44 protein-coding genes and 1 riboswitch (1 of these 45 running past the window's edge) are annotated in these 57,671 nt (G+C 71.4%); of the genes, 12 read left to right on the top strand and 32 right to left on the bottom strand.

Going from position 1 to position 57,671, the window contains the following annotated elements; genetic code table 11:
• Positions 1 to 539, top strand: the 3' portion of a protein-coding gene (sepH, locus tag ACWD0J_RS20585; protein ID WP_451497248.1) for a septation protein SepH. Its footprint begins 502 nt before the window's first position; 539 of the gene's 1,041 nt are visible here — the last part of the coding sequence; its start codon lies off the left edge, out of view; the stop codon is at positions 537 to 539.
• A gap of 70 nt (positions 540 to 609) precedes the next feature.
• Here the strand turns inward: sepH and ACWD0J_RS20580 are convergent, their stop codons facing one another.
• Positions 610 to 1,461, bottom strand: a complete 852-nt coding sequence (locus ACWD0J_RS20580; RefSeq protein WP_451497247.1) for a sulfurtransferase — start codon at positions 1,459 to 1,461, stop codon at positions 610 to 612.
• Positions 1,462 to 1,795: 334 nt separating this feature from the next.
• Here ACWD0J_RS20580 and ACWD0J_RS20575 point away from each other — a divergent pair, with 334 nt between their 5' ends.
• Positions 1,796 to 2,602 (top strand): VOC family protein, encoded by an 807-nt coding sequence (locus ACWD0J_RS20575; protein ID WP_451497246.1) that lies wholly within the window; start codon positions 1,796 to 1,798, stop codon positions 2,600 to 2,602.
• 39 nt (positions 2,603 to 2,641) lie between these two features.
• Here ACWD0J_RS20575 and ACWD0J_RS20570 read toward each other — a convergent pair whose 3' ends face one another.
• From ACWD0J_RS20570 to ACWD0J_RS20555, 4 genes are read right to left on the bottom strand one after another with little or no spacing between them, the layout of a single operon-like run.
• Positions 2,642 to 3,274, bottom strand: a complete 633-nt coding sequence (locus tag ACWD0J_RS20570) for a thymidine kinase (protein ID WP_451497245.1) — start codon at positions 3,272 to 3,274, stop codon at positions 2,642 to 2,644.
• A gap of 50 nt (positions 3,275 to 3,324) precedes the next feature.
• Entirely contained in the window at positions 3,325 to 4,527 is a 1,203-nt protein-coding gene (locus ACWD0J_RS20565; protein ID WP_451497244.1) for an alkaline phosphatase family protein, read from the bottom strand.
• Entirely contained in the window at positions 4,527 to 5,123 is a 597-nt protein-coding gene (locus ACWD0J_RS20560) for a DUF5998 family protein (RefSeq protein ID WP_451497243.1), read from the bottom strand. Before ACWD0J_RS20560 ends, ACWD0J_RS20565 begins: the two co-directional genes overlap by 1 nt.
• Before the next feature lie 53 nt (positions 5,124 to 5,176).
• Positions 5,177 to 8,056: a bifunctional acetate--CoA ligase family protein/GNAT family N-acetyltransferase gene (locus tag ACWD0J_RS20555; protein WP_451497242.1), complete on the bottom strand. Its 2,880-nt coding sequence runs from the start codon at positions 8,054 to 8,056 to the stop codon at positions 5,177 to 5,179.
• Positions 8,057 to 8,232: 176 nt separating this feature from the next.
• On the opposite strand from ACWD0J_RS20555, the gene ACWD0J_RS20550 reads away from it, so the two are divergent.
• Positions 8,233 to 8,514 carry an HPr family phosphocarrier protein gene (locus ACWD0J_RS20550; protein WP_007385204.1) on the top strand — a complete coding sequence of 94 codons (282 nt, stop codon included), beginning with the start codon at positions 8,233 to 8,235 and terminating at the stop codon, positions 8,512 to 8,514.
• Between the two features lie 127 nt (positions 8,515 to 8,641).
• On the opposite strand, the gene ACWD0J_RS20545 is transcribed toward ACWD0J_RS20550, so the two are convergent.
• From ACWD0J_RS20545 to ACWD0J_RS20530, 4 genes are all read right to left on the bottom strand, one after another.
• Positions 8,642 to 9,337 (bottom strand): GntR family transcriptional regulator, encoded by a 696-nt coding sequence (locus ACWD0J_RS20545; RefSeq protein WP_451497241.1) that lies wholly within the window; start codon positions 9,335 to 9,337, stop codon positions 8,642 to 8,644.
• Between the two features lie 258 nt (positions 9,338 to 9,595).
• Entirely contained in the window at positions 9,596 to 10,360 is a 765-nt protein-coding gene (locus ACWD0J_RS20540) for a M23 family metallopeptidase (RefSeq protein WP_451497240.1), read from the bottom strand.
• A 12-nt stretch (positions 10,361 to 10,372) separates the two neighbouring features.
• Positions 10,373 to 10,540: riboswitch (cyclic di-AMP (ydaO/yuaA leader) on the bottom strand.
• Between the two features lie 202 nt (positions 10,541 to 10,742).
• Positions 10,743 to 12,131: a M16 family metallopeptidase gene (locus ACWD0J_RS20535; RefSeq protein ID WP_451497239.1), complete on the bottom strand. Its 1,389-nt coding sequence runs from the start codon at positions 12,129 to 12,131 to the stop codon at positions 10,743 to 10,745.
• A complete protein-coding gene (locus ACWD0J_RS20530) occupies positions 12,128 to 13,486 on the bottom strand; it encodes a M16 family metallopeptidase (RefSeq protein ID WP_451497238.1) in 1,359 nt (452 codons plus the stop codon). Before ACWD0J_RS20530 ends, ACWD0J_RS20535 begins: the two co-directional genes overlap by 4 nt.
• Positions 13,487 to 13,996: 510 nt before the next feature.
• Here ACWD0J_RS20530 and ACWD0J_RS20525 point away from each other — a divergent pair.
• Positions 13,997 to 16,453 (top strand): DNA gyrase/topoisomerase IV subunit A, encoded by a 2,457-nt coding sequence (locus ACWD0J_RS20525; RefSeq protein ID WP_451497237.1) that lies wholly within the window; start codon positions 13,997 to 13,999, stop codon positions 16,451 to 16,453.
• Here the strand turns inward: ACWD0J_RS20525 and ACWD0J_RS20520 are convergent.
• On the bottom strand, positions 16,450 to 17,613 hold the full coding sequence (locus tag ACWD0J_RS20520) for a CobW family GTP-binding protein (protein ID WP_451497236.1): 1,164 nt from the start codon (positions 17,611 to 17,613) through the stop codon (positions 16,450 to 16,452). The genes ACWD0J_RS20525 and ACWD0J_RS20520 overlap by 4 nt on opposite strands.
• Positions 17,614 to 18,006: 393 nt before the next feature.
• On the opposite strand from ACWD0J_RS20520, the gene ACWD0J_RS20515 reads away from it, so the two are divergent.
• Positions 18,007 to 18,486: a DUF6082 family protein gene (locus ACWD0J_RS20515; RefSeq protein ID WP_451497235.1), complete on the top strand. Its 480-nt coding sequence runs from the start codon at positions 18,007 to 18,009 to the stop codon at positions 18,484 to 18,486.
• A 62-nt stretch (positions 18,487 to 18,548) separates the two neighbouring features.
• On the opposite strand, the gene ACWD0J_RS20510 is transcribed toward ACWD0J_RS20515, so the two are convergent.
• Together ACWD0J_RS20510 and ACWD0J_RS20505 are read right to left on the bottom strand one after the other, a co-directional pair.
• Positions 18,549 to 19,493: a sucrase ferredoxin gene (locus tag ACWD0J_RS20510; protein ID WP_451497234.1), complete on the bottom strand. Its 945-nt coding sequence runs from the start codon at positions 19,491 to 19,493 to the stop codon at positions 18,549 to 18,551.
• Positions 19,494 to 19,547: 54 nt separating this feature from the next.
• Positions 19,548 to 20,804, bottom strand: a complete 1,257-nt coding sequence (locus ACWD0J_RS20505) for a citrate synthase (RefSeq protein ID WP_451497233.1) — start codon at positions 20,802 to 20,804, stop codon at positions 19,548 to 19,550.
• A 112-nt stretch (positions 20,805 to 20,916) separates the two neighbouring features.
• On the opposite strand from ACWD0J_RS20505, the gene ACWD0J_RS20500 reads away from it, so the two are divergent.
• Entirely contained in the window at positions 20,917 to 22,083 is a 1,167-nt protein-coding gene (locus ACWD0J_RS20500; protein WP_451497232.1) for a citrate synthase/methylcitrate synthase, read from the top strand.
• A gap of 167 nt (positions 22,084 to 22,250) precedes the next feature.
• On the opposite strand, the gene ACWD0J_RS20495 is transcribed toward ACWD0J_RS20500, so the two are convergent.
• Entirely contained in the window at positions 22,251 to 22,487 is a 237-nt protein-coding gene (locus tag ACWD0J_RS20495; RefSeq protein WP_356762644.1) for a hypothetical protein, read from the bottom strand.
• Positions 22,488 to 22,772: 285 nt separating this feature from the next.
• On the opposite strand from ACWD0J_RS20495, the gene ACWD0J_RS20490 reads away from it, so the two are divergent.
• Together ACWD0J_RS20490 and ACWD0J_RS20485 are read left to right on the top strand one after the other, a co-directional pair.
• Complete coding sequence (locus ACWD0J_RS20490; protein ID WP_451497231.1) at positions 22,773 to 24,449, top strand: sensor histidine kinase; 1,677 nt, start codon at positions 22,773 to 22,775, stop codon at positions 24,447 to 24,449.
• Complete coding sequence (locus tag ACWD0J_RS20485; RefSeq protein ID WP_451497272.1) at positions 24,446 to 25,126, top strand: response regulator; 681 nt, start codon at positions 24,446 to 24,448, stop codon at positions 25,124 to 25,126. The genes ACWD0J_RS20490 and ACWD0J_RS20485 overlap by 4 nt, the downstream gene beginning before the upstream one ends.
• 161 nt (positions 25,127 to 25,287) lie before the next feature.
• Here the strand turns inward: ACWD0J_RS20485 and ACWD0J_RS20480 are convergent, their stop codons facing one another.
• From ACWD0J_RS20480 to ACWD0J_RS20465, 4 genes are all read right to left on the bottom strand, one after another.
• Positions 25,288 to 26,880: a solute symporter family protein gene (locus ACWD0J_RS20480; RefSeq protein ID WP_451497230.1), complete on the bottom strand. Its 1,593-nt coding sequence runs from the start codon at positions 26,878 to 26,880 to the stop codon at positions 25,288 to 25,290.
• Positions 26,877 to 27,437, bottom strand: coding sequence for a DUF485 domain-containing protein (locus ACWD0J_RS20475; protein ID WP_451497229.1), 561 nt, complete (start codon positions 27,435 to 27,437; stop codon positions 26,877 to 26,879). Before ACWD0J_RS20475 ends, ACWD0J_RS20480 begins: the two co-directional genes overlap by 4 nt.
• Before the next feature lie 68 nt (positions 27,438 to 27,505).
• The gene (locus ACWD0J_RS20470; protein WP_451497228.1) at positions 27,506 to 27,700 is read right to left on the bottom strand and encodes a LuxR C-terminal-related transcriptional regulator; all 195 of its coding nucleotides are present in this window, start codon (positions 27,698 to 27,700) and stop codon (positions 27,506 to 27,508) included.
• 834 nt (positions 27,701 to 28,534) lie between these two features.
• A complete protein-coding gene (locus tag ACWD0J_RS20465; RefSeq protein WP_451497227.1) occupies positions 28,535 to 30,658 on the bottom strand; it encodes a DNA gyrase/topoisomerase IV subunit B in 2,124 nt (707 codons plus the stop codon).
• Between the two features lie 441 nt (positions 30,659 to 31,099).
• On the opposite strand from ACWD0J_RS20465, the gene ACWD0J_RS20460 reads away from it, so the two are divergent.
• Entirely contained in the window at positions 31,100 to 31,333 is a 234-nt protein-coding gene (locus ACWD0J_RS20460) for a DUF7455 domain-containing protein (protein WP_286065160.1), read from the top strand.
• Between the two features lie 103 nt (positions 31,334 to 31,436).
• On the opposite strand, the gene ACWD0J_RS20455 is transcribed toward ACWD0J_RS20460, so the two are convergent.
• From ACWD0J_RS20455 to ACWD0J_RS20420, 8 genes are all read right to left on the bottom strand, one after another.
• Positions 31,437 to 32,303, bottom strand: a complete 867-nt coding sequence (locus tag ACWD0J_RS20455; RefSeq protein WP_451497226.1) for a serine protease — start codon at positions 32,301 to 32,303, stop codon at positions 31,437 to 31,439.
• Positions 32,304 to 32,449: 146 nt separating this feature from the next.
• Positions 32,450 to 33,985, bottom strand: a complete 1,536-nt coding sequence (locus ACWD0J_RS20450; RefSeq protein WP_451497225.1) for an RNA polymerase sigma factor — start codon at positions 33,983 to 33,985, stop codon at positions 32,450 to 32,452.
• A 428-nt stretch (positions 33,986 to 34,413) separates the two neighbouring features.
• Entirely contained in the window at positions 34,414 to 35,301 is an 888-nt protein-coding gene (locus tag ACWD0J_RS20445; protein WP_451497224.1) for a FadR/GntR family transcriptional regulator, read from the bottom strand.
• A gap of 162 nt (positions 35,302 to 35,463) precedes the next feature.
• A complete protein-coding gene (locus tag ACWD0J_RS20440; RefSeq protein ID WP_451497223.1) occupies positions 35,464 to 37,332 on the bottom strand; it encodes an ATP-binding cassette domain-containing protein in 1,869 nt (622 codons plus the stop codon).
• 160 nt (positions 37,333 to 37,492) lie between these two features.
• Entirely contained in the window at positions 37,493 to 38,251 is a 759-nt protein-coding gene (locus tag ACWD0J_RS20435; RefSeq protein ID WP_451497222.1) for an NUDIX hydrolase, read from the bottom strand.
• 130 nt (positions 38,252 to 38,381) lie between these two features.
• Positions 38,382 to 40,346, bottom strand: a complete 1,965-nt coding sequence (locus tag ACWD0J_RS20430; RefSeq protein ID WP_451497271.1) for a glycogen debranching N-terminal domain-containing protein — start codon at positions 40,344 to 40,346, stop codon at positions 38,382 to 38,384.
• A gap of 761 nt (positions 40,347 to 41,107) precedes the next feature.
• Positions 41,108 to 42,841, bottom strand: coding sequence for a DUF4192 domain-containing protein (locus ACWD0J_RS20425; protein ID WP_451497221.1), 1,734 nt, complete (start codon positions 42,839 to 42,841; stop codon positions 41,108 to 41,110).
• A 724-nt stretch (positions 42,842 to 43,565) separates the two neighbouring features.
• A complete protein-coding gene (locus tag ACWD0J_RS20420) occupies positions 43,566 to 45,725 on the bottom strand; it encodes a RecQ family ATP-dependent DNA helicase (protein WP_451497220.1) in 2,160 nt (719 codons plus the stop codon).
• Positions 45,726 to 46,097: 372 nt separating this feature from the next.
• Between ACWD0J_RS20420 and ACWD0J_RS20415 the strand changes: the two genes are divergently transcribed.
• Positions 46,098 to 46,727: a hypothetical protein gene (locus ACWD0J_RS20415; protein WP_451497219.1), complete on the top strand. Its 630-nt coding sequence runs from the start codon at positions 46,098 to 46,100 to the stop codon at positions 46,725 to 46,727.
• Between the two features lie 454 nt (positions 46,728 to 47,181).
• Here ACWD0J_RS20415 and ACWD0J_RS20410 read toward each other — a convergent pair whose 3' ends face one another.
• The 3 genes from ACWD0J_RS20410 to ACWD0J_RS20400 form a co-directional block, all read right to left on the bottom strand.
• Complete coding sequence (locus tag ACWD0J_RS20410) at positions 47,182 to 47,823, bottom strand: hypothetical protein (protein ID WP_451497218.1); 642 nt, start codon at positions 47,821 to 47,823, stop codon at positions 47,182 to 47,184.
• Between the two features lie 68 nt (positions 47,824 to 47,891).
• Entirely contained in the window at positions 47,892 to 48,593 is a 702-nt protein-coding gene (locus tag ACWD0J_RS20405; RefSeq protein WP_451497270.1) for a ribonuclease HII, read from the bottom strand.
• An 81-nt stretch (positions 48,594 to 48,674) separates the two neighbouring features.
• Positions 48,675 to 49,295 carry a TetR/AcrR family transcriptional regulator gene (locus ACWD0J_RS20400; protein ID WP_451497217.1) on the bottom strand — a complete coding sequence of 207 codons (621 nt, stop codon included), beginning with the start codon at positions 49,293 to 49,295 and terminating at the stop codon, positions 48,675 to 48,677.
• Between the two features lie 184 nt (positions 49,296 to 49,479).
• Here ACWD0J_RS20400 and ACWD0J_RS20395 point away from each other — a divergent pair, with 184 nt between their 5' ends.
• Positions 49,480 to 51,027, top strand: a complete 1,548-nt coding sequence (locus ACWD0J_RS20395) for an MFS transporter (RefSeq protein ID WP_451497216.1) — start codon at positions 49,480 to 49,482, stop codon at positions 51,025 to 51,027.
• A gap of 451 nt (positions 51,028 to 51,478) precedes the next feature.
• Here the strand turns inward: ACWD0J_RS20395 and ACWD0J_RS20390 are convergent, their stop codons facing one another.
• From ACWD0J_RS20390 to ACWD0J_RS20380, 3 genes are all read right to left on the bottom strand, one after another.
• Positions 51,479 to 52,384 carry an ADP-ribosylglycohydrolase family protein gene (locus ACWD0J_RS20390; protein WP_451497215.1) on the bottom strand — a complete coding sequence of 302 codons (906 nt, stop codon included), beginning with the start codon at positions 52,382 to 52,384 and terminating at the stop codon, positions 51,479 to 51,481.
• Positions 52,385 to 52,396: 12 nt separating this feature from the next.
• On the bottom strand, positions 52,397 to 53,056 hold the full coding sequence (locus ACWD0J_RS20385; RefSeq protein WP_451497214.1) for a histidine phosphatase family protein: 660 nt from the start codon (positions 53,054 to 53,056) through the stop codon (positions 52,397 to 52,399).
• Positions 53,057 to 53,176: 120 nt separating this feature from the next.
• The gene (locus ACWD0J_RS20380) at positions 53,177 to 53,782 is read right to left on the bottom strand and encodes a YdbC family protein (protein ID WP_451497213.1); all 606 of its coding nucleotides are present in this window, start codon (positions 53,780 to 53,782) and stop codon (positions 53,177 to 53,179) included.
• A gap of 77 nt (positions 53,783 to 53,859) precedes the next feature.
• Here ACWD0J_RS20380 and ACWD0J_RS20375 point away from each other — a divergent pair, with 77 nt between their 5' ends.
• A complete protein-coding gene (locus tag ACWD0J_RS20375) occupies positions 53,860 to 54,465 on the top strand; it encodes a TerD family protein (RefSeq protein WP_451497212.1) in 606 nt (201 codons plus the stop codon).
• Positions 54,466 to 54,610: 145 nt separating this feature from the next.
• On the opposite strand, the gene ACWD0J_RS20370 is transcribed toward ACWD0J_RS20375, so the two are convergent.
• Positions 54,611 to 57,505, bottom strand: coding sequence for a vitamin B12-dependent ribonucleotide reductase (locus ACWD0J_RS20370; protein ID WP_451497211.1), 2,895 nt, complete (start codon positions 57,503 to 57,505; stop codon positions 54,611 to 54,613).
• Positions 57,506 to 57,671: the final 166 nt, after the last annotated feature.

Raw genomic sequence — 57,671 nt, 5'->3', positions numbered from 1 at the left:
ACGACCCGCCCCGGCGGCTCGTCCAGGCCGTCGACGAGGAGGCGCGCTCGCTGATCGGCGAGTCCGACGACCTCGCCGCCACGCCGGAGCCCAGCTTTCCCTTCGTACCGCGCATCGCCCGCCTGCCGCGCGACCGTCCGCTGGACCGTGCCCTCGACCGGGAGCGGCCGAGTCTGCCGCCGGCGTCGCTCGACGAGCCCGCCGAGGAGACCGCGAGCGAGCGGGACTCGCTGACCAGCCTGCTGGAGGCGGTGCCGAGCTTCCGGGGCGATCTGGTGGTCCCGGAGCGCCCGGCGGAGCCCGACACGGAGGAACCCGCTCCGGAACCCGACGAGGAGGAGCCCCCGGCGCCCGCCGCCTCGGCCGGTTCCGCCTACGCGGACGTCCTGATGCCGCGTTCCGTCGGCAGCCACCGCGACCGGCTCATCGGCTCCACCGACCGTCAGGCCGAGGCGGACGGCGTCCGCCCAGGCCGCCGGGCGGCAGTCCCGAGCTGGGACGAGATCGTGTTCGGGACGCGGCGCAAGAAGCAGGAATAGCCGGCCGTACGGCCTTCTGCACGAGGCTCGTGAGGGCCCGCGCTCGTGCGCGCGGGCCCTTCGGCCGTGCCTACCGGGGGTCGGGTCCCACGGCGACCGGCCGCGACGGGTCCGACGACCACTCCGACCAGGAACCGACGTACAGCGCGGCCGGGATGCCCGCGACCGCCAGGGCCAGCACCTCGTGTGCGGCGGAGACGCCGGAGCCGCAGTAGACGCCGACCTCGGAGCCGTCGGACACGCCCAGTGTCCTGAAGCGGGCGGCCAGTTCCGCCGCGGGCAGGAAGCGGCCGTCGGCCCCGACGTTGTCGGCGGTGGGCGCGGACACGGCGCCCGGGATGTGTCCGGCGACCGGGTCGACCGGCTCGACCTCGCCCCGGTAGCGCTCCCCCGCGCGCGCGTCGAGCAGGACCCCGGTGCGGGCCAGCAATGCGGCGCCGTCCGCGTCGAGGAGCCCCGCCGCGTCCGGCGCCGGCTGGAAGTCCCCCTCGGCCGGCTCGGGTGTGTCCACCGACAGGTCGCCCTGCCAGGCCGGCAACCCGCCGTCGAGGACTCGCACGTCCGGGTGACCCGTCCAGCGCAGCATCCACCAGGCACGGGCGGCCGCCCAGCCCTGTCCGCCGTCGTACACGACCACCGGTGTCCGGGCGCGGACGCCCGCGCGGCGCATGGCGGCGCCGAACTGGGCGAGGTCGGGCAAGGGGTGCCGGCCACCGGCTCCGGGCGGGGCGGCGAGCTCCCGGTCCAGGTCGACGAAGACCGCGCCGGGAACGTGTCCGGCCGCGTACTCGGCCCGGCCGTCGAACGAGGGCTCCCCGGCCGCCTTGGCCACGCTGAGCTGCCAGCGGACGTCGAGCAGGACGGGCGGGTCGTCCCCCGCCAGGTCGCTCGCGAGTTCCGTTGCGGAGATGATGGCGTTCATGGCCACCATCCTCGCGCACGGGGTGGCCGCATCGTCCATGTCCGGCTACTGTGCTCCGCCGGACGGGTCCGGTCACGACGCGTACGGGACCGGGCACATGCTGTACAGCCGATCGACACCCGTCGGCCGTCGGACGGAGACGGACGGGAAGGCGCACGACGGGCACTCTCCGGGCAGGGGAGCAGCCGCACAGCGGCGTGCCCGGAGCCCGCGGCACCTCAGGTGGTGCGAGCATCGGCACGGGGTCCGTGAGCACGGAGTCCGTACAACGGGGTCCGTCAGAGCGGAAGCTGGAGCGACACGGCCGCCGCGAGAGGCCGAGAAGAGAGTGACGATGACCGAGGCAAGGGGGTCTGCCGCCGGCCCGCACGGCCCGGCGCAGGCCCGGCAGGTGCCCGGAACACCCTGCTGGGTGAGTCTGATGGTGCACGGGATGGCCGCGACCCAGGACTTCTACGGCGCGCTGTTCGGCTGGGAGTTCCGCCCGGGTCCGCGGCAACTCGGCCCCTACGTCCGGGCCCTGCTCGACGGGCACGACGTGGCCGGCATCGGCCAGCTGCCGCCCGACCGCCACCTGCCCATCGCCTGGACGCCCTACTTCGCCTCGGACGACGTGGGCCTGACGGCCGACACGGTACGGCTGTGCGGCGGCACGGTCGGGGTGGGACCGCTGGACGCGGAGGACGCCGGGCGGCTGGTGATCGGCTCGGACCCGTCCGGCGCGGTCTTCGGCGTCTGGCAGGCGGCGGCGCACCTCGGCACGTCCCTCGCCGGCGTGCCCGGCACACCGGCCTGGCACGAACTGCTGACCTTCGAGACCACGAGCGTCGTCAAGTTCTACGAGACGGTCTTCGGTCACGAGGAGGAGCCGGCAGTCCCGGCCGACTGCGACTACGTGACCCTGCGCCTCGGCGACCGCCCGGTCGCCGGTGTCCGCGGTGTGGGCCACGCCCTGCCCCGTGACCGCGGGCCGCACTGGATGACGTACTTCGAAGTGGCCGACACCGACGAGGCGGCCGCCCTCCTCGTCGGCCTCGGCGGTCAGGTCCTGAGACCTCCCCACACCACCCCCCACGGCCGCGCGGCCACGGTGGCGGACCCGGAGGGGGCCAGGTTCTCCCTGATCCAGAGCCCACGCTGAGCGTGCGGCCGCCGACAGGGCCGTCGCCGACGCCGTTCGCTACGGCAGGCCGGGGGCGAGCGACGCCGAGGCCGAGGTGCTGTTCATGCGGTGGCGGTGGTGGCGGCGGCACAGCACCTCGTAACCGACCTCCGCGGCCGGGCGGTTCACATCGCCGACGACGACCTGCTCGCCCTCGACCACCATCTCGCCGCCGACGGTACGGGCGTTGTGCGTGGCACGCGCCCCGCACCAGCACATCGCCTCCACCTGGAGTGCCTCTATCCGGTCCGCCAGCTCGATCAGACGCTGCGAGCCGGGGAACAGTTTGGTGCGGAAGTCGGTGGTGATGCCGAAGGCGTAGACGTCCAGGCCCAGGTCGTCCACCACGCGGGCCAGTTGGTCGATCTGCTCGGATGCGAGGAACTGGGCCTCGTCCACGATCAGGTAGTCGACCTTGCTGCCCCGCTCGACCTCGGCCACCACATAGGCGTACAGGTCCATGCCGGGCACCGCTTCTACCGCTTCGGTCACCAGACCGAGCCGCGAGGAGAGCTTGCCCTCGCCCGCGCGGTCGTCGCGGGTGAAGATGATGCCCTGGAGGCCGCGCGCCGAGCGGTTGTGCTCGATCTGGAGAGCCAGCGTGGACTTCCCGCAGTCCATCGTTCCGGAGAAGAACACCAGCTCGGGCATGGCGAGTCGAGCACCTTTCGGTTGGGTGGGAGGAGAGCGGCCCGGAGGCGTCAGGAGCGTACTTCGAGCAGCGGAACCAGCTGCTCGGCGGGGGTCATCGAACCGTGGTTGCCCACCATCGCCGACTCCTTGGGCTCCCGCTCCGAGGCGATGATGAGGACGTCGTCACGCGCGGCGGCGATCACGTCGCCGAGACGGCCGGACACCCGCCGTTCGACCCGGTCGGGCGGCCCGAACCAGCCCGCCGCGATCGCCTCGTCCCGGGAGGCCACCCAGAACTGCTCGCCGAGGACCTCGCGCCAGCAGGTCAGGACGTCGTTCTGGGCGCCCGGCACCGCGTAGACGTGGCGGGCGCGGCCCTCACCGCCCAGCAGGGCGACTCCGGCGCGCAGTTCCCAGTCCTCGTCGAAGTCGATGCGGTGCTGCTCGTCGAAGGGCACGTCGATCATGCCGTGGTCGGCGGTGACGTAGAGCGCGGTGCGCGGCGGCAGTTGCTCGGCCAGGCGCTGGACCAGCCGGTCGACGTACATCAGCCGTCCGCGCCAGGTGTCGGAGTCGACGCCGAAGCGGTGGCCGGCGCCGTCGACCTCGGAGTAGTACGTGTAGACCAGGGAGCGGTCGCCCGCGGCGAGCTGCTCGGCCGTGAGGTCCATGCGCTCCTCGCCGGTCTGCCGCCCGTGGAACGTGCCGCCGCTGAGCGCGACCTTGGTCAGCGGGGTGTTCTCGAAGGTGGGGGACGAGACCTGGGCCGCGTGCACACCGGCCCGGTCGGCGAGCTGGAAGATCGTCGGATACGGCTGCCAGGCCGCCGGCGATGTCCACGGCTGCCAGCGGAGCTGGTTCATCAGCCCGCCGGTGGCCGGATCGCGCACGGTGTAGCCGGGCAGGCCGTGGGCGCCCGGCGGGAGCCCCGTGCCGACGGAGGCGAGGGAGGTCGCGGTGGTCGCCGGGAAGCCGGTGGTCAGCGGGCGGCCGGTGCCGCCGCGCGAGCTGCCGAGGAGCGAGGTCATGAAGGGCGCCTCGTCCGGGTGCGCCCTCAGTTGCTCCCAGCCGAGCCCGTCGATCAGGAACACGCAGTTCCGGTCGGCGGGGGTGAGCTCGGCAATGGTGGCGGTCACTCCCGGTACGGCCATGCCCGCGGCCAGGGTGGGCAGCAGGTCGGCGAGGGAGCCGGTGCCGTACTCGGGGACGGGCGCGGAGTCGAGGGCGAGCGGTTCCGGGTGGTGGTCCCAGGCGGAGGCGGGCTGCGCCATCAGCGGGTGACGTCCGCGGTCGCCTCGGAGATGGCCTGCGCGAAGACGAGCGCCTGCCGCACCGTCTCCGGGCCGTCCCCGGCCTCGCTCACGCGCAGGCTCAGGTCGTCCGCCGTCGAGCTGCCGGTGTAGCCGTGGTCGGCCTCGCAGTTGGGGTCGCCGCAGGCGGCGGGCTCCAGGTCGATGCGGGAGACGGCCCCCCAGCCGATGGTCAGCACGACCTCGCGGGGCAGGGTGCCCGGCTGGTACTGCTCGGGGTTGGCGACCACGCGGCTGACCACGATCGAGGAGATCCGGCTGAGCTTCACGGACTCGGTGGAGGTGGTGGCGTACGGCGTCGGGGAGGTGGTGTCCGCGTTCTGCTCGTCGGTGTGGCTGACGACGAAGCGGTTCTCGGTGAGGACGAGCACGGTCACATGCCGCCGCACCTCGTTCTGGTCGAACGTCGTCTCCTGGTGGACCAGGTACGACCGAATGGGCTCGCCGCCCACAGCGGCCTCCACCGCCTCGGCCACGAGGGCCGGGTAGTAGCCGCTGCGCTCGATCGCCGTTCGCAGCCCCTGGGTCGTCGTACTGGTCTTGGCCATGACGTCCATCCTACGGGGACCCACTGACTGCGAGGCACCGCTCCGGGCCGGTGGAACGTCGGTCAGTACGCGGGCAGTGTCCGCGGCCCGAGGTCGTCGCGGGCGGGCGGCGGTGCGAGCCGCACAGAGGCGCCGAGGACGCTCAGGCCGCGCGGGGCGACGACGACCGGCTCCAGGGTGACCGCCACGACTTCGGGATGGTCGTCGACCAGGCGCGACACCCGCAGCAGCAGTTCCTCCAGGGCAGGCGTGTCGACGGGGGTGGAGCCGCGCCAGCCGAACAGGAGCGGTGCCGTCCGGATCGACCGGACCAGTGAGGTGGCCTCCCGGTCGGTGACCGGGACGAGCCGGTGTGCCATGTCCCCGAGCAGCTGGGAGGCGGCCCCGGCGAGTCCGAACGACAGGACGGCTCCGGCCGCCGGGTCGATGACGGCCCTGACCACGGTGTCGACTCCGCGCGGCGCCATCGACTGCACCACCGGCCGCAGCTCCTCCGGCTTCCCGAACAACTCGGTCAACTCGGCGTACGCGCGCCGCAGTTGCTCCTCGTCCGTGAGGTCCAGCCGTACGCCGCCCAGGTCGGCGCGGTGTCTGAGGTGCGGGGCGGTGGCCTTCAGCGCGACCGGGTAGCCGAGGGTGCGGGCGGCCCGGACGGCGTCGTCGGAGGCGGGCGCGGGCAGTGCGCGATGGACGTGGACGCCGTACTTCCCGAGCAGGTCGCACGTCTCGTCGGTGCCGAGGGTGAGCCCCTGTCCGCGCGCGAGCAGCCCGCCGATCAGCCCGGCGGCGCCCTTCTCGTCGATGTCCTCGTACTCGGGCACCCTGCCGGGTTCGGCCGCGTCCCGGCGCCACTGGGCGTACCGGACCACTTCGGACAGCGCCCGGACGGCCCGTTCGGCGGCCGGGTAGGCGGGGATGAGGCGGGAGCAGTTCTGGGGGGCGGGCGGGTCCGGGGCCGTCTTCGTGGCCAGCCGGTCCAGCGGGCGGAACGGGTGGGTGCTGCCCGGCGCCGTGGATCCGGCCTGCGGCGCGGTGCTGGCCGCGGCCGACAGGGCCTCCGCGAGGCCGCCCAGCTCGACGTGGACCACCAGCACCGGCTTGCCGGGGACCCGCTCGGCCGCGGATCTCAGGGCTTCGGCCAGCGCCGCGTCCCCCGCTGTCCCCTCACCCACGGCGGGGATCGCGGTCACCACCACCGCGTCGCACGCGTCGTCCGCCAGCGCCCGCGCCAGGGCGGCGTGGAAGTCCCCCGGCGACGCGCCCGTCGTCAGGTCCAGCGGCGGCAGCGGCCGGAGCCCCTCGGACAGACACGCGTCGTACGTCAGCAGGCCCAGCGACTCGGAGTTCCCGAGGATCGCCACCCGGGGCCCGGCCGGCAGCGGCTGCCGCGCGAGCAGCAGGCCGGTGTCCACCAGTTCCGTGATCGTGTCCACCCGGATCACCCCGGCCTGCCGCAGCAGCGCGGACACCGTGGCGTACGGCAGCCGGGTCGCCCGCACGGCGTGCCCCTGCGGCGCGGAACCCGCTCCCTGCACCACGACGAGCGGTTTCGCCGCCGCCGTGCGCCGGGCGAGCCGGGTGAACTTGCGCGGGTTGCCGATGGACTCCAGGTACATCAGCACCACGTCGGTGTCGGGGTCGTCGTACCAGTACTGGAGGACGTCGTTGCCGGACACGTCCGCCCGGTTGCCGGACGACACGAACGTCGACACACCGGTCACCCCGGTGACCCCGCCACCGCGCCGGTGCAGCCGGGACAGCAGCGCGATGCCGATGGCACCGGACTGGGCGAACAGCCCGATCCGCCCGGGCCGGGGCATCTCCGGGGCGAGGGAGGCGTTCAGCCGTATCGCGGGCGAGGTGTTGATGACCCCGAACGCGTTCGGCCCGATGATCCGCATGCCGTACGCGCGCGCGTGCCGGACCAGGTCCCGCTGCCGCTCGCGCCCTTCCGGCCCGCTCTCGGCGTATCCGGCGGAGAGCACGACGAGCCCCTGCACACCGTGCCGGCCGCACTCCTCGACGACGTCGGGGACGTACGGAGCGGGCACGGCGACGACCGCCAGGTCGACCGGACCCTCGATGTCCCGCACCGAGCGGTAGGCGGGCACGCCGTCGATGTCCGTCCGCCCCTCGGGCAGGACCTTGTTCACGGCGTACAGCCGGCCGGTGAACCCGGCGTCCCGGATGTTGCCGAGGACGCCTCGGCCCACTCCGCCGGGCGTGCGGCCGGCCCCGACGACGGCGACGGACCCGGGCATCAGCAGGCGCTGCACGGAGCGGCCCTCGGCGCGCTGTTCGCGCGCGTACTGCACGGCGAGTGAGCGGTCCGTCGGCTCCAGGTCGAACTCCAGGCGGACGACGCCGTCCTCGAAGGAGCGCTTCTGGGTGTATCCGGCGTCCGTGAACACCTTGATCATTTTGTTGTTGGCGGGCAGCACCTCGGCGGCGAATCGCCGGATGCCGCGCTCGCGCGCGACGGCCCCGATGTGTTCCAGCAGGGCGGAGGCGACACCGCGCCCCTGGTGGGCGTCCTGGACCAGGAAGGCGACCTCCGCCTCGTCGGGGATGTCAGGGGCGGCGGCGAAGCGCCCTGTGGCAAGGGTGGCGGGCGACGGGTGGGCGGAGGCGGGCATGCCCTCGGCGTCGATGCGGTCGTAGCGTACGGTGGCGATGAACTCGCCGCCGATGGTGGCCGCGAGTCCCACCCGGTCCACAAAGTCGTGGTGCGTGAAGCGGTGGACGTCCTTGGCGGACAGGCGAGGGTAGGGCGCGAAGAAGCGGTAGTACTTCGACTCGTCCGACACCTGCTCGTAGAAGCTGACGAGGCGATCGGCGTCATCGACGGTGATGGGCCGGATGCGCGCGGTACCGCCGTCGCGCAGCACCACGTCGGCTTCCCAGTGGGCGGGGTACTCGTGCCGATCCGACGAGGTCTGCATGGGCCCCAGCGTACGGCTCGCGTACGACAACGGCGCGAGGCAGTCTGTGCGGGACGGGAGTCGGGCCGAGGCCGCGGTCCGACGACACACCGGAGCGGGACGAAGGACCGCTCCGGGCATGCTTCACGTATGGGAAACTGGTCTAGACAACCTGATACACCGAAGGGCAGCATCACATGGCTGAGCGCCGCGTCAACGTCGGCTGGGCCGAGGGTCTCCACGCCCGTCCCGCCTCCATCTTCGTCCGGGCCGCCACGGCCGCGGGTATCCCGGTGACGATCGCCAAGGCCGACGGCAACCCCGTCAACGCGGCCTCCATGCTGGCCGTCCTCGGTCTGGGCGCCCAGGGCGGCGAGGAGATCGTCCTCGCCTCCGACGCGGAGGGGGCGGACGCCGCCCTCGACCGTCTCGCGAAGCTCGTCGCCGAGGGTCTCGAAGAGCTCCCCGAGACCGTCTGAGCGCCGGCACCGTAACGGAACACAGAAGGGCTCGTCCGAATTATCGGGCGGGCCCTTCGCATTTCCTGTTCCCGGGCAGCGGAAATAATCCCCCGGGAATTACGCCTCTTTGTATACGGCGCTCGTGTTAATGCCGCAGGCCCGTCATGTTTACGGGATGTTGCGAGTTCCTCACACGGTCCGGGCGATCCGCCTGGGACGGAAAGCGCAGCCGGTGCGCGGCCGTGGCGCGCTCGGTGTGCAGCGCCGTGACCGTCCGCGCGCGCTCGCTGTCGCCGCGCGCCACCGCGTCCACGATCGCGCCGTGCTCCGCCCAGGACTCCACCGGGTCGGCGGGCGCCGCCACCGCGTACATCCAGGCGATCTTGTGGCGCAGCTGGGTCAGCATCGAGGTCATCGCGGGGCTTCCGGAGGCCTGGGCGAGCGTCTCGTGGAACCAGCCGCCCAGGGAGCGCAGATCCTCGCTGTTGCCCCGCCTGGCCCGCTCCTGGCCCAGCCGGACCAGTCCGCGCAACACCTTGAGGTGGGCCTCCGTGCGCCGCTGGGCGGCCCGGGAGGCGCCGAGCGGCTCCAGCAGCATGCGCATCTCCAGGAGGTCGGCGCCCTCCTGCTCGGTGGGTTCCGCGACGCACGCGCCCGCGTGCCGCCGGGTCACCACGAAGCCCTCCGCCTCCAGCGTGCGCAGGGCCTCGCGGACGGGGACGCGCGAGACGCCGTAGCGCCGCGCGAGCAGTTCCTCGGTGAGCCGGCCCCCGCGCTCGTAGACACCCGCGACGATGTCGTCCCGGATCGCGGTGCATACCGAGTGCGCCGGAATACGCATGACCGACCTCCGCCTTAATCCCCGTGAAACGTCGACGATTGACGTGTGTTCAGTGACTCTATTGCAATGAGCCGGAATTTCCGATGGCGGGTCGGAATCCATGGATATTTTTTGGACAGACGGGCATCCGAAAGGCCGAAGCCCCGGCTCGGGGAGCCGGGGCTTCGGGATGTCCTGCCGTCCGTCGCGGGACGCGCCCGCCGTGCGGGCGTCGGACGTTCACTCCGTGGCAGCGTCAGACGCTCACGGCGTGCGAGGTCAGAGGTTCACGCCGTGGGAGCGCAGGTAGGCGGCGGGATCGATGTCCGAGCCGTACTCGGCGGTCGTCCGGGCCTCGAAGTGCAGGTGCGGGCCGGTGACGTTGCCGGTCGCGCCGGAGAGGCCTATCTGCTGTCCCGGGGTGACCGACTGGCCCACCGAGACGCCGATGGACGACAGATGGCCGTACTGGGTGTACGTGCCGTCGTTCATCCTGATCACGATCTGGTTGCCGTACGCCCCGCCCCAGCCGGCCTCGACGACGGTGCCGGAGCCGACCGCGTGGACGGACGTGCCGGTCGAGGCATGGAAGTCGACACCGGTGTGGCTGCCGGAGGACCACAGGGAGCCACCGGACTTGTAGCTGGTCGAGATGTACGAACCGGAGATCGGGGCGACGTAGGCGTTGAGACGCCTGCGCTCCTCCTCGCGGGCGGCACGCTCCTCGGCCTCGCGGGCCTTCTTGGCGTCCGCGGCCGCCTTCTTGCGGGCGGCCTCCTCGGCCTTCCGCTGGGCTTCGGCCTCGTCGGCGGCCTGCTTCTGGGCGGCGGCCTGGGCGTCGATCTGGTCCGCGATCGCGTCGCCGATGGTGATGACGGGGGTGAGACCGGTCTGCTCGGCCGCGGGCTCGGCGGCGAGCGCGGGGGCGGCCAGGGAGCCGATGACACCGGTGGTGGCCAGAGCCGCGACGCCGGCCGCACGGGCGGTGCTGCGCTTCATCCGGCTGGGACGACGGTGCTTACCGGCGGCGCACATGAACGCCATGGAGTGGCTGGTCCTTTCCTTCCCTCTCGCCTACCGGGTTAGCTGACGGGTTCGGAGCAGGAAGGTCTCCTACGGGCCCCCTCGCGGTGCGCGCGGGCGTCCGATTCACCCCAGGGACTTCTGGTGTGGGTCCCCGGCTCCCCTGGCTCGCGCCATGCGGGGACTCGGCGATGACTGTCCGGTGCCGCGGACGCGGCGCACTGCCTGACGAACAGCCGGGATGACGCTAAACGTGCCGACTTTCAATCCCCAAACGGATCACGGCTTTTGTAGCGCATGCCACAGGGCAGACAGGCAACCTTTCCCTCAATTCGGACATCCGTCGGACATCAAGGGGCCCCGGTGGCACTCCTGTCACCGGGGCCTGTGGGCACGGCTGCGGCTACTCGGCTGAGACGACGCTGACTTCGCCGATGCCGAGGGCCTGGACGGGCTCCTTGATCTGCGCGGCGTCGCCGACGAGGACGGTCACCAGGCGGTCCACCGGGAACGCGCTCACGACCGCCGCGGTGGCCTCCACGGTGCCGGTCGCGGCGAGCTGCTGGTACAGCGTCGCCTGGAAGTCGTCCGGCAGGTGCTGCTCGACCTGATCGGCCAGCGTGCCGGCGACGGCCGCCGCGGTCTCGTACTTCAGCGGCGCCACCCCCACGAGGTTCTGGACGGCGACGTCGCGCTCGGCGTCGGTCAGGCCCTGCGCGGCGAGCGTGCGCAGCACGGTCCACAGGTCCTGGAGGGCCGGACCGGTGTTCGGGGTGTCCACGGAACCGCTGATGGCGAGCATCGCGGCACCCGAGCCGTCCGGAGCCGAGCGCAGGACCTGCCCGAACGCCCGCACGCCGTAGGTGTAGCCCTTCTCCTCACGCAGGACGCGGTCCAGCCGGGAGGTGAGGGTGCCGCCCAGGCAGTAGGTGCCGAGCACCTGCGCGGGCCACACGCGCGCGTGCCGGTCCGGGCCGACGCGGCCGATCAGCAGCTGCGTCTGGACGGCGCCCGGACGGTCCACGATGACGACCCGGCCGGTGTCGTCGGCGGTCACCGGCGGCACCGGACGCGGCTGGGCCGGGGAACCGGTCCAGGCGCCGAGCGTGTCACCGAGCAGCGCGTCGAGGTCGAGACCGGTGAGGTCGCCGACGACCACGGCGGTGGTGGTGGCCGGTCGGACGTGCTTCTCGTAGAAGGCGCGTACGGCCGCGGAGTCGATGGCCGTGACCGTCTCCTCGCTGCCCTGGCGCGGGCGCGACATACGCGAGGTCGACGGGAACAGCTCCCTGGAGAGCTCCTTGGCGGCACGGCGGGAGGGGTTGGCCAGCTCGTGCGGGATCTCGTCGAGGCGGTTGCGGACCAGCCGCTCGATCTCGCCGTCCGTGAACGCGGGCGCCCTGAGGGCGTCGGCGAGCAGGCCCAGGGCCTTGGCCAGGCGGGAGACGGGGACTTCGAGGGAGAGCCGTACGCCGGGGTGGTCGGCGTGCGCGTCGAGGGTGGCACCGCAGCGCTCCAGCTCGGCGGCGAACTCCTCGGCGGAGTGCTTGTCGGTGCCCTCGGAGAAGGCCCGCGCCATGATCGTGGCGACGCCGTCCAGACCGGCCGGCTCGGCTTCCAGGGGCGCGTCCAGGATCACCTCGACGGCGACGACCTGCTGGCCGGGGCGGTGGCAGCGCAGCACGGTCAGGCCGTTGCCGAGCGCTCCGCGCTCGGGCGCCGGGAACGCCCACGGCCTGGCCTCGCCCGCCTGGGGCTGGGGGTGGAACTCCATCGCGGCGAGCTCGGTCACTGGGCCGCCTCCTCGTCGTTCTCGTCGCCGGCTTCGGCGTCTTCGGCTTCGGTGGTGGTCGGCTCGTAGACGAGGACCGCGCGGTTGTCGGGGCGCAGACGGGCCTTGGCGACCTCCTGGACCTCCTCGGCACTCACGTCGAGGACGCGCTGGACGGCGGTGAGGGCGAGCTGCGGGTCACCGAACAGGACGGCGTAGCGGCACAGTTCGTCGGCGCGGCCCGCTACCGTACCGAGCCGGTCCAGCCACTCGCGCTCCAACTGGGCCTGGGCGCGCTCCATCTCCTCGGCCGTGGGGCCCTCCTCGGCGAACCGCGCGAGCTCCTCGTCGATGGCGGCCTCGATGACCGGCACCTCGACGTCGCCGGACGTCTTCACGTCCAGCCAGCCCAGGGAGGGCGCCCCGGCCAGCCGCAGCAGTCCGAAGCCGGCCGCGACCGCCGTACGGTCACGCCGTACGAGCCGGTTGTAGAGGCGGGAGGACTCGCCGCCGCCCAGGACGGTGAGCGCCAGGTCGGCCGCGTCGCACGCGCGCGTGCCGTCGTTCGGCAGCCGGTAGGCGGCCATCAGGGCGCGGGCCGGGACCTCTTCCTCGACGACCTCGCGCACCTGCTCCCCGATGACGTCGGGCAGGGAGCCGTCGCGCGGGGCGGGCTTGCCGTCGTGCGCCGGAATCGACCCGAAGTACTTCTCGATCCAGGCGAGCGTCTGCTCCGGGTCGATGTCGCCGACCACCGACAGGACGGCGTTGTTGGGCGCGTAGTACGTGCGGAAGAACGCGCGCGCGTCCTCCAGGGTGGCCGCGTCCAGGTCGGCCATCGAGCCGATCGGGGTGTGGTGGTAGGGGTGGCCCTGCGGGTAGGCGAGCGCGGTGAGCTTCTCGAACGCCGTGCCGTAGGGGACGTTGTCGTAGCGCTGGCGGCGCTCGTTCTTGACGACGTCCCGCTGGTTCTCCATCGACTCGTCGTCCAGGGCGGCCAGCAGGGAGCCCATGCGGTCGGCCTCCAGCCAGAGGGCGAGCTCCAGCTGGTGGGTGGGCATGGTCTCGAAGTAGTTGGTGCGCTCGAAGCTGGTGGTGCCGTTGAGCGAGCCGCCCGCGCCCTGGACGAGCTCGAAGTGGCCGTTGCCCTTGACCTGGCCGGAGCCCTGGAACATCAGGTGCTCGAAAAGGTGAGCCAGGCCGGTACGGCCCTTGACCTCGTGGCGCGAACCGACGTCGTACCAGAGGCACACCGCCGCGACCGGGGTCAGGTGGTCCTCGGAGAGCACCACGCGCAGACCGTTGGCCAGGCGGTGCTCGGTCGCTGTCAGGCCCCCGGAGCCTGCCTGGGCTGTGGCCGTGTGACCCATGGGCATGTACGTCCCTTCGATCGCCGTCGCGGTCGTTCGAACCGCGGTTTTCCTGCCGGTCCTGCCACTGTATGCAGCGCGCGGGGCCACGGCGAAGTTCCCGGCGGGACGTACGCCGAGAGCGAGATCGACGTGGTTGGCGGGTTCGCGTCCGGAGCGGGAGGGGGAGGGCCGGTGGGCCGCCGCGGTGAACGGAAGCGGGATGGCCGGTGCGCGCGTGCCGTAGCCTGCGGGCAGTCGTGCCGCTGGGCGGCACGCAGGGACGCGGGCGGCATGTGTCGGCGTCGGACCAGGCGGCTTACCCCGGGTCTGGTCCGTCGTTGTCAGTGCCGCGGTCCACAATGGTCCGCGTCAGACCCCGTTCACGCTTCAGCAAGCAAGAGTGAGCCGGAGGGGCGCGTCGGTGTCGAGAGGGCGATCGCGCGAAGGCCCGCAGGGCTGAGCACGGCCGCCCTGTCGACACCGACTTGAGCACCCCGTAGGCGAGCGACCAGCAAACAGGAGGAGCCGGCAGCGATGGCCCGCCGCAGCACGAAGACCCCGCCGCCCGACGACTCGTACGAGGAGCGGATCCTCGACATCGACGTCGTGGACGAGATGAAGGGCTCGTACCTCGAGTACGCGTACTCGGTCATCTACTCCCGCGCCCTGCCGGACGCCCGGGACGGCCTGAAGCCGGTGCACCGCCGCATCGTGTACCAGATGAACGAGATGGGCCTGCGCCCCGACCGCGGCTATGTGAAGTGCGCCCGCGTCGTCGGCGAGGTCATGGGCAAGCTGCACCCGCACGGCGACGCGTCGATCTACGACGCGCTGGTGCGCATGGCCCAGCCCTTCTCCATGCGTGTCCCGTTGGTCGACGGCCACGGCAACTTCGGCTCGCTGGGCAACGACGACCCGCCGGCCGCCATGCGGTACACCGAGTGCCGCGCGGCCCAGGCCGCGAGCCTGATGACGGAGTCCATCGACGAGGACACCGTCGACTTCGCCCCCAACTACGACGGCCAGGAGCAGGAGCCGGCGGCACTGCCCGCCGCCTTCCCCAACCTCCTGGTGAACGGCGCGTCGGGCATCGCGGTCGGCATGGCGACGAACATGCCGCCGCACAACCTCGGCGAGGTCATCGCGGCCGCCCGCCACCTGATCCGCTTCCCGAACGCGGATCTGGACGCCCTGATGAGGCACATCCCGGGCCCCGACCTGCCCACCGGCGGCCGCATCGTGGGCCTGACCGGCATCCGCGACGCGTACGCGACGGGCCGCGGCACCTTCAAGATCCGCGCGACGGTGTCGGTGGAGAACGTGACGGCGCGCCGCAAGGGCCTCGTCGTCACCGAGCTGCCCTTCACGGTCGGTCCGGAGAAGGTGATCGCCAAGATCAAGGACCTGGTCGGCTCGAAGAAGCTGCAGGGCATCGCCGACGTGAAGGACCTCACCGACCGCGCGCACGGCCTGCGTCTGGTCATCGAGGTCAAGAACGGCTTCGTGCCGGAGGCCGTCCTGGAGCAGCTCTACAAGCTGACGCCCATGGAGGAGTCCTTCGGCGTCAACAACGTGGCGCTGGTGGACGGCCAGCCCCTCACCCTGGGCCTCAAGGAGCTTCTGGAGGTCTACCTCGACCACCGCTTCGAGGTCGTACGCCGCCGCAGCGAGTTCCGCCGTACCAAGCGGCGTGACCGACTGCACCTGGTCGAGGGCCTGCTCACCGCGCTGATCGACATCGACGAGGTGATCCGCCTCATCCGCTCCAGCGAGAACTCCGCGCAGGCGAAGGAACGCCTCATCGAGCACTTCTCGCTCTCGGACATCCAGACCCAGTACATCCTCGACACGCCCCTGCGCCGCCTCACCCGGTACGACCGCATCGAACTGGACGCGGAGAAGGAGCGGCTCAACGAGGAGATCGCGGAGCTGACCCGGATCCTGGAGTCGGACGCCGAGCTGCGCAAGCTGGTCTCCGCCGAACTGGCCGCGGTGGCCAAGAAGTTCGGCACCGAGCGGCGTACGGTCCTGCTGGAGTCGGCCGCTGCCTCGGCCGCCGCCGTTCCGCTCCAGGTGGCGGACGACCCGTGCCGGGTGCTGCTGTCCTCGACGGGTCTGCTGGCCCGTACGGCGAACGGCGAGCCGTTCCCGCAGGACGCCGACGCCAGGCGCACCAAGCACGACGTGATCGTCTCGGCCGTGCCGGCCACCGCGCGCGGCGAGATCGGCGTGGTGACGTCCGCCGGACGCCTGCTGCGGGTGAACGTCGTCGACCTGCCCCAGCTCCCGGACACGGCCGCTGCGCCGAACCTCTCCGGCGGCGCCCCGATGGCGGAGTTCGTCTCCCTGGAGGGGGACGAGACGGTGATCTGTCTGACCACGCTCGACGAGTCGTCCCCCGGTCTGGCGATCGGTACCGAACAGGGCATCGTCAAGCGGGTGGTGCCCGACTATCCGACCAACAAGGGCGAGCTGGAGGTCATCACCCTCAAGGAGGGCGACCGGATCGTCGGCGCGGTCGAACTGCGCACCGGTGAGGAGGACCTGGTCTTCATCACGGACGACGCCCAGCTGCTGCGCTACCAGGCGTCGCAGGTCCGCCCGCAGGGCCGTCCGGCGGGAGGCGTGGCAGGCATCAAGCTGACGGAGGGGGCCAAGGTCATCTCCTTCACGGCCGTCGACCCGGCCGCCGAGGCGGTCGTCTTCACGGTCGCCGGCTCACGCGGCACGCTGGACGACTCCGTCCAGACGACGGCCAAGCTGACCCCGTTCGACCAGTACCCGCGCAAGGGCCGCGCCACCGGCGGTGTCCGCTGCCAGCGGTTCCTCAAGGGCGAGGACTGCCTGTCCCTGGCCTGGGCCGGCGCCACTCCGGCCAAGGCGGCACAGAAGAACGGCACGCCGGCCGAGCTCCCGGAGATGGACCCGCGCCGTGACGGTTCGGGCGTGTCGCTGCCGAAGACGGTGGCCGTGGTGGCGGGACCGGTCTAGGCCGACGCGTCCCCGGGATCCCGCACCCCGGGATCCCGGCCGACCGGATCGTAGGCGCCGGAATCCTCGTCGCCCGGATCCCGGCCGTCGGGGTCCCGATCATCCGGGTCCCGGTCGTCGGAGTCCCGGTCGTCGGGGTCCCGTACGTAGCGCAGGACGCCCCACATGCCGTGCTCGTCGGCGTGTGGGGCGTCGCTCGTGCACGCCTCCAGCTCCTTGCCGAGGGCGGCCGCGTCGATACCGGAGCCGATGAGCACGAGCTGGGTGAGGCGGGCGTCGGCGGAGCCCCAGGGCTGCGGGTAGAACCGGAGGAACCGCCCGACGGCGTGCACGGCATAGCGGTTGCGGGAGTCGTACGGCCCGAAGTCGACGTACCCCTTGATCCGGTACAGCCCTTCGGGCCTGCTGTCCAGGAACCGCATCAACCGGCGCGGGTCCAGGGGGTCTTCGGAGCTGAAGGACAGGCTGTCGTAGCCGGAGTGCAGGTGCGCCCGGTGCTCGTCGTCCTCGGTGTGGTCGTGCAGATCGTCGAAGGACAGCTGCCCGACGCGCTCCTCGCTCGGCCGGCAGTCGAAGAGGAACTCGGGGTCGACCCGGCCGTGATCGGTGGGTACGACGGCGGCGCGGTCGACGAGGGACCGGACCAGCTGGAGGACGCGCTCACCGTCGTCGGCCCGGTCGAGTTTGTTGACGACGACCAGGTCGGCGAGGGCGAGGTGCCGGTCGATCTCCGGGTGTCTGGCCCGGGTGTCGTCGAACTCGGCGGCGTCGACGACTTCGACGAGGCCGCCGTACACGATCCCCGGATGCTCGCTGGCGAGCACCATGCGCACGAGTTCCTGGGGCTCGGCGAGCCCGCTGGCCTCGATCACGATGACGTCGATCCCGGCGGCGGGCCGGGCGAGCCGCTCCAGGTAGACGTCGAGTTCACCGGCGTCCACGGCACAGCACAGGCACCCGTTGCCCAGCGAGACGGTGGAGTCGCCGAGCGCGCCCGCCACGGCCATCGCGTCGATCTCGATGGCACCGAAGTCGTTGACGAGGGCGCCGATCCGGCTGCCACCGCTGTGATGGAGGAGATGGTTGAGGAGGGTGGTCTTGCCGGAACCCAGGAATCCGGCAAGCACGACGACCGGGATCTCCCGCGGGCTTCCACTCAACGCGCTACCTCTCTCACGCCGCCGCGTGCGCCGGACTGCCGCCCTGCACACGTACGAGAATTGAATGCCCACCCAGGATACGAGCCGGAAGAATTACCGCGAAGTGAACGATTGTTCGCAGCATTTCAGGGGCAGACGTGGGACAAGGCGCCGGTTCGTGCGACCCTCGCTTCCCTCCGTGCGCCTCCTCTCCGCCTCCCCCGCCGATCAGAGCCGCTCGGCACTCTGGGAGACGGCAAGCGCCGCCCACCGCTCGCCGGTCCCCTACCGTCGACCCGCACCCCGACGACCGGCGGACGGCCGCCTGATTCGGGGGTTGACATGGCCACACGGAAGTACTCTGCGGAGAGGCTGGGCTCCGCCGCGCTCACTCTCCTGGCTGCCACCGCCACCATGACGTGGGCAGCGCGTCAACGCCGGTCGGAGCAGGCGCGTCTGCACGAGCGGCGCGTGGAACTCGAGGAGTTGGCGATCCGCCGCAAGGCTCTGACCCATCAGCAGCGCATGCAGTGGGAGTTGCTGGTCCGGGCGATCGACGATCCCTCCCTCGCCGCGGTCATCGACACCTACGACAAGAGCATCCCGGCGGAGAGGCGCCGCCAGTTCTTCTATGCCAACGCCTGGTACGCCCACCTCTACCACCTTCACCAGGCGGGAAGTCTGGACCGGGAGCAGCTGTACCGGCACCTGCGGGAGTTCTTCCAGAGTCCGGTGTTCCGCGAGTACTGGGAGGCCTCGCGGCACATGCGCGCCACCCTGAACGAGTCGTCTTCGGAAGCTCGGCTGGGGCACATGGTCGACGGTCTCGTCAGGGACCTCGACGAGGCCGACACGGACGAGTGGTGGGTCGTCGGCAACCCGCCGGCCGACTGACCGCACCGAGACAGCCCGCGAGGAACGTCAGGGACCTCAGCCGGCGAGCGCCTTCGTGGTCCTCAGCCGGCGAGCGCCGTCACGGTCCGCAGCTCGCGCACCGCCACCACGTCCATCCGCGCGGGCGAGCCGAGCACCAAGGCCCCGCAGCTCTCCGGGCGGGGCGGCTGTGACGCGCCCTGGGCCACGACCACACGCCAGCGGCGTCCGTCGGTGTGTCCGACGGTCACCTCCCAGCCCGGCGCGGCGCAGTGCGTGCGGACCACGGCCAGCGTGTCCGCCGTGTACTCGCCCACCGCCTTGCGCACGGCCAGCTCTGCCGCCTGGCCGGGCCGTTCCCAGGCCGAGTTCCCCCGGCACCCCTCCACGACGATCCGTCCCTCCCGCGCGCCGTGCAGGACCTCCTTGACGGCATGGGCCTCGGCCCGGCCGTAGGCGTAGCCGTACGGCAGCACGAGCAGCGTCGGCGAGAAGCGATGTCCACCCAGATGGGTGACCTCCCAGACGCCCTCGACGCCGGAGGCGGCCAGCTCGGCCGCGAGCGGGCGGCCGAGGAGGGCGCAGCAGCGGTCGCGCTTGCCGTTGGTGCACACCAGCGCGAGTGGATCGCCGGTGTGGGGCCGCCCGTCGAGCGCCGCGTCGAAGCTGCCGTGGTCGCCTCGGCCGAGCGCGGCGAGGTCGACGTCGAGGAGCCGACGCGGATCTCGGGTCGTGGCCGAGCGCAGCCACACGTTCCCGGGCACGGTGTGCGCCGCGTACACCTGGCGCGTGGCCGCCGTACCGCCGTCGGCGTGCCGCCCGGGGCGCCGGATGAGCACCACGCGTACGCCCGTGCCCTTCGCGGCCGCCTCCAGGGCACGGCCGAGCACGGGGTCCAGGTGGCTCGACGTGAGCGCCTTGGCACCCCAGGGACCGGACTGTTCCAGCAGCAGCCAGGTCGTCGCCGTGGCCGCTGTTCCGGAAACGGGCTCGTCGGAGTCCCGCGAGACGGTTGAGCACGTACTCACGGAGGTGAGCCTAACCTGACTTGAGCCAGGACGACTTCCGGCCGGGCGTGTGTCCTACTCCGGGAGTGGCTGGGGCGGCCTGGGGCCCACGTAGTGGCCGCTGGGACGCATGCGCAGCGGGCGCTCCCCGTACTCCTCCAGGGCATGGGCGATCCAGCCCGCCGTACGGGCCACCGCGAAGATCGTCTCGCCCGCCGTGGCGGGCATGCCGCAGGAGGCGGTGAGTACGGCCAGGGCCAGGTCGACGTTGGCGTGCAGCGGAGCGTGCCGGGCCGTGGTGTCCACGATGTCGCGGGCCGCGGCGAGGGCGGGCGCCGCCTTGGGGATGTCCTCCAGGAGGGCGAAGAGGACCCGCGCGCGCGGGTCCTCACCGGGGTAGAGCCGGTGCCCGAGTCCGGGGATGCGCCGGCCGGACCGCAGCTCGTCCGCGATCACGGGGGCCGCTTCGCCCTGGTCGAGGACGTCGAGCAGCAGCTTGTGGGCCAGTCCGCTGGCCGCGCCGTGCAGAGGGCCCTCGATCACGCCGAGCCCGGCGGAGACGGCCGCGTAGGCGTGCGCGCGGGCCGACGCGGCGACGCGCACGGCGAGGGTGGAGGCCGCGAGGTCGTGGTCGATGAGCAGGGCGAGCGCCGTGTCCAGGACGCGCAGGCACGCCTCGTCGGCGGGTCGCCCGCTGAGGCGGGTCCACAGCCGGTGCGCCAGCGGGCCGCCCTCACGATGGTCGTGCCGGGCCGGGGGCAGGGCGGCGACCAGGGTGGGGATCAGGGTGCGTGCCGTACCGAGCACGGCTTCCTCGGACAGGTCGAAGCGCAGCGGGTCGGCGGCCGCCGCGGCGACCGCCGCGACCCGCAGCCGGTCGGTGGGCGCGGTGTGTTCGGGCAGCGCGTCGACGGCGCGGCGGGCGGCGGTGACGACGGAGTCGGGTGCCGTGAAGGTGATGCCGGGACGCAGCCGCCCGGTCCACAGCCACTCGGCGACCTCTTCGTAGGAGTGGCGTGCGGCCAGCTCGGTCGCGTCGACGCCCCGGAAGTAGTAGCGGTCGGTGTCGATGAGCGTGATGCGGGTCCGTACGGACAGCTCGCCGCCGGAGCCCGCGTTCCCGCCGCCCTCCCGGCGGTTGCGCCGGGCGAGCGCCTCCACCTCCTCGGCGTCGAAGGTGCTGCCCCGGCCGCCGGGCGCACGCCGGCTGCCGAGCTGGCCGCGGCTGACGTAGGCGTACACGGTCTCGGGCTTCACGCCCAGCAGCTCGGCGGCTTCCTTGGTGGTCAGCCGGGGCCCGGCGGGACCGGGGAGGGGTTCGTGATCACGCATAGGACGTCACCGTATCCGCAGCTCGGCATATTGATTCGCCTGTATTGATTCAATCAACATTGACACCGATTCAGTCAATCATGGACAGTCAAATCAAGTCCAGGGAGGAATCATGTCCGTCAACAGGTCAACAGGCGCTCTCATCGATGTACCGAGGGGGCTCGCGGGAGTCGTCGTCACCGATACCGAGATCGGTGACGTCCGGGGAGCCGAGGGCTTCTACCACTACCGCCAGTACTCGGCCGTCGAACTCGCGCGGACCCGGGGATTCGAGGACGTCTGGCATCTCCTGGTCCACGGCGACCTGCCCGACGCCACACGTTCCGCCGCCTTCGCCGCCGAGACCGCCGCGCTGCGCCGGCTGCCCGCCGGGGTGCGCGCCGCGCTGCCCGCCGTGGCCGCGGCGGGTGGGGGCTCCGGACCGCTCGCGGGGATGCGTACGGCGCTGTCGCTGCTCGGTGCGGCGAAGGGCTTCCGCCCGGTGTACGACCTCGACGCGGACCGGCGCCGGCAGGACACCCTCGTCGCCGCCGCGGCCGTACCGACCCTGCTCGCGGCACTGCACCGACTGGGCCGGGGGCTCGATCCGGTGGAGCCGCGCGAGGATCTCACGTACGCCGCCAACTACCTGTACATGCTGACGGGTTCCGAGCCGGAACCGCAGCGGGCCCGGGCGATCGAGCAGTACTTGATCTCAACCATTGATCACGGATTCAATGCGTCAACCTTCACCGCGCGGGTCATCGCGTCGACCGGCGCCGACGTGGCGGCGTGCCTCGTGGGGGCCGTGGGGGCGCTGTCCGGCCCGCTGCACGGAGGCGCGCCCAGCCGGGCGCTGGACACCCTGGACGCGATCGGCACACCCGACCGCATCGACTCCTGGATCCGCGCACGGGTGCTGGCCGGCGAGCGCGTCATGGGCTTCGGGCACGCGATCTACCGCACGGAGGACCCCCGCTCCCGGATGCTCCGCGAGATCGCCCAGCGGTTCGGCGGTCCGCGTGCCGACTTCGCCGTGGAGGTCGAGCGCCGGGTCGAGCGGATCCTCGCCGAACTGAAGCCGGGCAGGGAGCTGCACACCAACGTCGAGTTCTACGCCGGTGTGGTCATGGAGCTGTGCGGTCTGCCGCGCGAGATGTTCACCCCCACGTTCGCGGCGGGGCGCGTGGTGGGCTGGAGCGCCAACATTCTGGAACAGGCGGCGGACTCGAAGATCATCAGGCCGGTGGCGCGGTATGTGGGGCCGGGGGCGCCGGTGGCGGTCCCGGAGGCCGCCTGACACGCGTGTGGCCTGGTGCCGTTCCGGCGCCAGGCCTCATCGGGTGATGGTCGAGCAGGGACGCGGTGACGGACTGCTCGCGGGGCGGGGCCCGGTGCGCTCAGCGGTTCTGTGCGGCCGGGAAGGCTTCACGGCACGCGTCCGGAGGTGGACGCGTGCCCGCTGGATCAGGCGTCGGGGATGTCCGCCTTGGCGCGAATCAGGGTCTCCCGGCTGACGATGACGATGCGCTCGTAGTCGGCGCGGGCGGCATCGGCGGGGAGTTCGCGCTCCAGCGCCTCGGTGGCCTCGGTGCCGATGACGGCGAAATTGCCGTCACTCAGCTCGAACACGTCCGGGCAGGTAGCTCCTGAGTTACTGCCTCGGGCGCTCGGAGGCACACCGATGCGGCGCACGATCTTCAAAGGTACCGGTCCTTAGGAACAGAAGGTCTGGGCACAGTGGTGGGAGATCACGCTACTGGTGTTCCAGAGTCCGTTGTGGCGGGATGGCCGAAACTCACTCAGTCGTGTTCGCGCCCCACCCGCGTTGACCGGAACCACGGCCCGTCTCGTCCCTTCGACGGGACCGCTGCCGCAGGGCGGGACCGATTCCGCACAGCGGACCCGCCGGACGTCTCAGGTGTTGATCAAGTAATCCATGCCACACACCCTGCGGCAGCACCGGCGCGTCCACGTACCGTCATGGGTATGAGCCCCACCGCCCCCGCCCGCCGCCTGCGCCTCGGACTGCCGCGGCGCATGTTCTCGCAGGTGCTGCTGATGCAGCTGGCGATCGCCGCGGGAGTCGCGGTGCTCGCGACCGGGCTGTTCCTCGCACCGCTCAGCGACCAGCTGGACGACCAGGCGATGCGCCGCGCGCTGGCCATCGCGCAGACCACCGCCGCCCAGCCGCGGATCGCGGAGGAGGTGACGGACACGCCCCCGACGGCCGACGGACCGGTCCAGCGGGAGGCGGAACGGATCCGCCGGGCCACCCAGGCCGAGTACGTCGTGGTGATGGACTGGCGGGGGGTGCGCTGGTCGCACCCCACCCCCGACCAGGTCGGCAGGACCGTCTCGACCGACCCCGGCCAGGCACTCGCCGGCAGGGAGGTCATGGAGATCGACAGCGGCACCCTGGGCCGCTCCGCCCGCGGCAAGGTACCGCTGCGTGACAGCGAGGGGCAGATCGTCGGCGCGGTCTCGGTCGGCATCGCGTACGACAGCGTGCGGGCGCGGCTGATCCACGCGATCCCCGGGCTGTTCGCGTACGCCGGGGGTGCGCTGGCCGTCGGCGCGCTGGCCGCCTGGCTCATCTCCCGCCGGGTCCAGCGGCAGACCCGGGACCTCGCCTTCTCGGACATCTCGGGGCTGCTCGCGGAGCGCGAGGCGATGCTGCACGGCATCCGGGAGGGCGTCGTCGCCCTGGACCGCACGGGCCGCGTCCGCCTGCTCAACGACGAGGCGCAGCGGCTGCTCGGCATCGGGAACGAGGCCGTCGGCCGCTCCCCCGACGAGGCGCTCGGTCAGGGCCGTACGGCCGACGTCCTGGCGGGCCGGGTGACGGGCACCGACCTGCTCACCGTGCGCGGCCAGCGGGTACTGGTCGCCAACCGCATGCCCACCGACGACGGGGGTGCCGTCGTCACCCTGCGCGACCGCACCGAGCTGGAGCAGCTGAGCCGGGAACTCGACTCCACGCGCGGCCTGATCGACGCCCTGCGCGCCCAGGACCACGAGCACGCCAACCGTATGCACACGCTCCTCGGGCTGATCGAACTGGAGCTGTACGACGACGCGGTGGAGTTCGTCGGCGAGGTCGTCGGCGACGACCGTGCGACGGCGGAACAGGTCACCGAGAAGATTCAGGACCCGCTGCTCGCCGCTCTCCTGGTCGGCAAGGCGACCGTCGCGGCCGAGCGTGGAGTGGCGCTGGGCGTCTCCGACCGGACCCGGCTGCCGGACCGGCTGGTCGATCCCGGCGGACTCGTCACGATCCTCGGCAACCTGGTGGACAACGCGCTGGACGCCGTCGCGGGCACCCCGCACGCGCGCGTGGAGGTCGAACTGCGCGCGGAGGGCCGCACCGCCGTCCTGCGGGTGCGCGACACCGGGCCGGGGATCCCGGTGGAACTCCGCGAGTTGATCTTCACCGAGGGATGGTCCACGAAGAAGCCGCCCGCTCATCGCGAGCGCGGCATCGGACTGCCCCTGGTCCGCAGACTCGCCGAACGGCAGGGTGGCAGCGCGACCGTCGGCGAGGCGAGCGGCGGTGGCGCGGAGTTCACCGTCGTCCTGCCCGACGCCCTGACCGGGCCGGCGCCGGAACCCGTCCTGACCACACCGCGAGCCGCGCAGCCCGGCGCCGAGGAGGAGTCGTGTTGATCGAGGTCCTGGTCGTCGACGACGACATCCGGGTGGCGCGCGTCAACGCCGCCTACGTGGAGAAGGTGCCGGGTTTCCACGTGGCCGGCGAGGCGCACAGCGCGGCGGAGGCCCTGCGCCGGCTGGAGTCGCTGCCGCACGTGGATCTCGTCCTCATGGACCACTACCTGCCCGACGAGACGGGACTCACGGTCGTCCAGGAGATGCGCCGGCGCGGCCACCAGTCCGACGTGATCATGGTGACGGCGGCGCGGGACATCTCGACCGTGCAGGCGGCGATGCGGCAGGGCGCGCTCCAGTACCTGGTCAAGCCGTTCGCCTTCGCGGGCCTGCGGGCCAAGCTGGAGGCGTACGCCGAGCTGCGGCGCACCCTCGACGGCGGCGGAGAGGCGGAACAGGCGGAGGTGGACCGCATCTTCGGCGCCCTGTCCGCGCCGTCGGAGCCCGACCTGCCCAAAGGCCACTCCCCCACCACCGCGGAACTGGTCCGCCAGTCCCTGATGAACGCCGACGGCCCTCTGTCGGCCCAGGAGATCGCCGACCGGACCGGCGTGAGCCGCCAGACCGCCCAGCGCTATCTGAAGCTCCTGGAGCGCACGGGACGGGCCAGACTGACACTCAAGTACGGCGACGCGGGCCGCCCGGAACACCGTTACGTGTGGGCGACCCGCGCCTGAGGGCACGGCCCGTGGGGGCGGGGAAGGAACCGTGCCCGCCCCTGCATACGGCTGCGAGGCCCGGGGGTGTCAACCGGCGTCCTGACGCCGTACGACGACGCTGAGGGCGCACGGTCCACGACCCTCGGAGCGGATGCCGTACGGCGATGAAGGCGCCGCCTCTACACGGCCCCCGCCCCCGTCAGCGACCGCACCTCGGTCTCCGCGTGCTTGGCCTCGTCGGGCAGTTCCGCCGAGAGGAACGTGCCGAGCCAGCCCGCGAGGAAGCCCAGCGGAATCGAGACGAGCCCCGGGTTCTGCAGCGGGAAGTACTGGAAGTCGACGCCGGGGAAGAGTGACTCGGGACTGCCGGACACCACCGGTGAGAGCACCACGAGCACCATGGCCGGGATCAACCCGCCGTAGACGGACCAGACCGCGCCCCGCGTGGTGAAGCCGCGCCAGAACAGCGAGTAGAGCAGCACCGGCAGGTTGGCGGACGCGGCGACCGCGAACGCGAGCCCCACCAGGAAGGCGACGTTGAGATCCCGCGCCAGCAGGCCGAGGGCGATGGCCACCGCTCCGATGCCGACCGCCGCGGCCCGCGCCACGGCCACCTCGCTGCGCGGCTTGACCCGTCGGCGGCGCAGTGAGGCGTACAGGTCATGGGCCACGGACGCCGAGGAAGCGAGGGTGATCCCGGCGACCACCGCGAGGATCGTGGCGAAGGCGATGGCGGCGACGATCGCGAACAGAACCGTTCCTCCCGTGGAGTCCGCCCCGCCGCCCAGGTCGAGCGCGAGCAGCGGGACCGCCGTGTTCCCGGCCGCGTTCGATCCGCGTACCGCGTCCGGCCCGACGATCGCGGCGGCGCCGAAGCCGAGGACGATCGTCATCAGGTAGAAGCCGCCGATGAGCCCGATCGACCAGACGACCGAACGACGTGCGGCCCGCGCGGTGGGCACGGTGTAGAAGCGGGACAGGATGTGCGGCAGTCCGGCCGTGCCCAGCACCAGCGCGAGCCCCAGGCTGACGAAGTCGAACCGGGCCGTCCAGTCCCCGCCGTACCTCAGGCCGGGCGCGAGGAACGCCTCGCCGTGCCCGCTGCGCTCCGCCGCCGTGAGCAGCAGCAGGTTGAAGTCGCCGTGGAACCGCACCAGGACGAGCACGGTCAGCGTGATGGTGCCGCCCAGCAGCAGGACCGCCTTGACGATCTGGATCCAGGTGGTGGCCCGCATCCCTCCCATCGACACGTAGATCACCATGAGCGCGCCGACCCCGATGACCGTCCAGGCCTGGGCCGCCCCGCTGGTGCGCCCGAGCAGCAGGGCGACGAGGCTGCCCGCGCCCACCATCTGCGCCACCAGATACAGAACGGACACGGTGACCGAGGAAGTTCCCGCCGCGATCCGCACCGGCCGCTCGCGCATCCGGGCCGCGACGACGTCGGCGAGCGTGAACCGCCCGCAGTTGCGCACCAGTTCCGCGACCAGGAACAGCACCAGGAGCCAGGCCACGAGAAAGCCGACCGAGTACAGCAGCCCGTCGTAGCCGAAGAGGGCGATGAGCCCGGAGATCCCCAGGAAGGAGGCCGCCGACATGTAGTCGCCCGCGATGGCAAAACCATTCTCCATCGGGGAGAAGAGCCGTCCGCCCGCGTAGAACTCCTCCGCCGAACCGCGCCGGTGCCGACTCACCCACGTCGTGATCGCGAGGGTGACGGCGACGAACACGCTGAACAGCAGCAACGCCAGCGTCTGATGGTCGCCCTTCATGACGCACCGCCCCGGACGCCACGCGTCAGTTCCTGGGTGTCCCACCGCAGTTCGAGCGCGGCCCGGTCCCGGCGCAGCCTGGCGTGCCGGGCATAGGCCCAGGTGAGGAGGAAGGTCGTGAGGAACTGTCCGAGGCCCGCCAGCATCGCCACGTTCACGGCACCCGACACGGGCCGCGCCATGAACCCGGGCGCGGTGGTGGCGGTCACGACGTAGGCCAGGTACCAGAGCAGGAACCCGGCGACCGCCGGCACCACGAACCTGCGATACCGGCTGCGCACCTCCTGGAAGGCCTCACTCCGCTGCACCTCCAGGTACACGTCGGCCGCGGCGACGACCGGTGCCTCGTCCTCCCGGCGCGCCGACGACTGTGCGGGCACGCACGCCCCGCCATCGGCCGACTCGCCCCAGCCGGAGGCGAGTGCGTCGTACCAGGGGTCGTCGTACCGCACGCTCCCGGCCACCTCAGTGGACACCGGATCACGACCGTCGTGGCTGTCGACCGAACTCTTGGTCCCACCGCCGCTTCCGCGGGGGCGCCCGTTGCTTGACTGCATGCCCAAGGATGGACAGAACGGGAAGATCCCCGACTCTTCTCCCCGCGCTCTTCACCCCATCAGGTGACTCAGCCCGTCGGCGGCCGCACCAGGCCCTTCGCGTATGCGTAACGCACGGCCCGCGCACGGCCCTTGAGCCCCGCCCTGGCACGGAGGTTGTCGATGGGAGTCCTCGCGGCGGCCGTGGAGACCTGCGCCTCGCGGGCGATCTCCTGCTCGTTGAGGCCGTCGGCGATCAGCACCAGCACCTCCGTCTCCCCCATGGTGCGTCTCGCCCGCCTGGCGCTCCGCCGCCGTGACACCGGCGTGCTCCACCGCCGCCCGCCCGGCACCGCGGCGGACGCCCCAGCCTGCGGCGCGGCATCCGACAGCCGTTCCGGCAGCCGCCGTGAACGCTCGGCGACGGCCCCGCGTCGCGGACAGCACGCTCCGCACGGCACGCTGCAGTCCCGGCCGGCCCGGACCGTACGAGACGCATGCCGCGCTCCGGCCCTGCCCCGGCCGAGAGCCTCGCGCGCGCTCCTCCGGCCGCACATCCCCGGCTGTCGCCGGGTCCGCGCCACACGCGCAACCACAGACCCGCCCGGCGGGCCCAGCTTGAGACGCATACGCGAGGTCGTCACGGGTCAGGTGCTGGTTGACCGGCACCTGCACCAGGCCCATACCCGCACGGGTCTGCCGGGCCCCGCCCGGTTCGGCCGCTCACCACACCCGGGCCACGGCCACGCGGCCCGCCCCGAGCCGCACGGTCATCCTGGCCCGGCCACAGACCGCGCCGCAGCTCCACGGGCCTGCCCGTGCCCGGCCTGCACCACAGACCGGCCTCGACCACAGACCGCGCCGCAGCTCCACGGGCCTGCCCGTGCTCCACGCGGCCCGCCGAGTCACCCGGCCCCCAGCCTGCCCGGCCAGCCGGCCGAACCGACCGGCCACCCAACGCTCCCCCCGCCAGCGCCAGCGCCCGCGCCGACCCGGCGACCTCGCTCGCCCCGGCTCGGCTCGGCCGAGGCCGGCTCGTCCGGCCCAGCCCTGCCAAGCACCCCTCCGCAGGCGCTCTCGGTCGCCCCCAGCGGCCCGGTGAACGCCGAGCGCAGCGGCTACGCGTCGATGCGCGACCGGTCCAGCGTCGCCGCCGAGCCGGAGATGAACTCCTTGCGGGGTGCCACGTCGTTGCCCATGAGCAGATCGAAGACCTGCTCGGCGGCCTCCAGATCGGCGAGCTTGATCCGGCGCAGGGTCCGGTGCCGCGGATCCATGGTCGTCTCCGCCAGCTGGTCGGCGTCCATCTCGCCGAGACCCTTGTACCGCTGGATGGAGTCCTTGTACCGGACCCCCTTGCTCTGGAGGTCCAGGAGCTTGTCGCGCAGTTCCCGGTCCGAGTACGTGTACACGTACTTGTCCTGGCCCTTCTTCGGCTGGACCAGCTCGATGCGGTGCAGCGGGGGCACCGCGGCGAACACCCGGCCGGCCTCGACCATGGGCCGCATGTAGCGCTGGAACAGCGTCAGGAGCAGGCACCGGATGTGCGAGCCGTCGACGTCGGCGTCGGTCATCATGATGATCTTGCCGTAGCGGGCCGCGTCGATGTCGAAGGTGCGGCCGGAGCCCGCCCCTATGACCTGGATGATCGCCCCGCACTCGACGTTCTTCAGCATGTCCGTGACGGACGACTTCTGAACGTTGAGGATCTTGCCCCGGATCGGCAGCAGCGCCTGGAACTCCGAGTTCCGCGCGAGCTTCGCCGTACCGAGCGCGGAGTCGCCCTCGACGATGAACAGCTCGCTGCGGTCCACGTCGTCGCTGCGGCAGTCGGCGAGCTTGGCGGGCAGCGACGAGGACTCCAGCGCGGTCTTCCGGCGCTGTGCGTCCTTGTGCTGACGGGCGGCGATACGCGTCCGGGCGGCGGAGACCGCCTTCTCCATGACCACGCGGGCCTGCGCGGCGGCATCCCGCTTGGTGGACGTGAGGAACGCCTTGAGCTCCTTGGCGATCACGGTGCTCACGATCCTGCGGGCCGCGGACGTACCGAGGATCTCCTTGGTCTGCCCCTCGAACTGCGGCTCGGCGAGGCGGACGGTGACGACCGCGGTGAGTCCCTCCAGGGCGTCGTCCTTGACGATGTCGTCCTCGGCGACACGCAGCAGCTTCTTTGCCCGCAGCACCTCGTTCATCGTCTTGGCGACGGCCTGCTCGAAGCCGGCGACATGGGTGCCGCCCTTGGGCGTGGCGATGATGTTGACGAACGACTTGAGGATCGTGTCGTAGCCGGTGCCCCAGCGCATGGCGACGTCCACGCCGAGTTCACGGGTGACCTCGGTGGGCGTCATCTGACCGTGGTCGTCGAGGACGGGGACGGTCTCCTTGAAGCTGCCCTGGCCGGAGAAGCGGAGGATGTCGCAGACCGGCTTGTCGCTGGCCAGGTACTCGCAGAACTCGCTGATGCCGCCGTCGAAACGGAACGACTCCTCGCCCTTGCTGCCGCCCTCCCCGAGACCGTATTCGTCGCGGACGACGATGGTCAGGCCCGGGACCAGGAACGCGGTCTGGCGGGCGCGCTGGTGCAGGTCCACCAGGGAGAGCTTGGCGTCCTTGAGGAAGATCTGGCGGTCGGCCCAGTACCGCACCCGTGTGCCGTTGCGGGTCCTGGGGATCTTCTTGGTCTTGCGCAGACCACTCTTGGCCTCGAACTTGGCGTCGGGACCCATCGCGGCGAAGGCTCCGGGCACGCCGCGCCGGAAGCTGATCGCGTGGGTGTGACCGCTGCGGTCCACCTCCACGTCCAGCCGGGCGGACAGGGCGTTCACCACGGAGGCGCCCACGCCGTGCAGACCGCCGGAGGCCGCGTACGAGCCGCCGCCGAACTTGCCGCCGGCGTGCAGCTTGGTCATGACGACCTCGACACCGGAGAGGCCGGTCTTGGGCTCGACGTCGACCGGGATGCCCCGGCCGTTGTCCCGGACCTCCACAGAGGCGTCGTCGTGGAGGATCACCTCGATGTGGTCGCAGTAACCGCCCAGGGCCTCGTCGACGGAGTTGTCGATGATCTCCCACAGGCAGTGCATCAGGCCACGGCTGTCCGTGGACCCGATGTACATGCCGGGGCGCTTGCGCACGGCTTCGAGCCCTTCAAGGACGAGCAGGTGCCGCGCGGTGTAGTTGGAACCGTCCCGGTCTGCTGCTGCCAGCAGCGCTGTGGACGGCACGGACGTCTCGGCGGTCACGCGGTTCGCTCCTCGCTGAATTTCAAGTGGGGCCCTTCTGGGTAAGGGCGCGGCTTCGGTCGCCGCTCAGAGGGTACCGAGGCCTGGTAGAGCCGATGTAACGCCACCCTCGTCCGAACTCACACTAGTCCAGAGTCGTATGCGTGTTCGATCCCTCGATGGAGTGAAGTACATATCACGTTCCCTTCGGGGCATGAACCATTTAGGCTCCGGGCACGTCCTCATGAACAACCGGCAAGCCAGCCGGAGGACCGACCCCCCGACCGACAGCGCGAACCCGTAAGACACACAGACACGCAATACGGCACATTCGCCGCCAACCGGCAGCAGACAGCCCCCCGGAGAGATTTTTTTCCAGGAAAAGCCACGAGCGGGAACGTTTTCGGGCTGGTTGGATGTTGACCCTGGTACGACAGCTCGTCGAGCTAGAGAAGAGGCGACGTGACTACTGTTCTGACCCCCGCGAGCCCGCTGACGGCCGCCGATCGCTGCGACCGCTGCGGCGCCCAGGCGTACCTGCGCGTCGTCCTGCTCAGCGGCGGAGAACTGCTCTTCTGCGCCCACCACGGCCGCAAGTTCGAGCCGGAACTCAAGAAGATCGCCGCTGAGATACAGGACGAGACGGAGCGACTGACGGCCGCTCCCGCGAACAACGCCTCCGAAGAAGAGCGCTGACACTCGCGTTCCACGACGAGCCAGCTCCGGCACAGGCCGGTCATACGGGCGGGTGCCCCTGCTCCCAGGGGCACCCGCCCGTACTCGTACCCGAAAAAGGCCGTCAGCCTCCGTCGGCAGCCGTCACAGGGGTTCTGACGCCACGCCCCCAGCCCAGCGTCCGCAGGACGTCCGACACACGCGTGTACACACCAGGACTGCCCGCCCGCCCGCAGCCGCTCCCCCAGGACACCAGCCCGATGAGCTTCCCCTGGGCGACCAGCGGCCCCCCGCTGTCCCCCTGGCAGGCGTCGCGGCCGCCTTCCTCCTCCCCGGCACACAGCATGGTGCCGGCGCGGTAAGCCCCTTCGGCACTGCCCGGATACGCCTGCTCACACAGCGCGTCGGTCAGCACCCGCACCCGTGCGGCCCGCAGACTCCGCGCATAGTCGCCCCCGCCCGTGACATCACCCCAGCCGTACACCACGGCCTGTGTTCCCGGCGCGTACGCCGCATCACCGGCGGTCGCCATGGCGACGGCCGACCCCTGCGGCAAGGGCGCGGCGAGGGTGAGCACGGCGAAGTCCCCCGAGTTGCTCACACCGTCGTACGCCGGGTTCACCCACGTCTCGCTCACCGAGAGCTCCTGCCCCTGCGCGGAGAGCAGATCCGTGCGCCCCGCGATGACCTTGAGGTCGGGCACGCTGTCCGGTGCACCGCCCAGCACGTCCTCGTGCAGGCAGTGGGCCGCGGTGAGCACGGTGGAGCGGCCGACGGCCACACCACCGCAGAACTGTCCCGCGCGCGTACCCCCGAACCGGTCACGGCTGGACAGCGCCACCGTCCACGGACTCTCGGAGACGTCGACCGGGAAACCCCCCACGACGATGCTGTCGGCCGCCACAGGGGCGGCTGACGCCAGTGGTATGGCCGCTGCGGCGGCCGCCAGGACCAGCGGCCGGGTCAGTGCCCTGGCAATGCGACATCGCATGCGTGCTCCTCACTCCGGGATGTCGATCGGACACCCAGGGTCATGCAGAGCGGCGTGACCCGCAGCGCGACGATCGGCCGTCGGGGACGACACGAAGGCCCGGCCCCCACTCGGGGACCGGGCCTTCGACGTCGGGCGACCGCGACCTAGTCGAGGTAGTCGCGCAGCACCTGGGAACGGGACGGGTGGCGCAGCTTCGACATGGTCTTGGACTCGATCTGGCGGATGCGCTCGCGCGTGACGCCGTACACCTTGCCGATCTCGTCGAGGGTCTTCGGCTGACCGTCGGTGAGGCCGAAGCGCATGGAGACCACGCCGGCCTCGCGCTCGGACAGGGTGTCCAGGACGGAGTGCAGCTGCTCCTGCAGAAGCGTGAAGCTGACCGCGTCGGCCGGGACGACGGCCTCGGAGTCCTCGATGAGGTCACCGAACTCGCTGTCACCGTCCTCACCCAGCGGGGTGTGCAGCGAGATGGGCTCGCGACCGTACTTCTGGACCTCGATGACCTTCTCGGGGGTCATGTCGAGTTCCTTGGCCAGCTCCTCCGGGGTGGGCTCGCGGCCCAGGTCCTGGAGCATCTGGCGCTGCACGCGCGCGAGCTTGTTGATGACCTCGACCATGTGCACCGGGATGCGGATGGTGCGGGCCTGGTCGGCCATCGCGCGGGTGATCGCCTGACGGATCCACCAGGTGGCGTACGTGGAGAACTTGTAGCCCTTGGTGTAGTCGAACTTCTCGACCGCGCGGATCAGACCGAGGTTGCCCTCCTGGATGAGGTCCAGGAAGAGCATGCCGCGGCCGGTGTAACGCTTGGCCAGGGAGACCACCAGACGGAGGTTGGCCTCCAGGAGGTGGTTCTTGGCGCGGCGGCCGTCCTCGGCGATGATCTCCAGCTCGCGCTTGAGTTTCGGGGCCAGCTTGTCGGCGTTGGACAGCTTGTCCTCGGCGAACAGACCGGCCTCGATGCGCTTGGCGAGCTCGACCTCCTGCTCGGCGTTGAGCAGCGGGACCTTGCCGATCTGCTTGAGGTAGTCCTTGACGGGGTCGGCGGTGGCGCCGGCGGCCGCGACCTGCTGAGCGGGCGCGTCGTCCTCGTCGTCGTCGGAGAGCACGAAACCGGCGCTCTCGGTGACCTCGGGCTCCTCACCGGGCTTGACGACCTCTTCGAGGGCCTCGTCCTCGACCAGCTCGGCGTCGTCCTTCTTGCCGGTCGTCGTCTTGGCCGCCGTCTTCTTGGCGACGGTCTTCTTCGCGGTCGCCTTCTTGGCGGTCGTCGCCTTCTTGGCGGCGGCCTTCTTGGCAGGCGCCTCGTCCTCGACGGCGGTCTCGGAGGCGGGCTCCGCCGGCGTGGCGGTGGCGGTGGCCTTCTTGGCGGTCACCGTCTTCGCCGCCACCGTCTTGGTGGCGGTGCGCTTGGCCGGACTCTTCGCTGCGACGCTCTTTCGGGTGCGCTTGGGCTCCGCGGCACTGACCATCAGCGTCACACCCTCTTCCTCGAGGATCTGGTTGAGGCTGCGCAGTACGTTCTTCCACTGAGTGGCCGGAATCTGGTCAGCTTCGAAGGCCCGACGCACGTCATCGCCGGCGATCTGCCCCTCAGCCTTTCCCCGCTCGATGAGCGCCATGACAGAGACGGACTCGGCGATCTCCGGCGGGAGCGTACGGGATGTGCTGGCCGACACGAACAACCTCTCGGAACGTTGGAAAACGGCTTCCGGCCCCGTCCAAGGCGGACTGGAGCCGACCACCGGCCTGGGGATGGGCCGACGGCGCGGGCGGGGGCCGGGAAGATGCACAGCGCCTTGAACGGCGTCCGTATTCCCTCCGCGGCTGTCACCTCTTAGGTCATCGCGCTGTTTCCACGAGCGTTACGCCCAATCTGCGTGGCCCGAGTCACACCCCGTAAAAGATCAGAACCAGCCAGACGCGTACATATATGTCCATTTGTGGACTCTACCTGGACACTTCGACGGGCTCATCGCCTCGTCGTGCCGTCGGACCCCGCAAGATCCCTGAGGATGCTGCGGGGTCCGACGGGAGGCGGTTCGCCGGCCGGGCGACGCTCCAGGAGGGGAGAGACGTTCGGGGCCGCTCCGCCCGTGGTGCGCGGTCAGTGCTCGCGCGGCGCGGGCACCACGCGCTCCACCTCGGGGTGGACTGTGAGCAGGTGCCGCATGGCCGTCTCGGCCGCCATGCCGTCCCCGGCGCCGAGGGCGTCGGCGATCCGGCCGTGGTGCCCCAGCGAGGCCTCGCTCGGCCGGTCGCAGCCGGCGATCGGGCCGCCGGAGACCTGGAGGGCGGCCGACACGATCCCGGAAAGGTGCTCCAGCAGCCGGTTGCCCGCGAGCTGGATGAGGAGCGAGTGGAACTCCGCGTCGGCGCGGGAGAAGGTGAGCGCGTCCCCCTGAGCCATGGCGTGGCCCATGATCTCGACCATGTCGGTGAGCCGCTGCTGGGCGTCCTCGCGGCCGTGCCCCGCGGCCAGCCGGGCGGCGAGCGGCTCGATCGTCCAGCGCAGCTCGCTCAGCTCCCGGCGCTGGCTGTCGCGCTGTGGGCCGAAGGCGCGCCACTCGATGATGTCCGGATCGAGGAGGTTCCAGTCGCTGACCGGGCGCACGCGCGTGCCGACGTTCGGGCGCGCGCTGACCAGGCCCTTGGCCTCCAGGACGCGGAGCGACTCCCGGACGACGGTGCGGGAGACCTCGAATCGCTGGCCGATCTCCTCGGGCACCAGCGGACGGTCGGCGCCCAGGTCACCGGAGACGATCATCTGTCCTAGCTGCTGAACGAGTTGGCCGTGCAGTCCGCGTCCACGGCTGCCGGCGGCGCGTCGGCCGACGCGGCCCAGCTCCGGGTCCGTGCCGTCCCAGGAGGGGATTCCGACGCGGTCGGCGTTCGGGGCGTCCACGTAGGGATAGCGGTCGAGTTCGCCCGGGCCGGCGAGGCCGGAGTCTGCGGAGCGGGCGGCGGTCATCATGGTGTGCGCAAGGGTACTCACGGATCCTTTGTCGGCGCCCTCTTCAACTCCCTTGAGGTCTTTGGTGAAAAGCACACGAAAGGGTGATCGCTCACCCCATCGCAATTGACGCCTTATCGGAAAGAAATGGGCTTTCCCGGGGAAGTTGTGCGCAGAGCGGAACGGTGCGAGGGCGGACGGTCGTCATCGGACCCTGCTCCGCAGGGTCGTGAGCACATACGCGCAGAGCAGGCCGGTGAGCGACAACGTCAGCGCGCTGCCGACGGGTTGGGCGAGCAGGCGCGCGACGGCGCTCAGATAGCGCTCTCCGCCGAAGGGCCACTGCATCAGGAACACCTCACGCAGCCGAACTGGAAACCCGGCCGCATTCCGCACGGACGGCCCCTCGAAGGCTTTTTGTACGAGCGGGACGACGAGGAGGGGAACGGCCACCACCGCGGCGAGCCCGGCCGTGGTGGACCGGAAGACACCCGCGGCCAGCAGACCGGCCCAGGCGCACCCGACCACGAGCCCGGCCCAACCGGCGCTCAGGGCGAGCCAGTCGGCGGGAACTCTCGTGAGCTCCTGTCCGTAGACGAGATAGAGCACTTCGGCGTCACAGCCCACCGTGAGAAAGGCCAGCAGGAGGGCGGTGGCCGCGGTGACGACGAGTTTCGCGGCGAGCAGCCCCAGGCGGCGGGGCACGGTGCCGCGGTCCGCCGCCAGGGCGGGGTGGCGGAACTCGTCCCCGAAGGCGAGCGCGCCGAGCAGCCCCGCACCGAGGGCCGCGGGCGGCAGCGGCAGCTCCCGCGGCCACGCGGCCAGCAGGCGCGGCTGGGGGGTGTGTCCGACACGAGCCAGCAGTACGGCGGCGAGGGCGGAGGTGACGAGGACGGCGGCCCCGGTGAGGAATCCGGTGCCGACTCCGGCGGCACGGCGCAGTTCGTAGCGCAGCGGACGCAGGGGGCTGGGCGCGGAGCGGACGGAGATGGGGGGTGGCAGGGGGAACGGCCGACCGGTGGCCTTCAGCGCAGCTGTGGAGTGAGCGCCCGCCTGAGCGCGTTCCTCCCCCTCGGTGGCGCCGGTGGACGGGTCGACGTCGCCGGCTGCGGGAGCCCCTGCGGATTCCGGTGCCGTGGCATCCGGCTTCGGCTCCTCGGGCGTGTGTGCGGTCTGCGGCGGGAGGGGTCCTGGCCTCGGCCCCATGTCCCCGATCTCGTCCGCGAGTTGATGGACGAGGACACCGTGGCGGAAAGCGGTCTCGCCGATGTCGGCGCACGTACTGCCGTACACGGACAAGCGATTGCCCTCCTCCCGTACGACCTCGACCGAGCGGTGGGCGGTACGTGCCTCCTTGGCGATCAGGGCGGCGAGGCGGGCGGCGTGGGGGGTGCGGACGGCGACGCGGGGGCGCAGCCGGGTGCGGGCGAACTCCGAGGCGTCCTGGTCGGCGACCAGCCTGCCCTGGTCCAGGGTCACCACACGGTCGGCGGTGCGTGCGGCCTCCTTGGGGTCGGCCGTGGTGAGCAGAACCGTGCCGCCCTGGGCCGCGTGGGCCCGGAGCATGCCGTGCAGCCAGTGGCACTCGCGGATGGAGAGCTGGTCGGCGGGTTCGTCGAGCACGAGCGTGTGAGGGTCCGGCAGCAGCGCGCACGCCAGGCCGAGGCGGCGGTCCATGCCACGCGACAGGCTGCCGAGCCGTTCGTCACGCAGGCTGACGAGGCCGACCACTTCGAGGACCTCGTCGGCGCGCCGGACCGGGACGCCCGCCGCCGCGCACAGCATGCGCAGATGACCGCGCACGCTACGGGCGGGATGGCCCGGCACATCACCCAGCACCACGCCGACCTCGCGCGACGGATGGGCGATGCGGTGCAGGGGGCGGCCTCTGAAGTAGGTGATGCCACGGCCCTGTTGCAGTTCGAGCATCAGCCTGAGCGCGGTCGTCTTGCCCGCGCCCGACGCTCCGAGGAGTGCGGTGACACGGCCTGCGCGCGCTTCGAAGGAGAGGTCGTCGACAGCGGGCGGAAGGTCCTTGCGGGAGTCGCTGGTCAGTCCGAAGGCCTGGATCACCTGAAGCAAGATAGCGCGCTATGTCCGATTTTTCAGGCACCTCAAGGCCCGCTCCGCGCTGGCTGAGCGGCGCTGTCGGATCCCTGTTCGCCGTTCGGACCAGGGGACGGTTCGCGGTGCGGTCCCGAGCCGGGCGGCCGCTCGTCCGCGGGCCCCGGTGTCACACCTCGGGGCGCAGCATCGGGGGGTTGAGGAGGGTGGCTCCACCGGCTCGGAAGAGCTGCGCCGGGCGCCCGCCCTGACGGGTGGTCGTCCCGCCGGTGGGGACCAGGAAGCCGGGTGTGCCGGTCACCTTGCGGTGGAAGTTGCGCGGGTCGAGCGCCACACCCCACACCGCCTCGTAGACGCGGCGCAGCTCGCCGACGGTGAACTCGGACGGGCAGAAGGCGGTGGCCAGCGACGAATACTCGATCTTCGAGCGGGCGCGCTCCACGCCGTCCGCCAGGATCTGGGCGTGGTCGAAGGCGAGCGGCGCGACCGGTTCGCCGTCCCGGCCGTACCCGCTCTGCTGCAAGAGCTCCTCGACGGGTGCCCAGCGCGCGTTGCTGGCGTCGCCTCCCGCCCGGGGGGCGGGCAGGTCGGGGGCGAGGGCGAGGTGGGCGACGCTGACCACCCGCATCCGGGGGTCGCGCTTGGGGTCGCCGTAGGTTGCCAGCTGCTCCAGGTGTGCGCCGTTGTCCTGTACGGGGACGAACGGGTCGTGGGCGCGCAGCCCGGTCTCCTCGGCCAGCTCGCGCGCCGCCGCCTGCGCCAGATCCTCGTCGGCCCGTACGAAGCCGCCGGGCAGTGCCCAGCGTCCCTGGAACGGCGGCTCGCCCCTGCGCACCGCCAGCGCGCACAGGGCATGGCGACGCACGGTCAGCACGACCAGGTCCACGGTGACGGCGAAGGGCGGGAAGGCTGACGGGTCGTAGGGCATGCGGCGATCATAGTCGTCTGCCTGACGATAAACACTCTCTTCGTCGGCCGTATCGGCGGTTGGTCCACCTCGGTCCGTCAGGGGTTCGCGGGTCCCTTCCGGTCGCCGCCGGGTGGTGTGTCGTCCGAGGTCACGCCCTCAGCTGCAGTCCCTCGGCCGCCTCTTCCACCATGGCGAGACCGAGTCGGCTGACCCGTACGGAGAAGGGGGCGCCCGCGACTCTCAGTCCGGTCAGTCCGACCTCGCCGAGGGGCGCGCTGCGGACCGGACGCAGTGTGATCGTGCCAGCCGGGACGTCGGGACGGATCCCCGCGAGGGTGGTCAGCAGCAGGACCCCGGCGGCCGCCGCCGTGGCGGCGGGACGACAGGCGGCCGGATGGGGAAGCGGGGCGCTGCCGTCGCTGCGTTGCTCCCCCGCGTACATCTCGGGGAGCCGGTGACCGAAGGCCTCGGCGGCCGCCAGGACACCGCGCAGCAGCGAGCCGGCCTCCTTCTCGTAGCCGGCGGCGGCGAGGCCCGCGACGGCGACGGCCGTCTCCTGCACCCGTACGGCACCGGTGCGGTGACCGAACGGGTTGTGGCCCGCCTCCTTGACCCCCAGTCCGCGCAGGCCCCAGCCGGAGTCCAGCGCCGGGCTCCCGAACAGCCGGGCGAGGTGTTCGGTCTGCACCCGGTCGAGCAGCCCCGGTGCCTGGTCGGCTCCGCCGAGCAGCCCGGTGTCGAGCAGGTGGGCGGCCGCGGCACCGAGGTGCGGTACGAGGCGCCCGTCCGGGGAGCGGGCCGCCGCGGGTCGGCCGCCGCCGCGGTCCTCGACCCAGAACTCCGCACGGAACGCGGTCCGCAGGTGCCGGGCCCACTGGCGCAGTTCGGTGCCGCCCTGCCGGCCGTACGCGTCGAGCAGGTCGGCGCCGAGGAGCGCCGCGCGGTGGGCGTGGGCCTGTGTCTCGCAGCGCACCGGCCCGCCCGGGTGCGGGTCGCTCAGGTACGTCCCGTCGCCCACGGTGGTGCGCAGCCAGGTCAGACAGCGCTCGGCCGCGGGCAGCAGTTCCTGCGTCTCCTGCTCGGAGAGACCCCAGCGGCGGGCTTCCGCGAGCAGTACGGGGAAGAGCAGGGTCGCCTCCGTGCCGGTACAGCCGGGCGGCAGATGCGGTCCGGCGTCCCGACGCGGTCCGGGGATCATGCCGGACTGCGCCCCGGGGCCCGGGAGTTGGGTACGCGCGAGGGCGCGCAGTGTGCCCGCCGCCAGGCGGGTGCCCAGGGGCAGTGTCATCCGGGCGGCGGTGAGCGCCTCGGCCGGTGCCATGCCGCAGCGCCAGGGCACTCCGGCCGCCAGGTGCGTGTCGGTCGGGTGGGCCGGGTCGCGCAGCAGCAGGGCCTGGAGGTCCTGGACGCTCGTCTGCAGCAGCGCCCCGACACCGGGGTGGTCGCCCGTAGCGCGTGCGGGAGCCAAGGGGCTCGTCGCCGCGCGCCCCGCGGCCCGAACGGGCCCGGCCCTCTCGACCTGTACGCGCAGTTCCACGCTCGCCGCCCCGCCCGGGGGCAGTTCGAACTCCCAGCGCAGCAGTCCCGCGGAGGCCAGCGCGTCGGTGGGCGCCGGATCGGCCGTGACCGAGGCGCTGCCGCCCGCGCCGGACCATCGCAGGCCGGAGTCGTGGACGCTGGCGGGCAGTTCGGGCCCCGCGCGGCCGGACGCGATCGCCCCCAGGTCCGCCAGGTCGGTACCGAGGGCGACCTCCACCGACAGCCGCAGCGGGCGGGCGGCCGCGCTGCGGAGGGTGATGCGTTCCCTGCCGTCCGCGTGACGCGTGCGCTCGACCACGACGTCCGGGTCCGGACCGGCGCCGGGGGACACACGCAGCGTTCCGACGAAGCGTGCGCGGTCCGCCGCGGTCGTCCGGGCCTGAATCGCGGTCGGTTCGCGCCCGGCGACGCGGACCTGGCAGCGCGAGAGCACACGTCGGCCCGCGCGGTAGAACCCCTCCAGACCCTGACCGGTCAGCTGCCCCTGTTCCGTGGAGATGGCGAGGCCGGGAAGCGCTACGCAGATGAGGGCGGTGTGGGCGGGGGGAAGGTCGGCCGGGCGACGGGGGACCAGGAGCGGCGGTGACGCCGGCGCCCGTGCCGGGCGGCCCTGCGGGATGGGTGGGGATGGATGGCGGCCCGTGGTGGTCCCAGGGGGCGGAAGCACCGGCCCCCGCCCCTGCCCGGACGGCGACCGGCCCTGGGCCGAGGACGGAGGGGGGCGGCGAGGCTGGTCCGGGGGCAGGGGCTCGTTCTGTCCCCCAGGCGCGGACGGGCGCCGTCCCCGCTCCGCCCACGGCGGTAGCTCCGCCCCCGGCGGTCGCCGCTGATCTTGCCCGGCGGGCACGTGCTCCTGGTCCGTGGGGTGCCTGTGCTCCTGGTCAGCGGGGTGCCTGGTCCGCGGACGCTTCACCTGCTCCGAGGGCAGGAAGGTCGGCTCGTCCGGTGGCGGGGAGGTGCCTCCTCCGGTACTCGGTGCGGGCGTACCGAAGGGGGGACGGTCGTGGTCGGTGGCGGAGGGCGGAGTCGGCTGATGCAAGGGGGCTTCCTCTGCACTCTGTGCGCCTCGCGCGTGTTCGGTGCCGGGTGCGGGGCTCCTGAAGGACATGGACGGTGCGGCGGTGCGGCCCGGTCAGGCGTTCCGCCACTCAGGTGAACGGGACGGACCTCTCCGGGGTCACGCCCGCGGATGCGGAAGCCGACCGAATGGCGGCGGAGGGTAGGTACGAGAGGTGAGGCACGACAGGGCAGGCACGAGAGGTGAGGGACGAGAGGGAACGTCGCTGGTCCGCCCGAGCCGCCGTCCGCCGTCCGCCGCAGTCGGCCGACGGTTGCTCATGTCGTCCCCTCGGTGGCATCACCTCCTGACCCGGCACCTTCGGAGCAGGCGCCACGACGTCGCGCACCGTCCTTCCCCGAAAGGCGTGTCCGCGGGCCGTCCTTCCCTGTGGGCCGAGGCCGCGTCCCACCCGTCCGTGAGGTGCCGGGGCGTGTTCCAGCCGCCGGCCGGGGGCGCACGGGGGACTCGTCCGATCCCGACGGGCGTCCGTCCGCTTCGGCGAGACGAGGGCGACCGTCCGAACGGCCGCCGGAACGTGCCCGCCGTCGACGCCGGGGAGTCCCGTCAGGTGAGGAGGACGAGGGCGCCGCGCCGACGCTGGACACGTCCTGGTGCGCGGTCACCTCGGTTCCCGGGTGCGCTGACGCCTCGTCCTGAGGCTGCGTCGGCATGTCCACCTCCTGCGCAGCCCGCGCACCTCCGGCTCCAGCTCCGGCTCCGGCTCCGGCTCCAGAGCGCGCACGCGCCCCGCTCTTCGCACGCGCCTCGCGCTCCTCGCGGAGGCAGCGACGGATGGACTCCGGGTCCAGGCCCTCGTTGCAGGCCTGGTGCAGGAGCCGGGCGAAGAGGTAACCAGGATCCGCGCCCAGCGCCATGGCCAGGGCTTCCCTGGCTTCGATCTCGTCACCGGCCGACCAGGCGACCCAGCCGACGAGGGTGAGCGGCGCCGCCGCGTGTTCCCCGTACGGTCCGACGCAACGGCGGGCCAGGGCACGCCAGAGTCGTAGCGCCGGGCCGGCCTCGTCGCCCTCCATCCATTCCGCGAGCCGATCTCGGGTCGTGCGGTCCTGGAGGCCGAGGATCAGTGTGGCCGCTTCCTCGTGTCGGAGAAGTGCGTCGTCGCGCAGGTCCGCCTGGAGGGCGCCGGAGACGGTCGGCGCCTCGGCGAACCGGGTCATGATCCGCTCGGCGAGCTCGGCCGTTTCCTCGGCCACGGCCACACGGCCGGCTTCGTCGAACATCCTGGGGACCTGCGCCATGCTGGTGGTGTCCAGGACGGTCTCCTGCTCCAGCACCGCAGCGGTCTCCCAGGGCAGCAGCCTGGCCCGCAGTTCGCGCAGTGTGCCGCGCACTTGCAGCCCGGCGTAGGTCGCCGCGGCCGCCAGCACGGACGTGCCCGGAAGCCCCATCGGAACGCCCTCCACGGGACAGCATCCTTCGCTCGGGCAGCAGTAGGACCAAAAGCGCCCGTCGGAAATGCACAGGGCTTCGATGACGGGCACGTCGAGCCGACCGCACTCCGTGCGCAGCAGTCCGGCGAGGTGGGCCAGTCGCCTCATGACCCCCTGCCCCGACTCCCCCTCCCCCGGTTCCTGACAGAGGTAGGCGACCATCTGTTCCGGCTTGGCGCCCCGGCGCTCGCTGCCCGTGATCAGGCCGTGCGCGAGCTGCCGCGCCGCGGACTCCCAGTCGTCCTCGTTCGTGGGAATGCCCAGTCGGGCCCGGCCTCCGAAGCGGCCGCGCCCGCCCCGGTCGTTCAGGGCGACCAGGACGATGCTGTCCTCGGGGCGGTACCCCAGGAGATACGGCAGGGCGTCGGCCAGTTCGCCCGGTGTGCGCAGGGTGACCTGGTGATCGCTTCCGTGGGCGTCGTAGGTGACGCACTCGACGTGCTCCCCCGCTGCGGTGCCTCCGCCGGCCGCGTCTCGCGCTCCGTGCGCCCCGTATCCGTCTCGCCCGCCGATGTCGCCGTCACCTGCGGATCCGGTCGTTTCGCTGTGGTTCGTCATGCGCAGACGATCTCGCGGATCGCGAGGTTCCGCTTGAGCCTGTGGATAAGTCCAGGCAGGGACACGTCAGGTGTTGGTCGTGGCACCGGTTTTCCGTGGGCACCGAGCCCGTTTGTCCACAGGCGCGAACCAGTCACCCCGCTCGTGGCGATCACACCGGCCCTGGCCGTGGCCTTCGGCTTCGGCCCGCTGCCCAAGCTCGTCATCGCCGGCCTGATCCGCTTCTTTCTTCCTCCAGAGCGCGCCCGTCCGGCTGGAGTGCGCGGTCGACCACAGCTGTCCGGCGGGCGATCACGACACTCTCGTGCTGCACGTGCTCGGCATGGTGACCGACGCCGAGCGCAATCCGGGGGTCGGCAGCGTCAGAGGCTCAAGATGCTGCCGGGCTGACGCGATGCCGGCGCTACGACGGTCAGCCGTGCCGTGCCGTACCGCGCCGTGCCGGCCGGGCATGGGACCGGCGCACCGTTCCGCGAGGCCGGGCCGCGACCCTTGCGGTGCGCCTGCCACGGATGCGGTAGGCAGACCTACCACCGCCGACGGACGCCAGATCAGGCGGCCTTCACGAACGGTGGCCGCTTGACTGCTCTTGGGCCTGACGTCAGACCGCGCGGGCGCATCCGCTCACCGTGGGCGTGGTGGTCGCCACGGTGCTGTTCATGGCGAGCCTGCTGATGCCGTTCCGCTCGGTGCACGCCGGGCCCGCTCCTCAGGTCGGGAAAGCTCAGCCCGCCGCTGCCAGGACCAGCGGGAGGACCTGTTCGCCGCCTGCCTGGCGGAGCAGACGGGCAGCGACCGCGAGGGTCCACCCGGAGTCGGTGTAGTCGTCCACGAGCAGGACGGGGCCGGGAGAGCCGGCCAGGGCAGCGGCCAGCTCCTCAGGGACGGCGAAGGCTCCGGACAGCGCCCTGAGGCGCTGGGCGGAGTTGCTGCGACGTGCCCCGTGCGTGCCGCCCGGCCCGGTGTACGTGAGGGTGCCCAGGAAGGGGAGGCGTCCGATGCCCGCGATTCCCTGGGCCAGGGAACCGACCAGGTGCGGGCGGGTCAGGGACGGCACGGCGACGACCCCCACCGGCCGGGCGGAGGCGTCCGGGCCTTGTGCCGCCCAGCCGCCCGGAGAGCGCGCCCAGTCGGCGAGGACGGCCACCGCGGCCCGCAGGACGTCGTCGGGGACCGGACCGTCGGGCGCGTTCTCCGCCAGCAGGGGGCGCAGCCGGTTGCCCCAGCCGATGTCCGAGAGCCGGCCCAGGGCACGCCCGGTGGAGCACTGCTCCTTGGCCGGGATTCGGCCCTTGAGGTCGATGCCCAGTGCGGCCATCCCCGTCGGCCACATCCGGCGCGGCTCGACTTCGATGCCCGGGCGGTCCAGTTCCTTCGCCGCCCCCGTCAGCGTCTCCGTCGACACCGAGGTGTCGGCCCAGGCTCCCGCGCAGTTGTCGCAACGGCCGCACGGGGTCGCCCCCTCGTCGTCCAGCTGCTCCCGCAGGAACTCCATGCGGCACTGGGAGGTGCTCACGTAGTCGCGCATGGCCTGCTGCTCCGCCGCCCGCTGCCGCGCCACCCACGCATAGCGCTCGACGTCGTACGTCCACTCGGCTCCCGTGGCCGTCCAGCCGCCCTTCACCCGCTTGACCGCGCCGTCGACATCCAGCACCTTCAGCATCGTCTCCAGTCGGCTGCGGCGAAGATCCACCACTGCCTCCAGGGCCGGCACGGACAGCGGCCGTCCCGCGTCGGTGAGGGCCGCGAGGGTCTGGCGCACCTGTACCTCGGGCGGGAAGGCGGTGTCGGCGAAGTAGCGCCAGATGGCCTCGTCCTCCTTGCCCGGCAGCAGCAGCACGTCGGCGTGGTCGACCCCGCGGCCGGCGCGCCCGACCTGCTGGTAGTAGGCGATCGGCGAGGACGGCGAGCCCAGGTGCACCACGAAGCCCAGGTCCGGCTTGTCGTACCCCATGCCCAGCGCGGACGTCGCGACCAGCGCCTTGACCCGGTTCTCCCGCAGGTCGGCCTCGGCCTGCAACCGGTCGGCGTTCTCCGTCTTCCCGGTGTAGGAGGCCACACGGAAGCCACGCTGGCGCAGGAAGGCGGTGGCCTCCTCGGCGGCGGCGACGGTGAGGGTGTAGATGATCCCGGAGCCCGGCAGCTCGTCCAGGTGCTCTGCGAGCCAGGCCAGGCGGTGTGCGGCGTCCGGCAGCCTGACCACGCCCAGCCGCAGGCTCTCCCGCTCCAGCGGGCCGCGCAGCACCAGGGCCTCACCGGCACCGGTACCCAACTGCTCGGCCACGTCCGCGGTGACCCGCGCGTTCGCGGTCGCGGTGGTGGCCAGCACCGGCACACCGGCGGGCAGCTCGGCCAGCATCGCGCGCAGCCGACGGTAGTCGGGCCGGAAGTCGTGGCCCCAGTCGGAGATGCAGTGCGCCTCGTCGACCACGAGGAGACCGGTCGTGGCCGCGAGCTTGGGCAGCACCTGATCGCGGAAGTCCACAGAATTGAGGCGTTCGGGGCTGACGAGGAGAACGTCGGTCTCGCCCCGTTCGACCTCGCCGTAGATGGTGTCCCACTCCTCCGGGTTGGCCGAATTGATCGTGCGCGCCTGGATACCGGCCCGCGCCGCCGACTCGACCTGGTTGCGCATCAGCGCCAGCAGCGGCGAAACGATCACCGTGGGCCCGGAGCCGCGCCGTCGCAGCAGGGCGGTGGCGACGAAGTACACCGCCGACTTGCCCCAACCGGTGCGCTGGACCACCAGAGCACGCCGGCGCTCCTCCACGAGAGCCGCCACCGCCTGCCACTGGTCCTCCCGCAACCGCGCCGAACCCCCCGGGGCGCCGACGAGCTCAGCGAGGATGGCGTCGGCTTCAGTGCGGAGCTTCAGATCGTCCATGTCCCCCATGCAACCCGATGGCAAGGACAATCGGCCACTTGACCCCGGGTGAGCGTGCGCATGCCGTCCGCGTTCACCGGGTCCGCGCCCACGTCCGGCAGCCCGCGGGGGTGCCTGTGCCGCCGTACGAACGTGTCGCGCTCGAACGTCCCGTGCGTCGCCCTCCGACACCCTGGGTAAGGATATAAAGCACAAACCCTTGAATAAGGGTCGCCGGGCCCAATTGCTCGTTGCCGCAACCAAGTTCGACAGGAAGAATTGAGGTCCGCTCCCCGCACGGCCCGCCTGTGGTCCGGTAGGGCTTCGCTGCGGTGAGCGCTCCCCCGAATCCGACCCCGCCCGCAGTGTGGGCGCGTAGCCGAAGGGAGGACCGTGACCTTCGGATTCGCTCCGTCCTCGGCGGCGTCGACGTCGTCATCTGCCGATCTGTCCGCCGCACCCGCCAACCCCCGCACGCTCGAACCCGCGGAGTGGGCCGCCGCAGGGATCCCCCTGCTGCGCAATCCGCGCGAGGTCGTCAGCGGGCTGCACACTCGGCACCACCCCCGACCGGCTACCGCGGTCGTGGCGGTCCTCGACTCCGACGAGCGGCTGGCGGCGAGCGCCTCGTTCATCCGCCGCCCGGCGCCGGCGGACGGCTGGATGTTCCGCAACGTGCTGCTCGCCCAGCTGCGCCGGGTGATCCCGCACGATCTGCGCCGCCGCACACCGGTACGCACCGCCGTGCTGCTCTACTGCCGCGAGGGCGACGCCCGTTGGACGGAGGAGGACGGCGCGTGGATGTGGGGGCTGCGTGACGCATGCACCCTGCACGGGCTGCGCTGCGGGGCCTACATCACGCTGACCCGTGACGGCTGGCAGGTGCTGGGCGAGGGCCGGGGCGGGCGCCGCCCGAACGCCGACTCCGCGCCGGAGCCCTTCGGCCTGTCCGAGGCGCCGCCCCCGCCACCGCGCACGGGTGGTGCCGCTTCGGAGGTCCTGCGCCGAGCGGCGGCCCGCTGACACCTGCGGAGCTTCGCCTCCGGCAGGGAGCGTGTCCTTGCCTGCAAAGGCACCTATGACGTCCTGAGCACGGCCTCTACGGTGTCGGCGCGCAGACACCGCGGGCACTGGCGCGCGGAGCGCCCCCAAGGCTTCACGAGCAGACCGGTGCGGCTGGTGCCGGCGACGCGGCTTCTATCGGCCGCGCGGCTTGTGCGGGCAATACGGCGGCCGACTGGCCCGAGGCCTCCACGGGACCCCTCCGGGCGACCCTGCCCCTGGGGGCCCGGTCCGGGGTTGGTCCTTCCTGGCCGGGGCCAGGGGCGCCCCTCCGCACCCGTCCTCCGCACAGGCGGAAGCGCAACGGGCGCCGCGCGCACGCCGAATCATCCGCCGTGCAGGTGCCGCCTGTCAGGTGCCGCCGTGACGGCACCTTCGTCACCCCCCGACGCTCCGCCGGACGCTCCGCTACAGGTCAGACACCCGTGCCCAGCACCGAGTTGATCCGCTGCGGGTCTCCGCAGACGATCAGCAGGGTGCCGGCCCGGGCATGGGCCAGCGGCAGAGCCTCGGCGGCGGCCGCAGCGGGACCACCGTTGACGGCGACCACCACCACCGGACGGGACGCCGCACGCGAAGCCACGGCGGCGTCCGCGTAGAAGACGTCGTCGCCGGCGTCGTGCTGCGCCCAGTAGGAGGCTTCGCCGAAGGACAGCTCATGGGCGGCCCACGGGTGCTGTTCGCCGGTGGTGATCACCAGCACCTCACCGGGGACGCGTCCTGAGTCCAGCAGCAGGTCGACGGCTTCTTCGGCAGCATCGAGCGCGCCCTCGGCGGAAGCCGGGATCAGCTGGATCTGCGGGGCAGCCGCAGCGGGAGCGGCGGCGACAGGGACGGCGGGGCCCGATGGTTCGGGCCTGGCCACGGCCACGTCACGCGGCGTCCGTTGCACCGGCGGCGCCGGCCGCAGCGGGCCGGGGCGACCGGGGCGCGGGTGCGCCGCGGGGCGGGGACCGGGTACAGGGCGGGGGGTCGGCGCGGTACGGCCACTGGCCGGAGTGGCGCGGGGACCCTGGGCACTCTCGTGAATCTGAGGCTCCTCGGGAATGAGAGGCATGAGCTGATATCTATCAAACGTTGGTACGGCTCGCGCCAGCGGGTGGCACATGAGTGCGAGCGGAGTCGTCAGAAATCGAAGCCGAGCTGACCCTCGATCTCCGGAACGCTTCCGTCCGCCCAGCTACGGGCCTTCTTGAGGTGCCGCCACTGAGGCAGCGCATCAAGATACGCCCACGACAACCGGTGGTACGGGGTGGGGCCCCGCTCCTCCAACGCGGCCTTGTGCACGGGTGACGGATACCCGGCATTGGCCGCGAAATCGAAGTCTGCATGCTCCATACCCAGTTCGGCCATCATTTTGTCGCGCTGAACCTTGGCGATCACGGAGGCCGCCGCGACGGCCACGCACGAACGGTCACCCTTGATCACCGTCCGGACGCTCCAGGGCGACCCGAGGTAGTTGTGCTTGCCGTCGAGGATCACCGCGTCGGGACGGACCGGCAGGCCCTGCAGAGCGCGCACCGCCGCCGTGCGCAGAGCGGCGGTCATCCCCATCTGGTCGATCTCCTCCGCAGAGGCATGCCCCAGCGCGTACGACGTCACCCACCCCCGCAACGTCTCGGCCAGCACGGTGCGCCGCTTGACGGTCAGCAGTTTGGAGTCGGTGAGGCCTTCGGGGGGCCGGCGCAGTCCGGTGATCGCCGCGCAGACGGTGACGGGACCGGCCCACGCGCCGCGCCCGACCTCGTCGACACCGGCAATGATCTTCGCTCCGGTCGTGGCGCGAAGGGAGCGCTCGACGGTGTGAGTAGGCGGTTCGTACGGCATGGCGCCCTTAGCGTACGCCGCCCGGATCACCCTGCGACACCCCGGTTCCCCGGACGACGTCACGGTCGCCGCGCACCTCGCTCAGCCACGCGTCGGCCGCAGCAGCGGCAGCATGAACTGGTCGATCATCTCGTCGAGATCCCGATCGCTCCATTCGCTCGCGCACACCTTGGAGCGGTACATCATCATCGCCGGGATGGCGTCCAGGACATAGCTGTTCACAGCATCGGGCCGCACCTCTCCTCGCTCGATCCCCCGGTCGATGACCTCACCGAGCAGCTTGACAGTCGGCTCGACGACTCCTTTGACGATCACGTCATGCAGGCGCTCCGCCTGCGCAGAGTCGCATTCGTGAATCACCGCACGGAGGGCGAATCCGGACCGGGAGAACATGGCGTCGCGGGCCCGGCGGCACAGCGCGACAAGGTCGGCACGCACCTCACCCAGATCGGGCACCCCCTCGAAGGGCGGCAGCCCGGCCTGCAGCGCGTCCGCGACGAGGTCTTCCTTGGACGGCCATCGACGGTAGACGGCAGCCTTTCCCGTCTGGGCGCCGGCCGCGACACCCTCCATCGTGAGGCCCTTCCAGCCGACCGTACTGAGCTGTTCGAGAGCGGCATCGAGGATCGCACGTTCGAGCACGGCGCCACGCCGGCGAAGGGAGGCCTGAGCGGGGGCGGCCGTCCAGTGCGAGGTAACCATCTGAGGGTCTCCAGCGAAAGGGGGAGCGGGTATTCCGGGGACGGGAGGCACCGCGCTGCGACAGAGGGGGACCTGAAGCGCGGCGACAAGCTAAGTGAACGCTTGCGTTCACTAGTGGGGACTCACTACGGTTGACGCGACAGTGAACGCGACCGTTCACTAAGGCACTTGTGGGGGACCCATAGTGACAACCTCTCAGTTGACTCAGGACCAGAAACCAGGTGCGGCCCGCCGGGAGGGGCATCCCGGCATCGCGCTCACCGTCATCGCGGCCTGCCAACTCATGGTGGTACTCGACGCGACGATTGTGAACATCGCTCTCCCGCACATTCAAGACGCGCTCAAGTTCAGCACCACCGACCTCACCTGGGTCGTCAGCTCCTACACGCTCACCTTCGGCGGCCTGCTGCTCCTGGGCGGCCGGGCCGGCGACATCCTCGGCCGCCGCCGGGTGTTCATGGCCGGCATCCTGCTGTTCACCTTCGCCTCGCTGCTCGGCGCACTCGCGCAGGAGCCCTGGCAGTTGCTGGCCGCCCGCGTTCTCCAGGGTGCGGGCGGCGCGATCGCGTCGCCCACGTCGCTGGCCCTCATCACCACCACGTTCCCCGAAGGGCCGGAGCGGAACCGGGCCTTCGGTGTCTTCGCCGCCGTCTCCGCCGGCGGCGGTGCCATCGGACTGCTCGCCGGAGGCATGCTCACCGAATGGCTCGACTGGCGGTGGGTGCTCTTCGTCAACGTGCCGATCGGTGTGCTGATCGCGGTGCTCACACCGCTGTACATCAGCGACTCCGAGCGGCACACCGGCCGCTTCGACATCGCGGGCGCGCTCACCTCGACGGCGGGCATGGCGCTGCTCGTCTACGGCTTCATCCGGGCGGCCGACGACGGCTGGCGGGACAGCTTCACCATCGGCTCCTTCGTGGCCGCCGTGATCCTGCTGCTGGCCTTCGCTTTCATCGAGACCCGCGCCAAGGAACCGATCACACCGCTCAGGATGTTCGCCGACCGCAACCGCTCGGGCACGTACGTGATCATGCTGAGCCTCTCCGCGGCGATGTTCGGCATGTTCTTCTACATCGTTCTCTTCGTGCAGAACGTGCTGGGATACAGCCCGATCCAGGCCGGTCTCGCCTTCCTGCCGGTGACGGTCGTGATCGCGCTGGGCGCCGGCCTGTCGCAACGGTTCCTGCCGGTCCTCGGCCCCAAGCCGTTCATGCTCGTGGGCTCGGCGCTCGCGGCGATCGGACTGGCCTGGCAGACCCTCATCAGCTCCGACAGCTCCTACGTCGGTGGGGTCCTCGGGCCGATGCTGGTGTTCGGCTTCGGCATGGGTCTGAACTTCGTGACGCTGACGCTCACCGCGGTCTCCGGGGTGGCCCAGCACGAGGCGGGCGCGGCCTCCGGACTGCTCAACACCTCGCAGCAGGTGGGTGGTTCGCTCGGTCTGTCCATCCTGACGACCGTGTTCGGCTCCGCCAGCAGGGAAGAGGCGGAGAAGCAGGTGCCGAAATTCCTCGCCGAGGGAACGGCGGAGCAGAAGGCAGAGTTCGCCAAGACGCAGCAGCTGCCCTCTCCCTGGGGCCATGAGGTCCTTGCCCAGGGCATCTCGACAGGGTTCATCGCGGCGGCGGTGATGGCCGTACTCGCGCTGGTGACCGCCTGGTTGGTGATCAGGGTCCGCAAGAGTGACCTGGAGTCCCTCGCCGGCACGGCCGGACCGGGCATCGGCTGATCCGGACGACCTCACCGGGGGCCGCGGATGGCCGGATCGCGTCCGCTGGACCGACGACGCGGACGCAGGTCCGGCCATCCGCACACGGTGCGCTGCGGCCGGCGTGACGGGCACTGGGCGCGGTGCCGGACCTGACCGCGCCAGCACAGCCAGCACAGCCAGCACAGCCAGCACAGCCAGCACAGCCAGCACAGCCAGCAGCATCATGGGATGCGATACGAACTGCATGGTCACCTCCTGCTGCCCCTCGCGTGTCCCCACCTGTATGAGCCCGCGCGTCACACAGCGGATGACAGAAGAACGGCCGAGCAGTCACGGAGAGTTCCCGACGCACACGGAGAGTTTCAGCGCACCTCCCCGCCACCCCCGACCGCGACGGCGGCGACTCCGGCGACGCGTCACAGACGCCCCGGCGGGCGCCCAGACACCCGCAAGACCACAGAAGGCTCCGTCAGGAGGAGGCCGGTACCCATTCCGGCACGGCTTCCGTCCGGGCCACCCACTCGGCGGGCGGTGTCCCCGTCTTCCCCGCCGCGATCACTCCGCCGACGATGGCGCAGGTCGTGTCCACGTCGCCACCGACCTGCGCGGTCGTCCAGAACGCCTGCTCATAGTCTCCCAGCGACCGTGCGGCCGACCAGAGCGCGAAGGGCACGGTGTCGTGAGCCGTGGTGCGCCGCCCGCAGCCCAGCACGGCCGCGACGGTGGCCGCGTCCGCGTAGTCGAGCATGTCCCGGGCCCGTCGCAGGCCCGCGCCGACGGCGCTCTTGGGGATGAGCGCGATGACGCCGTCGAGGAGCGCCTCCGCCCGGGGCGGTCCGCCCGGGGCACCGGCCAGCGCGGCGGCCGCGGCGACGGCCATGGCACCGACCACGGCTTCACGGTGCTGATGGGTCGGGTAGGCCGAGATCTCCGCCTGGTGGGTCGCCTGCTCCGGGTCGTCGGCGTACCAGGAGCCCAGAGGCGCGATACGCATCGCGGCGCCGTTGCCCCAGGATCCCTGTCCGTTGAAGAGCGCCGAGGCGAGTTCGCGCCAGTCACCGCCCTCCCGGACCAGGCGCAGCAGGCGGTTGACCGCGGGGCCGTAGCCGCGGTCGAAGTCGTGGTGCTCGGCGAAGGAGCGGGCCAGGGCGTCCTGGTCGACGCGGTGGTGGGCGGCCAGGACGGCGACCACGGAGCAGGCCATTTCCGTGTCGTCGGTCCACTGCCAGGGACCGGGCGGCAGCTCGCGGTCCTTCAGCAGCGGGTAGTTCACCGGCACGAAGAACTGCGAACCGAGCGCGTCCCCCACCGCCAGTCCTCGCAGGCTGGCCAGGGCGCGTTCCAGGCGCCCGTCGGGAGAGGAGTCAGTGGTCATCGCCCTGCCACCCTATCCGGTGATCCCGTACGGTTCCGGATCCCGCCAGCGTTCGAAGGGCCGGTCCAGCGCGTACTTGCCGTCGTCTCCGAGAACGAGCATCCGCATCTCCGCGTTCCCCGGGTTCGCCAGCGACTCGAATTCCGCGACCGTCCAGTGGAACCAGCGCATACAGAACAGGCGCATGGCCAGCCCGTGGGTGACCAACAGGACGTTCGACGGGTGGTCGGGGGCCTCGAAGCTCCGGTACAGGCTCTCCAGGAAGCCGCCGACCCGGTCGTACACATCGGCGCCGGACTCACCCTGGGCGAAGCGGTAGAAGAAGTGCCCGTACGCGTCCCGGTAGGCCTTCTGAAGGCGGACATCGTCGCGGTCCTGCCAGTTTCCCCAGTCCTGCTCACGCAGCCGGGGCTCCTCGCGCACCCGTATGAGTTCAGGGTCGAGGCGGAAGGCACGCAGCGTCTCGTGCGTACGGCGGTACGGGGAGACGTACACGCTGACGCGCTCGCGGCCGAAGACCTCGCGCAGCCGTTTGCCGGTCTCCTCCGCCTGCTGCCAGCCCTGCTCGGTGAGGGCGAGGGCATGGTCGGGTTCCCGCTCATAAACGGTGTCATCAACATTGCCCGTTGACTCGCCGTGCCGGACAAGGACGATGCGCCGTGGTCGTGCCATGCCAAAACCCTAGATCGAGTCAGGCCCTGCGGAGCACTTGTACGGCCCCCATACGGCGTAGGTCACACAGTTTCCGCACCGAGGGCAACATCAGGACACGCGCTCGACGGGGTCCGGGCGTCACACCGTCCAGGTCGGTTCCAGCTCCACGATGTCGCCGGTCAGAGAGGCGATGTCCGCTTCCGTCTGGGCTCGCAGGGCGAGCCGCTCCACCCGCTCGGTGCGGTACTTGCCGTGTTCAGCGGCCGACCGCCACATCGACAGCACCAGGAACTCGTGTCCGGGCGCCTCACCGAACAGTCCGCGGAGCATGCCCGGCGAACCGGCCATCGCGGGGTTCCACACCTTCTCCTGCATCAGCATGAAGTGCTCGGCTCGTTCCTCGTGCACACGACAGTGCGCGAACCGCACCACGTCGGCGTCGCCGAAGCGGGGCTCGAAGCCGGTCTTCACGTCGAAGCGGTAGTCGAACAGCTTGACCTGGACGTCCTTGAAGGTGCCGGACTGCGCCGCCGCCAGCCGGTCATGGGATCGGGCCATGAAGGAGTCGTAGAAGGCGCGGCTCTCCCAGAAGGCGAAGATGTGCGCCACGCCCTGCCGCCCCCTGCTCCAGCCACCCCCCTGTCCCCGAAATCCCGGCTCCCCCAGAAGCCCCGCCCACTTTCGCTGCCCCCGCTCGAAACCGCGGCGGTCCACCACGGTGCAGCGAATCCACTTGACCAGCACCGCGCCATGGTAAGGCCACCGAGCGTGGCGCCGGTCACGCTCGTACCGACTCCTGGTCCGCGAGCGCACCCGCGCTCATGGCAGGATGGGCAACCTGCCTTGCCTGCCCGGCAGTTCGGGTCGGCGCCAAAGGGGGAAGGGGAAGCCTGGTGAACGGCCTCAGCAAGGGGATCCGCAAGGTCGAGATCGCCCTCAAATGGGATCCGAGCGCGGCGGATCAGCCGCCGACCGATCTGGACATAGTGGCCGCGACCTATCTTGCGAGCGATCCGTATGGGGATCCCGCCTATGTGGTGCATTTCGACAGTCGCTCCCCCGACGGCACCATCTATCTGAACCGCGACAGCAAGGACGGCAAGGGCTTCGGCTGGGACGAGGTGATGACGGTCGAACTCGACCGTCTCGACGCCCGCTACGCGCGTGTGGTGGTCGGCGTCGTCGTCCAGCAGCGCCCGGACCGCCGCACCTTCGTCAGCGTGATCAACCCGGCTCTGCGCATCCGGGAGGGCTACACCGTCCTGGCCGAGGACGACTTCGGCGGTGTGCTCGGGGCGACGGCGACGACGGTCGCGATGTTCGAACGGCAGGAAGCAGGCACCTGGGACTTCCACCCCGGCCTCCACGGGTTCGAGGAGGACCCCGTGACCTTCACCGCCACCATGGGCCGGGCTCACACACCCTGACCTTCCGCCCGCGCGCGGGCAGATCCGCGAAGCCGTCGCTCACCCGTACGGCAAGGAGGGGGCGCCGACTCCTGGTCGGCGCCCCCTCCTTCCTCAGGGACTGGCTGAGGGACTAGCTGCCGGTCCGGGACACGCCCGGACCGGGTCAGCTGCAGCCGCTGGTGGAGCCGCAGCCCTCACAGATGTAGCAGGATCCGGCCCGCTGCATCTTCGTACCGCAGGAGAAGCACAGCGGGGCGTCGGCCTGGATGCCCAGCTGCATCTCCACCAGCTCGGCACTGGTGTGGGCCTGCTGCGGGGCGGGCTTGACCGCCTCGACCTCGGCCTTCGGCGTGGCGACGGCCTTGAGCTCCTGGGCCCGCGGCGCCGACTGGGCCAGGCCCTCGACGTCGACCTCGTCGTCGGTCGGCTCGTACGAACCGGTCTCCAGGTGACGCTGACGCTCCTCGGCGGAGTGGATGCCGAGCGCGGAGCGCGTCTCGAAGGGCAGGAAGTCGAGCGCCAGACGGCGGAAGATGTAGTCGACGATCGACTGCGCCATCCGCACGTCCGGGTCGTCCGTCATGCCGGCCGGCTCGAAGCGCATGTTCGTGAACTTCGAGACGTACGTCTCCAGCGGCACGCCGTACTGGAGGCCGACGGAGACCGCGATGGAGAAGGCGTCCATCATGCCCGCGAGGGTCGAGCCCTGCTTCGACATCTTCAGGAAGACCTCACCGAGACCGTCGTCCGGGTAGGAGTTGGCGGTCATGTAACCCTCGGCGCCGCCGACCGTGAAGGACGTCGTGATCCCGGGACGGCCCTTGGGGAGGCGCTTGCGGACCGGGCGGTACTCGACGACCTTCTCGACCGTCTCACGGATGGTGGCCTCGGCCTTCGCCGTGACCTCGACCTTCTCCTTCTCCTTGGTCTTCGCGGAGAGGGGCTGGCCGACCTTGCAGTTGTCGCGGTAGATGGCGAGCGCCTTGACGCCCATCTTCCACGCCTCGAAGTAGACCTCTTCGACGTCCTCGACGGTCGCCGTCTCCGGCAGGTTGACCGTCTTGGAGAGCGCCCCGGAGATCCACGGCTGGATCGCGGCCATCATGCGGACGTGACCCATCGCGGAGATGGAGCGCTCGCCCATGGCGCAGTCGAAGACCTCGTAGTGCTCCTGCTTGAGGCCGGGGGCGTCGATCACATTGCCGTGGTCGGCGATGTGGGCGACGATCGCCTCGATCTGCTCCTCCTGGTAACCCAGGCGGCGCAGGGCCTGCGGGACGGTGCCGTTGACGATCTGCATCGAGCCGCCGCCGACCAGCTTCTTGAACTTGACCAGGGCGAGATCGGGCTCGAGGCCGGTGGTGTCGCAGGACATCGCGAGACCGATGGTGCCGGTCGGGGCGATGACGGACGCCTGGGAGTTACGGAAACCGTTCTTCTCGCCGAGGCGCAGCACGTCCTGCCAGGCCTCCGTGGCGGCGGCCCAGATCGGCGTGTCCAGGTCGTCGACGCGGACGGCCTTGGCGTTCTCGTCGGAGTGCTGCTTCATGACGCGCAGGTGCGGCTGCGCGTTACGGGCGTAGCCGTCGTACGGGCCGACGACCGCGGCGAGCTCGGCGGAGCGCCGGTACGACGTGCCGGTCATCAGGGAGGTGATGGCCCCGGCGAGGGCGCGGCCGCCGTCCGAGTCGTACGCGTGACCGGTCGCCATCAGCAGGGCGCCGAGGTTGGCGTAGCCGATGCCGAGCTGGCGGAACGCGCGCGTGTTCTCGCCGATCTTCTGGGTCGGGAAGTCCGCGAAGCAGATGGAGATGTCCATCGCGGTGATGACGAGTTCGACGACCTTCGCGAAGCGCTCGATCTCGAAGGACTGGCTGCCCTTGCTGTCGTCCTTCAGGAACTTCATCAGGTTCAGCGAGGCCAGGTTGCAGGACGTGTTGTCCAGGTGCATGTACTCGCTGCAGGGGTTCGAGCCGTTGATACGGCCGGACTCCGGGCAGGTGTGCCAGTGGTTGATCGTGTCGTCGTACTGGATTCCCGGGTCGGCGCAGGCCCAGGCCGCCTCGGCCATCTTGCGGAAGAGGGACTTGGCGTCGACCTCCTCGATGACCTCACCGGTCATGCGGGACGTCAGGCCGAACTTGCCGCCCTGCTCGACGGCCTTCATGAAGGCGTCGTTGACCCGGACCGAGTTGTTGGCGTTCTGGTACTGGACGGAGGTGATGTCGTCGCCACCCAGGTCCATGTCGAAGCCCGCGTCGCGCAGAGCGCGGATCTTCTCCTCTTCCTTCACCTTGGTCTGGATGAAGTCCTCGATGTCGGGGTGGTCGACGTCGAGGATGACCATCTTGGCGGCGCGTCGGGTGGCGCCACCCGACTTGATCGTTCCCGCGGAGGCGTCGGCACCGCGCATGAAGGAGACCGGACCGGAGGCGTTGCCGCCGGACGACAGCAGTTCCTTGGAGGAGCGGATGCGGGAGAGGTTCAGGCCGGCGCCGGAGCCGCCCTTGAAGATCATGCCCTCTTCCTTGTACCAGTCGAGGATCGACTCCATGGAGTCGTCAACGGACAGGATGAAGCAGGCCGAGACCTGCTGCGGCTGGGCCGTACCGACGTTGAACCAGACGGGGCTGTTGAAACTGAAGATCTGGTGCAGGAGGGCGTACGCCAGCTCGTGCTCGAAGATCTCGGCGTCGGCGGGCGAGGCGAAGTACCTGTAGTCCTCGCCGGCCTTCCGATACGTCTTCACGATGCGGTCGATCAGCTGCCTGAGGCTGGTCTCACGCTGCGGGGTGCCCACGGCACCGCGGAAGTACTTGCTGGTGACGATGTTGACCGCGTTCACCGACCAGAAGTCGGGGAACTCGACGCCACGCTGCTCGAAGTTGACCGAGCCGTCGCGCCAGTTGGTCATGACGACGTCACGGCGCTCCCAGGACACCTCGTCGTACGGATGCACGCCGGGGGTGGTGTGGATGCGCTCGATACGCAGCCCCTTGGTCGCCTTGGTGCCCTTGGCGCGGGAACTCCGTGCCGGACCGCTCGCCGTCTCTGTCATGCCGCCTCCCTGTACGGGCTAAAACGCCCTGAAGTGCCACGATGTTCCCGTGACACGGTGTTCTGTCTGGTATTGCGGGCACCCTCCGACTACCGCCCGCAACAGGTTTCTGATCGCCGCCGCCGGCCCCGTCGATTGGCTGCTGCCGTGACCACCGCACAGGACC

The sequence above is a fragment of the Streptomyces sp. NPDC003011 genome (assembly GCF_053591515.1).
The sequence above is the reverse complement of the archived record's forward strand: the minus strand, read 5'-3'. Positions and strand labels throughout refer to the sequence as shown.

Coding starts and splice junctions, on each gene's coding strand:
- ACWD0J_RS20580 (WP_451497247.1), bottom strand. CDS start 1,461: ATGAACGCCATCATCTCCGCAACGGAACTCGCGAGCGACCTGGCGGGG.
- ACWD0J_RS20575 (WP_451497246.1), top strand. CDS start 1,796: ATGACCGAGGCAAGGGGGTCTGCCGCCGGCCCGCACGGCCCGGCGCAG.
- ACWD0J_RS20570 (WP_451497245.1), bottom strand. CDS start 3,274: ATGCCCGAGCTGGTGTTCTTCTCCGGAACGATGGACTGCGGGAAGTCC.
- ACWD0J_RS20565 (WP_451497244.1), bottom strand. CDS start 4,527: ATGGCGCAGCCCGCCTCCGCCTGGGACCACCACCCGGAACCGCTCGCC.
- ACWD0J_RS20560 (WP_451497243.1), bottom strand. CDS start 5,123: ATGGACGTCATGGCCAAGACCAGTACGACGACCCAGGGGCTGCGAACG.
- ACWD0J_RS20555 (WP_451497242.1), bottom strand. CDS start 8,056: ATGCAGACCTCGTCGGATCGGCACGAGTACCCCGCCCACTGGGAAGCC.
- ACWD0J_RS20550 (WP_007385204.1), top strand. CDS start 8,233: ATGGCTGAGCGCCGCGTCAACGTCGGCTGGGCCGAGGGTCTCCACGCC.
- ACWD0J_RS20545 (WP_451497241.1), bottom strand. CDS start 9,337: ATGCGTATTCCGGCGCACTCGGTATGCACCGCGATCCGGGACGACATC.
- ACWD0J_RS20540 (WP_451497240.1), bottom strand. CDS start 10,360: ATGGCGTTCATGTGCGCCGCCGGTAAGCACCGTCGTCCCAGCCGGATG.
- ACWD0J_RS20530 (WP_451497238.1), bottom strand. CDS start 13,486: ATGCCCATGGGTCACACGGCCACAGCCCAGGCAGGCTCCGGGGGCCTG.
- ACWD0J_RS20525 (WP_451497237.1), top strand. CDS start 13,997: ATGGCCCGCCGCAGCACGAAGACCCCGCCGCCCGACGACTCGTACGAG.
- ACWD0J_RS20515 (WP_451497235.1), top strand. CDS start 18,007: ATGACGTGGGCAGCGCGTCAACGCCGGTCGGAGCAGGCGCGTCTGCAC.
- ACWD0J_RS20505 (WP_451497233.1), bottom strand. CDS start 20,804: ATGCGTGATCACGAACCCCTCCCCGGTCCCGCCGGGCCCCGGCTGACC.
- ACWD0J_RS20500 (WP_451497232.1), top strand. CDS start 20,917: ATGTCCGTCAACAGGTCAACAGGCGCTCTCATCGATGTACCGAGGGGG.
- ACWD0J_RS20490 (WP_451497231.1), top strand. CDS start 22,773: ATGAGCCCCACCGCCCCCGCCCGCCGCCTGCGCCTCGGACTGCCGCGG.
- ACWD0J_RS20480 (WP_451497230.1), bottom strand. CDS start 26,880: ATGAAGGGCGACCATCAGACGCTGGCGTTGCTGCTGTTCAGCGTGTTC.
- ACWD0J_RS20475 (WP_451497229.1), bottom strand. CDS start 27,437: ATGCAGTCAAGCAACGGGCGCCCCCGCGGAAGCGGCGGTGGGACCAAG.
- ACWD0J_RS20470 (WP_451497228.1), bottom strand. CDS start 27,700: ATGGGGGAGACGGAGGTGCTGGTGCTGATCGCCGACGGCCTCAACGAG.
- ACWD0J_RS20455 (WP_451497226.1), bottom strand. CDS start 32,303: ATGCGATGTCGCATTGCCAGGGCACTGACCCGGCCGCTGGTCCTGGCG.
- ACWD0J_RS20435 (WP_451497222.1), bottom strand. CDS start 38,251: ATGCCCTACGACCCGTCAGCCTTCCCGCCCTTCGCCGTCACCGTGGAC.
- ACWD0J_RS20425 (WP_451497221.1), bottom strand. CDS start 42,841: ATGACGAACCACAGCGAAACGACCGGATCCGCAGGTGACGGCGACATC.
- ACWD0J_RS20420 (WP_451497220.1), bottom strand. CDS start 45,725: ATGGACGATCTGAAGCTCCGCACTGAAGCCGACGCCATCCTCGCTGAG.
- ACWD0J_RS20410 (WP_451497218.1), bottom strand. CDS start 47,823: ATGCCTCTCATTCCCGAGGAGCCTCAGATTCACGAGAGTGCCCAGGGT.
- ACWD0J_RS20405 (WP_451497270.1), bottom strand. CDS start 48,593: ATGCCGTACGAACCGCCTACTCACACCGTCGAGCGCTCCCTTCGCGCC.
- ACWD0J_RS20400 (WP_451497217.1), bottom strand. CDS start 49,295: ATGGTTACCTCGCACTGGACGGCCGCCCCCGCTCAGGCCTCCCTTCGC.
- ACWD0J_RS20390 (WP_451497215.1), bottom strand. CDS start 52,384: ATGACCACTGACTCCTCTCCCGACGGGCGCCTGGAACGCGCCCTGGCC.
- ACWD0J_RS20385 (WP_451497214.1), bottom strand. CDS start 53,056: ATGGCACGACCACGGCGCATCGTCCTTGTCCGGCACGGCGAGTCAACG.
- ACWD0J_RS20375 (WP_451497212.1), top strand. CDS start 53,860: ATGGCAGGATGGGCAACCTGCCTTGCCTGCCCGGCAGTTCGGGTCGGC.
- ACWD0J_RS20370 (WP_451497211.1), bottom strand. CDS start 57,505: ATGACAGAGACGGCGAGCGGTCCGGCACGGAGTTCCCGCGCCAAGGGC.